General features: G+C 45.8%; 47 protein-coding genes and 3 pseudogenes (2 of these 50 cut by a window edge). 14 read left to right on the forward strand and 36 right to left on the reverse strand.

The features are described from left to right. The 7 genes from L6I86_RS22990 to L6I86_RS23020 form a co-directional block, all read right to left on the reverse strand. Positions 1-652, reverse strand: the 5' portion of a protein-coding gene (locus L6I86_RS22990) for a carbohydrate ABC transporter permease (protein ID WP_236290769.1). It extends 203 nt beyond the left edge of the window; only the first 652 of its 855 coding nucleotides appear in the window; the start codon lies at positions 650-652; its stop codon lies off the left edge, out of view. Positions 653-676: 24 nt separating this feature from the next. Further along, positions 677-1,564, reverse strand: coding sequence for a carbohydrate ABC transporter permease (locus L6I86_RS22995; RefSeq protein WP_236290770.1), 888 nt, complete (start codon positions 1,562-1,564; stop codon positions 677-679). A 93-nt stretch (positions 1,565-1,657) separates the two neighbouring features. Continuing rightward, positions 1,658-3,034, reverse strand: a complete 1,377-nt coding sequence (locus L6I86_RS23000; RefSeq protein WP_236290771.1) for an ABC transporter substrate-binding protein — start codon at positions 3,032-3,034, stop codon at positions 1,658-1,660. A gap of 20 nt (positions 3,035-3,054) precedes the next feature. Further along, positions 3,055-3,801 carry a sugar isomerase domain-containing protein gene (locus tag L6I86_RS23005; protein ID WP_236290772.1) on the reverse strand — a complete coding sequence of 249 codons (747 nt, stop codon included), beginning with the start codon at positions 3,799-3,801 and terminating at the stop codon, positions 3,055-3,057. A gap of 1 nt (position 3,802) precedes the next feature. After that, positions 3,803-4,759, reverse strand: a complete 957-nt coding sequence (locus tag L6I86_RS23010) for a BadF/BadG/BcrA/BcrD ATPase family protein (RefSeq protein WP_338113431.1) — start codon at positions 4,757-4,759, stop codon at positions 3,803-3,805. A gap of 18 nt (positions 4,760-4,777) precedes the next feature. Beyond that, a complete protein-coding gene (locus L6I86_RS23015) occupies positions 4,778-5,446 on the reverse strand; it encodes an N-acetylmannosamine-6-phosphate 2-epimerase (protein WP_236290773.1) in 669 nt (222 codons plus the stop codon). Between the two features lie 18 nt (positions 5,447-5,464). Beyond that, entirely contained in the window at positions 5,465-6,331 is an 867-nt protein-coding gene (locus tag L6I86_RS23020; protein ID WP_236290774.1) for a MurR/RpiR family transcriptional regulator, read from the reverse strand. 247 nt (positions 6,332-6,578) lie between these two features. Here L6I86_RS23020 and L6I86_RS23025 point away from each other — a divergent pair, with 247 nt between their 5' ends. After that, positions 6,579-7,445 (forward strand): MurR/RpiR family transcriptional regulator, encoded by an 867-nt coding sequence (locus L6I86_RS23025; RefSeq protein ID WP_236290775.1) that lies wholly within the window; start codon positions 6,579-6,581, stop codon positions 7,443-7,445. A gap of 218 nt (positions 7,446-7,663) precedes the next feature. Here L6I86_RS23025 and L6I86_RS23030 read toward each other — a convergent pair. From L6I86_RS23030 to L6I86_RS23055, 6 genes and pseudogenes are all read right to left on the reverse strand, one after another. Then, a pseudogene (locus L6I86_RS23030) lies at positions 7,664-7,838 on the reverse strand (transposase); the annotation flags it as partial. Between the two features lie 269 nt (positions 7,839-8,107). Continuing rightward, positions 8,108-9,865, reverse strand: coding sequence for a right-handed parallel beta-helix repeat-containing protein (locus L6I86_RS23035; protein WP_236290776.1), 1,758 nt, complete (start codon positions 9,863-9,865; stop codon positions 8,108-8,110). Between the two features lie 29 nt (positions 9,866-9,894). Continuing rightward, positions 9,895-14,538 (reverse strand): sugar-binding protein, encoded by a 4,644-nt coding sequence (locus L6I86_RS23040; protein ID WP_236290777.1) that lies wholly within the window; start codon positions 14,536-14,538, stop codon positions 9,895-9,897. 361 nt (positions 14,539-14,899) lie between these two features. Further along, positions 14,900-16,456, reverse strand: a complete 1,557-nt coding sequence (locus L6I86_RS23045; RefSeq protein WP_236290778.1) for an extracellular solute-binding protein — start codon at positions 16,454-16,456, stop codon at positions 14,900-14,902. Positions 16,457-16,504: 48 nt separating this feature from the next. Beyond that, complete coding sequence (locus L6I86_RS23050) at positions 16,505-17,374, reverse strand: carbohydrate ABC transporter permease (protein WP_236290779.1); 870 nt, start codon at positions 17,372-17,374, stop codon at positions 16,505-16,507. A gap of 35 nt (positions 17,375-17,409) precedes the next feature. Next, complete coding sequence (locus tag L6I86_RS23055) at positions 17,410-18,375, reverse strand: ABC transporter permease (protein ID WP_236290780.1); 966 nt, start codon at positions 18,373-18,375, stop codon at positions 17,410-17,412. A gap of 261 nt (positions 18,376-18,636) precedes the next feature. Between L6I86_RS23055 and L6I86_RS23060 the strand changes: the two genes are divergently transcribed. Further along, positions 18,637-21,006, forward strand: a complete 2,370-nt coding sequence (locus L6I86_RS23060) for a helix-turn-helix domain-containing protein (protein WP_236290781.1) — start codon at positions 18,637-18,639, stop codon at positions 21,004-21,006. A gap of 90 nt (positions 21,007-21,096) precedes the next feature. On the opposite strand, the gene L6I86_RS23065 is transcribed toward L6I86_RS23060, so the two are convergent. From L6I86_RS23065 to L6I86_RS36035, 7 genes and pseudogenes are all read right to left on the reverse strand, one after another. Then, on the reverse strand, positions 21,097-22,293 hold the full coding sequence (locus tag L6I86_RS23065; RefSeq protein ID WP_236290782.1) for a polysaccharide pyruvyl transferase family protein: 1,197 nt from the start codon (positions 22,291-22,293) through the stop codon (positions 21,097-21,099). Positions 22,294-22,477: 184 nt separating this feature from the next. Further along, positions 22,478-23,965 (reverse strand): glycoside hydrolase family 88 protein, encoded by a 1,488-nt coding sequence (locus L6I86_RS23070; protein WP_236290783.1) that lies wholly within the window; start codon positions 23,963-23,965, stop codon positions 22,478-22,480. An 81-nt stretch (positions 23,966-24,046) separates the two neighbouring features. Continuing rightward, a complete protein-coding gene (locus L6I86_RS23075) occupies positions 24,047-24,451 on the reverse strand; it encodes an amidohydrolase family protein (RefSeq protein ID WP_236290784.1) in 405 nt (134 codons plus the stop codon). A 73-nt stretch (positions 24,452-24,524) separates the two neighbouring features. After that, positions 24,525-24,905 (reverse strand): hypothetical protein, encoded by a 381-nt coding sequence (locus L6I86_RS23080; protein ID WP_236290785.1) that lies wholly within the window; start codon positions 24,903-24,905, stop codon positions 24,525-24,527. Between the two features lie 43 nt (positions 24,906-24,948). Beyond that, positions 24,949-25,089, reverse strand: a pseudogene (locus L6I86_RS35955) (AraC family transcriptional regulator); the annotation flags it as partial. Positions 25,090-25,109: 20 nt separating this feature from the next. Next, complete coding sequence (locus L6I86_RS23085) at positions 25,110-25,367, reverse strand: helix-turn-helix transcriptional regulator (protein ID WP_236290786.1); 258 nt, start codon at positions 25,365-25,367, stop codon at positions 25,110-25,112. After that, a pseudogene (locus L6I86_RS36035) lies at positions 25,303-25,697 on the reverse strand (ADP-ribosylglycohydrolase family protein); the annotation flags it as partial. The pseudogene L6I86_RS36035 and the gene L6I86_RS23085, both read right to left, overlap by 65 nt. 479 nt (positions 25,698-26,176) lie before the next feature. On the opposite strand from L6I86_RS36035, the gene L6I86_RS23095 reads away from it, so the two are divergent. Then, the gene (locus L6I86_RS23095; RefSeq protein WP_236290787.1) at positions 26,177-27,130 is read left to right on the forward strand and encodes a ribokinase; all 954 of its coding nucleotides are present in this window, start codon (positions 26,177-26,179) and stop codon (positions 27,128-27,130) included. 77 nt (positions 27,131-27,207) lie between these two features. Here the strand turns inward: L6I86_RS23095 and L6I86_RS23100 are convergent, their stop codons facing one another. The 10 genes from L6I86_RS23100 to L6I86_RS23145 all read right to left on the reverse strand — a co-directional run bounded on the left by L6I86_RS23100 (position 27,208) and on the right by L6I86_RS23145 (position 37,559). Next, positions 27,208-27,366 (reverse strand): hypothetical protein, encoded by a 159-nt coding sequence (locus L6I86_RS23100; protein ID WP_236290788.1) that lies wholly within the window; start codon positions 27,364-27,366, stop codon positions 27,208-27,210. Between the two features lie 414 nt (positions 27,367-27,780). Further along, positions 27,781-28,602: an AAC(3) family N-acetyltransferase gene (locus L6I86_RS23105; RefSeq protein WP_236290789.1), complete on the reverse strand. Its 822-nt coding sequence runs from the start codon at positions 28,600-28,602 to the stop codon at positions 27,781-27,783. A gap of 172 nt (positions 28,603-28,774) precedes the next feature. Next, positions 28,775-29,884 (reverse strand): SGNH/GDSL hydrolase family protein, encoded by a 1,110-nt coding sequence (locus L6I86_RS23110; protein WP_236290790.1) that lies wholly within the window; start codon positions 29,882-29,884, stop codon positions 28,775-28,777. A 131-nt stretch (positions 29,885-30,015) separates the two neighbouring features. Beyond that, entirely contained in the window at positions 30,016-30,771 is a 756-nt protein-coding gene (locus L6I86_RS23115; RefSeq protein ID WP_236290791.1) for a Cof-type HAD-IIB family hydrolase, read from the reverse strand. Positions 30,772-30,926: 155 nt separating this feature from the next. Further along, entirely contained in the window at positions 30,927-31,925 is a 999-nt protein-coding gene (locus tag L6I86_RS23120; RefSeq protein ID WP_236290865.1) for a Gfo/Idh/MocA family protein, read from the reverse strand. A 62-nt stretch (positions 31,926-31,987) separates the two neighbouring features. Continuing rightward, complete coding sequence (locus L6I86_RS23125; protein ID WP_236290792.1) at positions 31,988-32,968, reverse strand: Gfo/Idh/MocA family protein; 981 nt, start codon at positions 32,966-32,968, stop codon at positions 31,988-31,990. Between the two features lie 38 nt (positions 32,969-33,006). After that, positions 33,007-34,179 carry an ROK family transcriptional regulator gene (locus L6I86_RS23130; RefSeq protein WP_236290793.1) on the reverse strand — a complete coding sequence of 391 codons (1,173 nt, stop codon included), beginning with the start codon at positions 34,177-34,179 and terminating at the stop codon, positions 33,007-33,009. 47 nt (positions 34,180-34,226) lie between these two features. Continuing rightward, positions 34,227-35,069 carry a carbohydrate ABC transporter permease gene (locus tag L6I86_RS23135; protein WP_236290794.1) on the reverse strand — a complete coding sequence of 281 codons (843 nt, stop codon included), beginning with the start codon at positions 35,067-35,069 and terminating at the stop codon, positions 34,227-34,229. A gap of 27 nt (positions 35,070-35,096) precedes the next feature. Beyond that, a complete protein-coding gene (locus tag L6I86_RS23140; protein ID WP_236290795.1) occupies positions 35,097-36,044 on the reverse strand; it encodes a carbohydrate ABC transporter permease in 948 nt (315 codons plus the stop codon). Between the two features lie 63 nt (positions 36,045-36,107). Next, entirely contained in the window at positions 36,108-37,559 is a 1,452-nt protein-coding gene (locus tag L6I86_RS23145; RefSeq protein ID WP_236290796.1) for an ABC transporter substrate-binding protein, read from the reverse strand. A 311-nt stretch (positions 37,560-37,870) separates the two neighbouring features. On the opposite strand from L6I86_RS23145, the gene L6I86_RS23150 reads away from it, so the two are divergent. Further along, complete coding sequence (locus tag L6I86_RS23150) at positions 37,871-39,043, forward strand: ROK family transcriptional regulator (RefSeq protein WP_236290797.1); 1,173 nt, start codon at positions 37,871-37,873, stop codon at positions 39,041-39,043. 135 nt (positions 39,044-39,178) lie between these two features. On the opposite strand, the gene L6I86_RS23155 is transcribed toward L6I86_RS23150, so the two are convergent. Further along, positions 39,179-41,821 (reverse strand): FIMAH domain-containing protein, encoded by a 2,643-nt coding sequence (locus L6I86_RS23155; RefSeq protein ID WP_236290798.1) that lies wholly within the window; start codon positions 41,819-41,821, stop codon positions 39,179-39,181. A gap of 265 nt (positions 41,822-42,086) precedes the next feature. Here L6I86_RS23155 and L6I86_RS23160 point away from each other — a divergent pair, with 265 nt between their 5' ends. Then, a complete protein-coding gene (locus tag L6I86_RS23160; protein WP_236290799.1) occupies positions 42,087-42,293 on the forward strand; it encodes a hypothetical protein in 207 nt (68 codons plus the stop codon). A gap of 786 nt (positions 42,294-43,079) precedes the next feature. Then, positions 43,080-43,232: a hypothetical protein gene (locus L6I86_RS23165; protein WP_236290800.1), complete on the forward strand. Its 153-nt coding sequence runs from the start codon at positions 43,080-43,082 to the stop codon at positions 43,230-43,232. Positions 43,233-43,840: 608 nt separating this feature from the next. Here L6I86_RS23165 and L6I86_RS23170 read toward each other — a convergent pair. Continuing rightward, positions 43,841-46,480: an adenosylcobalamin-dependent ribonucleoside-diphosphate reductase gene (locus L6I86_RS23170; RefSeq protein ID WP_236290801.1), complete on the reverse strand. Its 2,640-nt coding sequence runs from the start codon at positions 46,478-46,480 to the stop codon at positions 43,841-43,843. Between the two features lie 278 nt (positions 46,481-46,758). On the opposite strand from L6I86_RS23170, the gene dat reads away from it, so the two are divergent. The 4 genes from dat to L6I86_RS23190 all read left to right on the forward strand — a co-directional run bounded on the left by dat (position 46,759) and on the right by L6I86_RS23190 (position 50,780). Further along, positions 46,759-47,589 carry a D-amino-acid transaminase gene (gene dat, locus L6I86_RS23175; RefSeq protein ID WP_236290802.1) on the forward strand — a complete coding sequence of 277 codons (831 nt, stop codon included), beginning with the start codon at positions 46,759-46,761 and terminating at the stop codon, positions 47,587-47,589. Between the two features lie 358 nt (positions 47,590-47,947). Further along, the gene (locus tag L6I86_RS23180; RefSeq protein ID WP_236290803.1) at positions 47,948-49,000 is read left to right on the forward strand and encodes an ABC transporter substrate-binding protein; all 1,053 of its coding nucleotides are present in this window, start codon (positions 47,948-47,950) and stop codon (positions 48,998-49,000) included. A 71-nt stretch (positions 49,001-49,071) separates the two neighbouring features. After that, entirely contained in the window at positions 49,072-49,986 is a 915-nt protein-coding gene (locus L6I86_RS23185) for an ABC transporter permease (protein WP_236290804.1), read from the forward strand. Beyond that, the gene (locus tag L6I86_RS23190; protein WP_236290805.1) at positions 49,986-50,780 is read left to right on the forward strand and encodes an ABC transporter ATP-binding protein; all 795 of its coding nucleotides are present in this window, start codon (positions 49,986-49,988) and stop codon (positions 50,778-50,780) included. The genes L6I86_RS23185 and L6I86_RS23190 overlap by 1 nt, the downstream gene beginning before the upstream one ends. A gap of 267 nt (positions 50,781-51,047) precedes the next feature. On the opposite strand, the gene L6I86_RS23195 is transcribed toward L6I86_RS23190, so the two are convergent. Beyond that, a complete protein-coding gene (locus L6I86_RS23195) occupies positions 51,048-51,887 on the reverse strand; it encodes a lipoate--protein ligase family protein (RefSeq protein WP_236290806.1) in 840 nt (279 codons plus the stop codon). A 214-nt stretch (positions 51,888-52,101) separates the two neighbouring features. Here L6I86_RS23195 and L6I86_RS23200 point away from each other — a divergent pair, with 214 nt between their 5' ends. The 3 genes from L6I86_RS23200 to L6I86_RS23210 all read left to right on the forward strand — a co-directional run bounded on the left by L6I86_RS23200 (position 52,102) and on the right by L6I86_RS23210 (position 55,948). Next, positions 52,102-53,892, forward strand: coding sequence for a DEAD/DEAH box helicase (locus L6I86_RS23200; RefSeq protein WP_236290807.1), 1,791 nt, complete (start codon positions 52,102-52,104; stop codon positions 53,890-53,892). Then, complete coding sequence (locus L6I86_RS23205) at positions 53,889-54,890, forward strand: YqhG family protein (protein WP_236290808.1); 1,002 nt, start codon at positions 53,889-53,891, stop codon at positions 54,888-54,890. The genes L6I86_RS23200 and L6I86_RS23205 overlap by 4 nt, the downstream gene beginning before the upstream one ends. A gap of 116 nt (positions 54,891-55,006) precedes the next feature. Continuing rightward, the gene (locus tag L6I86_RS23210; protein ID WP_236290809.1) at positions 55,007-55,948 is read left to right on the forward strand and encodes a hypothetical protein; all 942 of its coding nucleotides are present in this window, start codon (positions 55,007-55,009) and stop codon (positions 55,946-55,948) included. 90 nt (positions 55,949-56,038) lie between these two features. Here L6I86_RS23210 and L6I86_RS23215 read toward each other — a convergent pair whose 3' ends face one another. Next, a complete protein-coding gene (locus L6I86_RS23215) occupies positions 56,039-56,230 on the reverse strand; it encodes a YqzE family protein (protein WP_056615913.1) in 192 nt (63 codons plus the stop codon). Between the two features lie 91 nt (positions 56,231-56,321). Beyond that, entirely contained in the window at positions 56,322-56,603 is a 282-nt protein-coding gene (locus tag L6I86_RS23220; protein WP_056615916.1) for a hypothetical protein, read from the reverse strand. 167 nt (positions 56,604-56,770) lie between these two features. Here L6I86_RS23220 and L6I86_RS23225 point away from each other — a divergent pair, with 167 nt between their 5' ends. After that, positions 56,771-56,995 (forward strand): hypothetical protein, encoded by a 225-nt coding sequence (locus tag L6I86_RS23225; RefSeq protein ID WP_236290810.1) that lies wholly within the window; start codon positions 56,771-56,773, stop codon positions 56,993-56,995. An 88-nt stretch (positions 56,996-57,083) separates the two neighbouring features. Here L6I86_RS23225 and L6I86_RS23230 read toward each other — a convergent pair whose 3' ends face one another. Next, on the reverse strand, positions 57,084-57,671 hold the 3' portion of the coding sequence (locus L6I86_RS23230; protein ID WP_236290811.1) for a Bax inhibitor-1/YccA family protein. The gene runs 66 nt beyond the window's last position; 588 of the gene's 654 nt are visible here — the last part of the coding sequence; its start codon lies off the right edge, out of view; its stop codon occupies positions 57,084-57,086.

A 57,671-nucleotide genomic window follows, 5' to 3' on the forward strand; every position in this document is an offset into this window, starting at 1 on the left:
ACTCATTCCAGACGGAAAGCATATTCAGGATAACAATGGTTGCAATGGCCGACCTGGCAAGTGGGATCATAATTTTATAATAAATTTGAAAGCTTCTAGCTCCATCGATAATGGCTGATTCTTCAATTTCTTTGGGCAATTCATCAAAAAAAGATTTGAGAATAAATATCGATATCGGCAAGCTTATCGCGATTAAAGGTAGCATATATCCGAGTCGCGTATTCGCAAGTCCCAGGTTACTGACGACAATAAATAAAGAGATAAAGGCTCCTGGAACAGGAATCATCATCGTTCCCATAAAAACGTAATAAATCGTTTTTTTTCCTACCAATTCCAGTCTAGATATGGCGTAGGCGGCAAGTGAAGCAATGAGAACTACACCAACAACGACAACCGTTGTATAAAACAAGCTATTTAGAACATAGAGTTTAAACCCGCCATAATTCCATGCTTCAATATAATTTTTAAAGTTCAAAGCATTTCGCGGAATGAGGCTTGCATTTGTATAGATTTCATTCTTTTCTTTCAATGACGTTGATAACATCCAGATAATCGGAAATAAAGAAATAACCGACCAGACCATTAGTAAAAGGTGGATGATCATTTTCGCTCCCACGCTCTGTCTAGTCCTTTGCGCAGTTCTGATTTCCATTGCATTCACTCCGATCCTCATCGATTATTCTTTTCTTTGCGATAGCTTGAGTTGGATGTATGAAATAACAAAAAGCATCGCTCCAAATATCACCGAAAATGCACTAGCTAAGCCAAAATTCGAGTTTTTAAAGGCTTCTCGATAAATCCGAATCGCAGGTACTTCCGTTGTATAACCCGGACCTCCTAAGGTCATGGCGAATACTTGGTTAAAAATTTCCATCGCTCCAAGAATCGTTAGGATATTGACCATCGTATACACTCTTTTTAATGAAGGAATGGTAATATGTATCAGCTTCTGTCGTCTGCTTGCGCCATCCAAATCCGCAGCCTCATACAAATCCTTGGGCACACCCTGTAATCCAGCCAAAAATAAGATGAACGAACCACCGACACCCTGCCACATGGAAGTTACCGATACTGCGGTAAGCGCTGTTTCGGTTTCTGCAATCCAGCTATGCGTCCAGCTTTCCAGACCAATGAAAGTTAATAGACTATTCAGAAGTCCTGTTGGTTCATAAATCCATTTCCACACATAACCCACAACAATACCTGACAGGATAGGCGGGATGTAAAAAAGCACGCGATAGATTTTATTGCCTCGGATGCCAGAATGAACAGCTACGGATAACAGCAAAGCAATCGAATTCATGAAGAGAAGCGCCATACCTGCAAAAAACAATCCATTACCAATGGCATGCCACCACACAGGATCTGTGATTGCATTAATGTAATTCGTAAATCCAATATAATTTACGTTGGGATTGACACCATTTGCATCGGTAAAGCTATATTGAAAGGTCCGAAACAGCGGAAATAATGAGAATAGTAAAAACAAAGCAACTGCTGGAGCCACGTAAAAAAGGTTCGCCCATTTCGTCAGTGCTCTATTGCTTGAGATTGGATTACGCATGGTGCATGGTAACCTCCTTTTCGTGAGCATCCACTTACTTTTTAAATAGGCAAGGCTTAAGACGATTCCCTTAAGCCTTGCCTACAATTCTATTTATTTAACTGCAGCCTTACCCTTTTTCGTTGCATCTTCCATTTGCTTCACAACTTTCTCTGGAGTTGATTGCCCCAAAACAATAAGCTGAATCCCTTTTTGCATGACTGTTTCCGTATCGCCTAGAAATGCAATTGGTGAATCATAGACACTTGTCATTCCTTGTGCAAAGTTGACTAATGCATCAGGAAGTTTACCGCCAGCAGCTGCCGCTTCTTTGTTAGCAGGCAAATTGAAGCTGCTTGCTGAGTACTTCTGCTGCTGTTCTTTGGCTAATAGAAACTTCATGAATTTCAAGGTTTCTTCTTTATGTTTCGTTCCTTGGCTGACCACGAGAGGTACTCCGACACCACCAGGAATTTTAATGTCACCTACAGCGCCGTCTGGTTTAGGCGGTAAGAAAGCATCATAATTTTTGAATGCAGCATTGGTTTGATTGAAAGCACCGATCGCCCATGAGCCATCAAATATCATTGCAACTTGACCATTAGCAAACAATGTTTCTGCTTTAGGCAGATCCATGGTCGAAATACCAGGTGCGAACGCTTTATGCTTGGCTAATTCGGCATAGATACCAAGTACTTTTTCCCAGGCGGAACCGACCATTGGCTCTAAACCTTGCTTTGTTGCTTTTAATTTTTCTTCACCAAGAAGAGCATACATAAATGGCTCTGTCATTGAAGTACCCACCCATGATCCTAGACCAGTGGCAAATGGTGCGATGCCCTTTGCATTCAGCTTATCTACGGCGTCTAAGAATTCAGCCCAAGTCTTTGGAGGTGCGGTGATTCCAGCTTTAGCAAATAAGTCTTTATTGTACATAAACTGCATGTTATTCGTATCCATCGGAAGCGCATAGGTACCAAAATCTTTCACTTTATAGGTATTACCTTCTTTATAGGAATACGTTTTTACAATATTTTCAGGAAATTTACCTATGATGTCTGTTGACTCTTTACCTAACTCCATGACGCTTTTCGTTTCGATAAATTTAGCCAGATCACCAGGTCCACCAGCTAATGTTAAAATATCAGGTAATGAATTCGTTTGAGCTGCTGCAATAGTTTTCTCTTTAAAGCCGTCTCCACCAAACAATTGGATATCGACTTGAATACCCGTTTGAGCCGTGAACTCCTTCGACATCTCTGTCAATATATCCTTGCGATCCGTTAAATAGTGCCAGAACACGATTTTAACTGGATCTTTCTTTACTTCTGGTGTTGCGGTTGCAGCAGCTGGAGCAGCTGGAGTTGGTGTTCCAGCAACTTCTTTGGTAGGTTCGACTTTCGAGCCACAGCCTGCAAGCAGTGTAGTAAATATGAAACCAACAAGTGCAAGAGATCCCCATTTCCTTTCTTTACCAGTAAATACGTTCATGGACATAGCCCTCCATATTTTTAATAGGTAATATTACGGTGCTCATACTTTTCTTGAAGCTTGCGGTTGTGCTCATCCCCGCCATCTACGTTTGCACTGATATACACTGGTGGTATCCTTCCTTCTTGTACATATTCAGCTATAATCTCGACAGTTAGCGCTTGGGCAATAAAAACCCCAACTACCGTGGAAGCAGAACCTGTTTTTTCGCTAATTCCGGGAATCTCAAGAAGCACATCTCCGTAGGGACAGCAGTTATCAATAACGATGTCGGCTATTTCATACAGTTTCTTACCGCTTGGATGGCGACTATCCGAATTCGTGGAATGTAATAAGGAAGTGACCGCTATAACGGAGAGACCTCTACGCTTACTTTCTATAGCGAGCTCATTTGGAGCACCGTTACGCCCTGAATTAGAGACGATGATAATCGAATCTTCCTTTCTAACATCATGCAAATCCAATAAATCATGTGCCGTTTTCGGCTCCCGCTCTAAATCTACAAGGTTGATACCTATTCGATTATCGATTCGTGAGATATCTTCAAGCCCTACTAGATTTAAAGGCACCAATCCGCCTGCACGACCGCACATTTCCATTCCAAAGGTACGTGAATGTCCTGCACCAAATACATGAATCACGCCACCTTCTAACAAGCTTTTACTAAGGAGTTTAGAGGCTTTCTGCAGGGGTTCCATCTGTGTGCTTCTAAATGTTTGAACGATGTCTAGAATCGTATCGATGACTACATTTGCGCCGATATTCATGTCATTCCTCCAATTGATCTAGTAGTTGTTGCTTCATCCCTACACTTTCTGCCGCTATGATCAAGGTACCCATTAGCGGTGAATAAACCGGCTTGGTGATCTTATACGCAGGAAATCTCTTATGAATCGTTTGTTCAAAAGCTGGAATTATCCAAGCTTCAGAACTAAATACCCCTCCGGTTGGATAAATCTTACTCACACTCGAGATATTAGCTCTTTCTAAACTTTCTATGACCGAAACCGCTAGTTCACCGAGATCCACACCAGCCTTACGCAGGATATTCTGCGATATCGTATCTCCTTGTGTGGCCGCCTCGTTCACAATAACTGCCAAATTGGCAATATCCTTACGTTTGATTTGATCTCCATGCAACATTGTTTTTAAATCCCAATAATTACTTCGCTCAAAATGGTCTAATAATTGTTGGTACAATACCGTAAACGCTCCTCTATGTTCCTGGCAGCGTATACTTGCTTGTAGAGCATCAAGCCCAATTCTGTAAGCGCTTCCTTCATCGCCGAGAATATGTCCAAATCCACCAGCCGTATAATCGATTGCGTTGTGAGCGTAATAAGCAATACTACCTCCTCCTGCTATGACGAGAATGCCATCATTTTCTCCAGCAGAAGCACCGTTTATATTCGCTATTACATCGCCTACAATAATAAATGAACGAACCTCCATACAAGCAGAAACCCAACTTTTGATCAGCTCCGTATGTTCTTCACGCAAACCGCTAATGCTTATGACAGCAACGTCTATGCGAACGATACGGATCAATTTATTTTGTAAGGTATGAATAGAGTCTTGTATTCCTTTTCTAGCCACTTCTTGTCCCTCTGTTGTTATCATGTGGTCGATGGGGAGACCCTTTTCAATTACAATTTCTCCAGTACCCAGATCATAAAAGCAGACTTTTGTTGAGGTTTGCCCTCCATCTATACCAAGAAACATCATCAATAATCATCTCCAACATTATTGGATCGCGCGCACAAACCTAGCTGCTATTTCCCATGGCGCTGTTATTGCTGTTCCTATCACTACACAGTGAGCACCTTGATTCAAGGCTTCTTTCACTTCATGCGGCTGTGAGAAGCGCCCTTCTCCAACAATCGGAACTCGAACCGTACGTTTCAAAGTTTCAATTAACGCTAAATTAGGTCCGTCTGTCTTTTCTGTATATGAAGTATAACCAGACATGGTTGTACCTACAAGGTCTGCTCCAAACCTTTCGGCACGAATAGCCTCCTCTTCATTAGAAATGTCTGCCATAACAGGTACCTTCAATTTGGTTTTAATCTCTTGAATCAGTCGCTCCAGTTCACTCACATCGGGTCGACCTTGATTCGTTGCGTCAATCGCGATAATGTCAGAACCCGCTTCTACTAATGATCTAGCGCTTTCAAAATCAGGTGTAATAATTTTAAAGCCTCGCTTATCAGGCAGCTTATGAATGCCGATCATGGGCAGCTTAACCGTTTTTTTAATTTCACGTATATCTTCTGGGCTGTTTGCACGAATCCCTCCTGCCCCTGCCATTTGGGCACTTTCCGCCATAGCTCTCATATAATGAGGTCCATAAAACGGGGTATCAATCCATGCTTGACATGAAACGATTAGTCGACCTTTCAATTGTTCAATCAAAGCGCTTCCCTCCAAGTATCAATACAGTTTATCTAAAATGGATTCAGTCGTTTTCGAGGGCTCCAAGCTGTTGCCCCTTTCGGACATGTATAAGGAAATGCTAATGGCAATCAATTCAATTAAGAATAAAATGGAAGCCTTACTTTTTAAATCATTCTCATGTACCGAAATTCCTTTGCCGAAACAAACTAGGCGAATATCAGAAACTTCTGTTATTGGAGAACGGCCATGCCCCGTAATGCAAATGGTTAATGCGCCGCTGGATCTCGCCTTTTTCAACGCAAGAACAACGTCTTTCGTGCTTCCCATTTGGGATATGCCTATTGCCACATCATCACTAGTAAGATGAGCTGCACTAATCAATTGCAAGTGGACATCCATATGGGCATCCACCGATAAGCCTAACCCTATCAACTTCATCTTAAGAAGTTCAGCAATAGGGCCTGATTCACCTAAACCATAAATAATGATTTTATGAGCCTGCATCATTTTTACGATTGCTTTCTGCAATTCCTCTAGGTCAATAATCTTTAAGGTTTCTTGAATATTGTTGATATTAATAAGAGCTAGCCTTTGTGGAAGATTCATCTTGCCATCGGCGGCTTCATTTCGAGTACCACTATCCATATCCCTTGCCAGTTTAATTTTTAATTCCTGATAGCCTCTCAATCCAATTGACCTGCAAAAACGGGTAACCGTCGATTGTGCAACGCCAAGTTCATCTGCTACTTGAGTCACAGAGTAATACATCACTTTCTCTGGATATTGCATGACAAACTCACCAATTCTTTGTTCTGTAACAGACAAGTGCGCATATGAGCTGTTTAGCTTAGAATTAATAGTTTGCTCCAAATCTGGCATATGGACATCTTGTAATTTCTCCACAATATTTCCCCTTAACTCCTCTCTCTACTGTGCCTTATGAGTTGATTATAAGCGCGAGTAATTGAAATGTAAATAATTATTTTTTCGATATTATATATTTTACAATAAATATTTTTTCGACAATAAGCAGTAGAAATTGATAAATACTGTTGCTAAATTGATTCGTTTTCGCAAATTGCCAATTCATTGTATACTTATAATATTGGTCAAGTTAAGCTGATTATCATAGTTCAAAGGAGAACCCTGGATGCGATTAGAAAATAACACAAACGAAGATGCGAGCGAATTTACCATTAAATCTAAGCTGAACAGTTCCTATGCTCACCTTTCTTCAACAGAGCAAAGAATCGCCGCCTTTGTCATGGAGTTCCCCACCAAAGTAATCTATTCCTCCGTTACACAAGTCGCAGACGAACTAGAGGTGGCGCAGTCGACGATCACTCGTTTTTGCAAATCTATCGGCTTACGAGGTTATCAAGAATTAAAAATTAAACTTGCCAGAGACATGGATGGTGGGATAAGACCCGATACGAATGAGGGTAAAATGAACCTTCCACAAAGGCTTGCACATATAAGCATAGGTAATCTACAAGAAACGCTAAAAGTACTCGATCTAGAAGAGCTTCAAAAATCCGTCATTAAGATTATGCAAGCCAGAAAGATTGTAATCTTCGGACTTGGCGAATCAGGCGCCTTGGCTGTTTTATTAAAAATGAAACTTCTCGGCATGGGATTTATGGCCGATGCACATATTGATGTTCACCTCCAATTAATTAGCGCCGCTCATTTAAATACGGATGACGTTGCCATTGGCATTTCCCAGATTGGAAGCACCATGGATGTTGTTGATGCCTTAAAAAAAGCTCGATCGAGTGGAGCTCATACAATTTGCATCACTGGCCATGGCCGATCACCGATAACCGAGGTGGCAGATACTCGTCTTGTTTGTTTAAGCAAGGGGGTTTCTATTTTTGAGAACGACTTAAAAAGCAAAGTCTCCATTCTCTATATTATTGAATTAATTACGATAAGCCTGACGCTATATTTATCTGAAAGTAGTTCAGGAGCGGATGCATGGAAAACTACGGAGTCCATCCTTAATAAGTTATATTAAAAAAAAGCAAAAAAAAAACCAGGGCCCACGCGAGGCCACTGAAGAACTAGTCTTTTAGATTAATTAGTGGTTCATTTGCTAAAAAAGAAGACATCTTCCAACGAGGTCGATGTCTTCTTTCGCTGTTTTTGGCCTTTTAGGACTCCCAATTTTATTCGTTTAGCTTCAAAATTCGTTTTAGATTCACTGCAAAAATCGCCATTGCTCCCTGAAGTTCCAGGTTCAATGGCATTACGACAATTAATCGAGACAGTAATTTACCTGAAGTTCTTCAAATATGAAAGTAAAATCCACGAGTTCATTTATTTGTCGAAGCAAATTATCCTTAGGCACAATCAAATTATAGAATTCAACATAAGGACTTAACAGCAAAGATTGTTGTTTTTGGATCACTTAACTCACCCTTATTCCAATGATAATAAAAGTATACAAGAAAAAGGTGCAGTCTCCTCACATTTGTGTAAGCTGTTTTTTGTTGGAATTGTAATAGATATAGGAACTCAGGTACATAAGATATAGATATAGTGGTATTTTATCTAAACGACACTTGTTTAAATCTTTGTCACAACTTTACCATACAGAATAAATAATATAACTTTCTCAAGTGAGGAGGATAACATTAATATTCTGGATTTCTGCAAGGCTTCCCGATATGTGAAAATTTACAGAACCGAAACATCATCGATACCAACCCATCCACTTGCTGTTTGAGGGGCACTGATCCAAACCTTGATTGTTTGACCAGCTACAGCTGTAACTGTGAATGTAATTTTTTTGTATCCTCCCGTTGTAACGGTTGACTGTGCTTGATTAATGCCTGCTACATCCACTCCAACCTTCACATTACTTGCAATATTCGTAATTACGTACGCTGTAACTGTGTAAGTTGCTGTCGTTGGCGCAGTTATGGTCTGGGACAACTTAGTGAGTGCTGTTGTGTTGAAGGCAGCTTTATAGGTTCCGGTGTAAGAACCTGTGTTTTGAATGGTAATGCCTGAGCTATTCTGCTCTTTCATCCAGCCTCCATTCAGGCTGCCCCACTCAAAGCTCGGATTGCCGATTAAATTCTGATGCTCATAGGCACCCCTATCAGGTCCCGCCCCTCTTGGCCGCGGATTGTAGTTGTAGTCATTGGCAGGTGCTAACGTACTCGAGCCCGTATCAATCGCCTTTGAACCGATATTTACCTGAAAATCCCCTCCGGTTGGGTTTACAAATAAGGGATCTGCCCAAATATCGTTAGGTCCGCTTACAACTGGATTGCCATTCGCATAGACATTATAGTTGGTAACCACATTGGTATTGCTGATGTTTGTATTTATATTTCGCCCGGTTCTTGCTACAAGAATATTATTGAATAGATTGACATGATCGGAGGATTGGGCGAATATTTCCCCATAATTCAGCTCGGAAGAATTCGTATAGGCTGTATTGTTGATGATATCTACATCAGCGCTATGATACGCATGGATGCCAGAACCTCCGTTTAAGTAGGATACATTGTTGGTTACCAACGTTTTCCCGCTATAAGCAGGCGCATTTAATGTACTGTCGATAATAATGCCATTGCCATCCGAATAATCTTGTGTTTTTTCCCACTTCACCAATGTTTTATTATTATACACCCGGTTGTTTCGGATTACGTTACGATAGGTCGTTGTATTGGTATCCGCATCTTTCGGAGTAAGGATGGAGATACCGCTGGTCGCATAGAGTGTGTACCATGAGTTATTGTAAACCGTATTATGCTCAATGGTCACATAATCAGACTTTTCAACACTTATGCCTCCCCCAGGCACATCATGAACAATCATATTGGAAACTACAACGTGGTGGGGATAACTCGTCGTCCCGGTTGCAGGCTTAATATAGATCCCATTCGTTTGTGTTTTACGTACATAGTTCCAATCAATGGTAGCTGTTGGTTCGTTCTGTATAAAGTGATTGTATCTCGCTTCCCCATCGCTGAGGGTTAGGTTGGCGTTATCTCCTTCGATTTCGAAGCCATCGATTTTGATATAGGAAGCGTTCACAACAATGTGGTTCCACGCATCGATGGCTTTGAGTTTCGGATGATGTCCAGGATAGGCCAGGAAATTGATGTAACCCCCGGTGGAACTGGCATTACCGGAACGTGTAACTTGGAATACAAACTGTTCATTGGTCTTGTAGTAGGTTCCATTCATGACATATACGGTATCACCCGGATTCGTTAAATCAGCGGCATATTGAATATTCTTGAAAGGTGTACTGGGACTGGTTCCATAACCGCTGGCATCCACACCCGTATCAATATCGACATAATAGGTTTGCGTTGCGGCATGGGCTGATTTCACAAATGAAAATGTCGTACATGCCAGCAGCAGAGAGAGTAAGCCAACTAGCCATATTGACTTTTTAAACCCAAATCCTAATCCCATTGATATCTCCTCCTTGCATATATTAGTTTTTACATCGAAGTAATAACGAAGGTCAACCTACCCGTTGCGGCATCATAGACCCCTTTGGTCTCTTTAACCACCTTGCCATCCCCATCGATATAATAGACTGTAATGTGCTCAGGTTTCTTTAATTCCTCAGGTGTCGGCTGATACATAACGGATACCGAAACCGGAGCTTGATTGTTTTTCCAATCCAATCGTTTACCGTCCACTAGAATGGATAATGCCAATACCGGATTCTCTCCGGCCTTCATCTTTTGCTCCTTCTTTAAGTTGGAGGTATCTGCCGTAGCCATAAGGATCTCAACGTTAGAGGCTTCTGCTAGATCTTTGTTCTTCAGCATATCATCCGGAACGGTGACGGTAGCCAGGCCGGTCTGAATAGTCAGTTTGTTCAATCCTGTGCCCTCCTTGAACAGCTGAGCAGGCAGGCCCACTGCATAGGATTTCGCGCCTGTTACCGGCTTTATTGCCATTGTTGCCAGCTTAGTTCCTGTCCCCTCACTTGTAGTTTGGGCAAACAATTGCTGAAGGAGTTGTTGCGATACCTCTGCTTTAGCATCCGTATTGACAAGGATTGGCGTTACTTTAATGGTGGATCCTTCTATGACAGGTCCTGTATCTTCTAGCTTCACTGTAAGGGTAATTCCTTCAGATATGGTCACTGAGCCCTTATCATCATATGCTTTGGCAGTAATGCTATAAGTACCTACCGGAAGTTGAATCAGGTTATAGATATAGCTGCCTTCCGAACTCGGTAACCCAATACCTAATAAGCTGCTGCTATTGTAGAACTCTACCTTGCTGATAATGCCGTCATTGTCCGATGCCACTGCCGTTAACTGCACATTAACCGGAGCCATGTACAGGGAGCCATTAGCAGGTCCCGTTAAGCTGACCGTTGGCGGGGAATTAGGTATTTCGATTACCGTTATTGTAGCAATAGCCTTTATTGAGGTGCCTTGCACTACACCATTGACCGTATAGGTTCCCGCACTTGCAAAACTACTAGGATCCATGGCATCCCAAGTCACATTCACAGGAGATGTTGTGGCATTACTATATACCGCTGTTACAACACGAGGCAGCGTTGGAGCCATGCCGGCTGTTGTAGTTACCGAAATGGGGGTAATGCTTGTAATCGCTGGTGCAGCTACGAAAGTAACATTTCCATACCATTGTGTCGAAGCATTGGAATTAATCCGTCGGTTACTCCACATGGTCGCATTATCCCGAATCCCATCATAATTACTGTCATCGCTCGCACCTGCGTCGAAACCAATTACTGTTCCAACGGAACCGGTTATGCTTGTCAATGGAAGCGCCGCTTCGATGATATATCCGCCACTTACTACTCGCGCTGCCGAAGAAAAGATGTCAGGCGTAACATTGTTCCCACCGCTTTTCAAATTCAAGTAATTAACACGATAATGTCGATCGTCTGATTGGAAGGAAGTCGTTTTGGCATCATTTTCATCCACGAAAAATTCCATAGAATCATGTTCCCACAAATTCCCGCCTGTTGCATTTAAATCAGTGTCCTCTACCTCTGCATGTACATACAAGTGATGTTCATCCCATAATAAACGTACGGTGGCAAGTGGCGCTTTTTTCGTACTATCGCTAACATATAGGGCCTGGAAACTCTCCGTTGAAGACCACAGTGCATCGGTTTGCCCATCGATCGCAGGAGTACCCTTTGCGGCCGTAGCTACTTTAGATATTTCCGGAGTCGGTTCGGTTATTTGTACAGCATCATCCACTAAGTATGCTGGGTTATTACTTGATGATTCATAGGCGCCCATATCGACACGAGCATTCGAGCCTTCTCCTGCATAAGGACGCACGTTCCCATCATAATCAACACTTGGAGCAAATGAACGGGTGCCAACATCAATCGCCGGCGAATCTGCTTGTAGATGAAAATCATACGTCGCCCCTGTCACAGCAACAAACTTCGGATCCGCTACAAGTTCATTTTTCCCTACAAAACGAGTTAAACCGCCATACATATTGTTGGCAAAAAGATTGTTAAATCCACTGTTTCCGTTTGCATACTCACCAGCTTCACCTCTGGCAATAGATATATTGTTTAGGAAGACGGCATTGTCGCCCGACTGCACATCCATATTCGGATATTTCAAATACGGGCTTCGGCTATTATGATAAATCGTGTTGTTAATAACATGCACGTTATGACTCCGATAGATGTGAATGCCCCCGCCGCCATTGTCATAGACAATATTGTTGGTGACTAACTTTTTACCTTTGTAAGTTTCATCCACATCAAAAATAATCCCGTTTCCATCGGAATAGCCTTTCGTTTTTTCCCATTTGACTTTGGTTTCATTATCATAGACACGGTTATTACGAATAATAATTTTGTAATCGGACGTGTTGGCGTCGATATCAACATCGTTCATAAAACTAATCCCACTTGTCGCATAGAAGGTATACCAGCTGTTGGCATGAATATCATTACCTTCAATCGTGATATAATCACCACCACCGCCAACGCCGCCACCTGACACGTGATGAACGTGATTATTCTTAATAATGACATGATGGCCAGCAATAGAGATGCCATTGGTGTTAGTCTTAGCATAGGTAGACCAATCCGTGCCGCCTGCTATTTTGCTTTCATAATTGGCTTCCCCTTCAGCGAGTGTCAGATTTAAATTATTGCCCTCAACTTCTAAACCTTCAATGACAATATAGTTGGCACTCACTTGTACCATATCCCAAACCCCTCTAATATTCGGAGGAAGCAGCAGTTTGGGTTTATTGTTTGGATCATATGCTTTGTACGTAATGTAATGCGCAATGCCTGTTTTTACATCTTTTGCTCCGGAGCGGTTGATTAAAACAAAGTCGTTCGCATCATTCGTTGCGGCATAGGTTCCCGGCATAATATTCACGGTGTCACCAGGATTCGTTACACTTACGGCTTTATTAATTGTTTTGAATGGAGATGTAGTCGTCAAACCGTTATTCGTATCTAAACCGGTCGGGCTTACATAATAATCAACAGGCTGACCAATATAAGGCTGTTCTTCAAATAAGGTACCAGGGTTCTGGTTAATGACTGGTGGTGTGCCTACAGAGTTCGACCCGGATAGCCCGATATTATCAACTAGAATCTTGGTTTCCTGCCGAGCACCATCTTTAACTTCCAAGTAGAATCCTTTTAATCCACCCAAGTAAGCATCATTTTGAAGAGGTTCGCTGTTCACGATCATTGTACTGTTCAGATACATGTCGTAGCTCTTCGTATCTAAGTGAAACACTAGTTTAAGGTTATAGCGCGTATTTATGATCCAAGTTGAACGTTCTGCCAATGCCCCGCCGGCTGAATTGTTAGAGCGTGCATAGAGCTTATTATCCATCCCGAAGGCAAAGATAGGACTCTCCAGACCAGCAGCGCTTACCAACTTGAAAATATAGTTCGCTTTCTCGTCCTTCAGCATAAAGCTGGACTCAAGCGTATAACTCTTCATGGGCACAGGAGCAAGCCAGCTGCCATGGAAAGGAAATCCAACAATGCCCTGCTTACCAGCCGGGGACGTCACTTCTGCCCAGCGGGAACCTGCTTCTTCTAGGATTTTCACTGTACTCGCGGAAGTGCTTTTCAATGCATTTCCACTAATCAACGGTGAATTCAAGGTGGATCCAGTCGGTGTAGCTGCAATAATAGCATCTATATCCGAAGTCTCGAAGCTAGTCGTTCGGAAGGTTTGATCTCCTACTTCAATGAAAGCTTCGGTTACAAACTCAAACCGGTCGATCACTGGGGTAGCATTTGCACCAATACGCTCAATTTTCATCGTGTTTACGCCTGCGTTTAGGTCAATGCCCGTTAGTTCCTCATACCTCCAGTTCGCCCACGCACCTGTTGCAACCCCCTTGGCGTCTTGAACCCGGGTACCATTAATCGTTACGGCAAAGGGCCTAGCCGTGCTGCCGTTACTGTACCTAACTTTCAATGTATACTTGCCGGTCTTAGGAACGACAATATTGTTATACAGCATATAACCTGTCACGCCTGCAGCAATACTGGCATAACCCGTTCCAGAGAAGCCTGGCGCAGTGCCTACATTCGCAGCAATTGTGACATTAGAATGAGCTGCTCCCCCGCCATTCTCAGCTTCAACGATCGTCGCAAATGGTGTCACTTCCATGACATCAACCAGTGGGCCATCGGTGCTTTCAGATGAAAGCTTTATGGTATTGGCTCCTTGATTCAACAGCACGATTGCAGTGAGCTCTCCCCAAACAGGAATCTGCCCTTCTCCCGTTTGGTTGCCAGCAAATGTCGTAACTTTCTGACCATTTACACTTAGACTAACTGGCTTGGGAGCGGAATCCGCATTGCCATAGCTGATTTTGACAATATAATTCCCATAAGTAGCCGCTTGAACAGTCGTCCATGTCAGACTTGCCATATTAGATTGAGCTCCCAAATCTACATATCCTGAGCCGGAGTAAACCGCCCCTACCGCTGGACTTGGTATTTGCCCATCCACGCGTGCGGCATTTTCAGCTTCATACATGGTACCCCCTGCAGCAAAAGCCTTATTTACCGGTAGGATGGGTATAACCGTAGCGGTCAGTACGAGTGTAAATACTACAAACCATATCATTACCTTTTTCAAAATGAGTGTCCTCCCTATACTTTTCTCTAAATGGTGAAGCGCTTACAAAATAGTCAGTACATTAAACTTACCCTCACATTCCTCCTAAGATTACTTGCATCCGGTACATGCTTTCTAATCTGTAGCACTTTTGGATTACCGTCTATCACCTTCCCTCCACATGTGGCTTACTATAGGCTTTAATGCTTATTTCCTGCAATTAGAGTTTTTTGAAAGACCTACTTCTACTTCACTTGGAGCATGGAAAAATAGTGCAATTGCAGGAAATCGTTTGAATTGAAGCACAACAGAGGATGTCGCACCTCAATGATGTGACATCCTCTGTTGTGTCTTACTCCCTGCACATTAAACGTATAACGCCTTACTTCGCTCCAAATAACTGCTTGTAGCTTGCTTCTCTTTCGCTTTCAATCTTTTTAACATTCGGATCGTTTTTCATTCCCTCAATGAATTTATCCCAAGCTTCAATTGTTTCTTTACCCATAATGACCTTGATCTTCATATCTTGTAGTTTCTTTGCGATTTCAGAGCCAAATTTCGTATCCGTTTCCGAAGTTACGCCGTTATTGTTAATAAAGATACCATTTTTGATACGCTCATCCACGACTTTCTTGTCACGCTCCAAATACTCTTTTGGATAGTCAACAGAAGCTTGTTGTACGCGACTGTATGGATCAACCAACGTCCAAATATTCGTTAAGGATGCAGCTGCTATTTTCTTGTACTCATCCGTCGTCACTTTCTTACCCTCATTTAACGTGAAATGCACATCTTTAATACCAAAGTTTGAAAGCTCCATACCTTCCGGCGTAGCACCGTAGTCAAAGAATGCCAAAATCTGCTTCAGCTTCGATTCAGGCACTTTCTTGGAGATCAGATAGTTACCGAAGAAACCTCCTTCTTTGGTTGCATACTTCTTCCCAGTTGAAGGTGTAGTCAGTGTAGGAACATGTACAATTCCCGCGTTCGGGGTTGTTTTTCTAAGCGTTCCTACCATATCACCGATTTTGCTGGCATCCATTGCTGTAGGGATCATACCAACTTTGCCTTGTTTCATCATATCCAACACTTGCGAGCCCTTCATGATCGCAAAATCAGGGGCTAAAACGCCTTCCTTGTAGGCACGTTGCAGCCAAAGAATAGCATCACGAGTCGCGGGTGAAAAATCTCTATACGAAGTCGGTTTCCCTTCTATACTTAGAATCATGTTTTCGAATCCATTAAATGTATTTTCGACGAAACCTAGCTGATCCATCCAGCCTTCTGCTACGGCACCCGTAAAGCCGTACGTATCTTTCTTGCCGTTACCGTCTGGATCCTGTTCAGTAAAAGCCTTCAGTACCGTGTACAGTTCATCCATCGTCTGCGGCACTTTTAAGCCAAGTTTGTCTAACCAGTCTTGACGTAATGCAGGGAACGCAGCACCGCCTGCTAATGGGCGAGGACGTGGGAGTCCATAGACTTTACCGTTCACTTTTGTATTATCAAAGCTTTCTTTCGGATAATTCTTCTGTAAATTCGGATAATCCTTTAGAAATGGGGTCAAATCCCAGAAGGCACCGTCTTTAATCGCATTCAAGACAGTAGAATCGAATATATAGGTAGTTAAGAGCACATCAGGAATTTCGCCCGAAGCGAGCATAACCTTAAATTTGTCCCCATAGTTATTGGAAGGCACGTAAGTAATATTAACTTTGGTATTCGTTCTTTTTTCCATCTCTATTTCAATTGCGTTATCATTTGCTGGCGCTTCTGGATTGTAGTTAATTGTTGTGATATTAAATTCAGTTGGTGCGGCTTGCTTCGTAGCAGCAGGTGATACGGAAGCTGCAGGTGTTTCCTCCTTCGTTCCGCATGCTGCAAGTACACTTGTTAATAGCAATGTTGCCGATAATACAGTTACTAAATTCTTTTTCATTTCTTATCCTCCCTTAAATTCCCCTTAATAATAGCATATATGTGACTATCATCCCTTAACAGAGCCAAGCATAACACCCTTGGCAAAATGCTTTTGAAGGAATGGATACACCAACAGGATTGGCACAGTGGCAATGACGACGGCAGCCATTTTAATCGTTTCCGGAGGAACCTGCTGTTCAGCAGCAACACCCGCTTCGGCAATTCCCGTTTCAGATTGCACCAGCATCCCTTGCAGTAGAACCTGCAGTGGCCGTTTGTCTGGATCAGTGAGATAGAGAATAGCATTAAAGAAAGTGTTCCAATAAGCAACAGCAAAAAATAGTCCAAACGCCGCTAATGCTGGAAGCGATAAAGGCAAGATTATACGAAAGAAGATGTGTAGATCGTTAGCACCATCAATAACTGCTGATTCTTCGAGGCTTTCAGGTATGCCATCGAAGAATGTTTTAAGTAGCAAGGCATTCCAACCGCTTAGCAAACCTGGTAAGATAATGGACCACAAACTATTCATGAGTCCAAGATCTTTGATGAGAAGGTAGTTCGGAATAATACCTGGCGAGAACAAAATTGTAATGATAAGCGCAACAGTTAACACTCGGCGTCCAAATAAGCGTTTTCTGGAAATCATATATCCGAATGCTGCAGAAACGATCAGACTTAGCAAAGTTCCTACAATAGCAAGATAAGTGCTAACACCAAGTGATTTCACAAAAGTTTGGGTAGAGAAAATGTATTCGTAAGCTGCAAGTGAAAACGATTTGGGGAAGAGCATCAAACTGCCCCCGATATAATCGCTAGGCGAGGTAAATGATACGACAACAACATAATAGAATGGAAACACGGAAGCGATGCCAAGTAAGGCTAGTAGTACTACGTTGATATTTGAAAATATTTTGTCACCCAATGTTTCTTTCACTGTCAACTCTCCTTCATATCTGACATTAGCCACACTTAATAAAATCCTTCTCCGCCTGCCTTTTTTACTAGCTTATTGGAGATTATTACCAATAGTAACCCAATCGCAGCCTTAAATAAACCAACTGCCGTTGTATAGCTAAACTCCGATTGTTTAATCCCCACACGATAAATATACGTATCGAAGACATCAGCAACATCAGAAACAGCAGCATTCTGTAAGAGGAAAACTTGTTCGAAGCCAACATCCATAATATGTCCAAGCTTCAGAATCAGCAGAATGATAATTACATTTTGAATAGAAGGTATTGTAATATTCCACATCTGACGTATGCGACTGGCGCCATCCATGCGTGCGGCCTCATATAAACCTGGATCTACGTTGGCCATTGCAGCCAAGAAAATCACCGTTCCCCAACCTGCTTCTTTCCAAACACTCTGTCCTGTGAGGAACCCCCAGAAGAAACTCGGTGTCGTTAACCAATCTACACGTTCGAGGCCAATCAGGACCAAAAACTTATTTACCAGTCCTTCTCCCGTAGCAAACATTGTGAAAGTAAGTCCTGCAATGATTACCCATGATAAGAAATGCGGAAGGTATACGATCGATTGTATGATTCGTTTAAAGATTTCGTTTCGAACCTCATTTAACATTAAAGAGAGAATGATGGGAACTGGGAAGAAAAACACCAAACTCATAATATTAATGGCAAGCGTATTTCTTAGCAGCTTAAAGAAATCCGGATTACTAAAGAATAGTTGGAAATTCTCTAAACCTACCCAATCACTTTTAAGTATCCCACGGAAAGGAGAGTAATCCTGAAAGGCAATAACAACCCCCCACATCGGAACATATTTGAAAATGAGCAAACACAAGATACCAGGTAATCCTAATAAGTAGAGGTATTTATCACGTTTGATGGATGGCCACATCTTCTTTGCTGGATTCCGCGGCTTAACGATGCGTTTCGTTAATAGCCTATTTTCTTTCAATACATTCATTAGCTTCTCCCTCGCATTCAACGGTTGCTAGCACGTTTGTCTATGTCATCACTGTATGGGCTAGCCTCATTTCCTGCAATAAGAGTTAATTGGCGTCTAGCTACATGTGAATTTACCGAGCTTTCCTGTTTCTTGGATCCTCTATCAAAAAAGTCTTAAGGCAGGAAAGCTGCCTTAGCCTCATAATCGGTTGCAGAGAGGTACCATGGGGTTTATATTAAGAGAACTTACATTTATTGCGTTGTTCTGGAGGGCGTAACTATGCTTCAACATATGGCTAAAAGATATAAAGATCAGCATAAGATTTCTAGGCTGCAATCTTCCTTTTTCCGAAAAAGCTTGATTATTGTCTTATTCATTACCTGTCTGCCAACTACTTTTATTGGGTTCACACTGTATTTTATTGGGGTTAACCGCATTGAAACCGAAGTAAATAAAACCCACCAATTAAGTGTTAATCAGATTTCGAAACAATTGGATGCCCAACTCTCCCAACTCGAGATACGCCTCGCTCAATGGGTATTCAATCCCATATTTAGTGAGAAATTGAAAACGCTAAATTTCGGCCAAGAAGTAGACTTCACCAGGGATATGCTGAAGTCACTCCTGCTTATGCAGGAATCGAATCCGCTTATCGATGAAGTCTCTTTGTATATTGATAGCAACCAAACTTTGATTAGCAGCTCCCGTGGCGTGAACAAGCTGAATCAAACGCAACAAAATCCACATGATGCTTACCTGCAGCTACTGCAAGAGAAGAAGAATATTTTCTGGACCAAGACCTTACCTTTACAGAGCATTACCAATAGCCCTTCCGTTCCTACCGACTTTAAATATAGCTTGGTACATAAATTACCTGGCGATTCCTCTGAGAAGTATGGGGTATTCATCGTTAGAATAAATACTGCCAAGTTAAACACTTATTTTTCCGAACTAAGTGATTCAAGTGCTCCTTTTCTTATGGATACGAATGGGGATTGGTTAGTTGGAGGTCGTCCCCCTACATCAGAAGCTAGTCTTCTAGAAAATACGATTCACAATGAAATCATGGATCGCTGGCCAAAGCAGAAAGAAGACACTTTCCTGTATGGCTTTCGCAACACCAAATATTCAATTTCTTACCACACCTTCTCAAGATTAGGGTCGGAGTGGATATTTACGACTTCCTCCGACATTTCCAACATATCCAAACCTGTCCTTCTCATGTCACGCCTAATTATAAGCATTAGTGTACTCGGTCTCATTACGGCCATTTGTTTATCCTGGTTTGCCTCAAAGCGAATTTATCAACCCATTGCTCGATTAATGGGAACCGTGATAAAGGATAAAAAGGACCGAGGGAATGTGCGAGGGGATGAGCTGACCTTCATTGAGAAGGAATGGCAACATTTATCTCGCGAAAGTCACATCTTGCAAACTAAGGTTGAAGAACAACTGCCTACCCTTCGTGAAGGTTTTATGCTCCAGTTGGTTCAAGGACGCTTGTATTATTTAGACGAGAACGAGTTAAGGGCAAGGATGTCCTATTACGGTTGGGACACCGTTGGTCAACAGTACACCGTGATTGCCGTGCAATTGATTGGATTGACATCAGAAGGCGGGAAATTCAAAGAGGATGATGAGCAGCTTGTCACCTTTGCCGCTGCCAATATTGTAGATGAAATTACTCATTTGCATCTGGAACAGGTCTATGTGATTAATTTTCAGGATTTATTCGTTGGGATTATCCTTGCACTCCCGACAGATACCCCGGGTATGACAATGAAGAAAGAATTGACTAAGTTATCCCAAGAGATTATTACAACGCTGAATCATATCCTCAAGCTTCAAGTTACTGTTTGCATTGGCCAACTCAGTAATGAGCTTACGCGCATTCCTACCTTAATGGAAGAAGCCCGCCATACACTTCGATTCAGGAAGTTGCTTGAAGCCAATCAAATAATTGATATGGATTCCTTAATCATTTCAGGAGATTATACGTTCCGGTATCCCTTTGAGATTGAGAAGGAACTTATCCATGCCATTCGTTTGGGGCAAGAAGAGGAGGCGTTTCATCGGGCCGAGGAGTTTATTGCTGAATTAGATCGGATCGCAGGTGTTGAACTGTTCCTCCAACAAGCCATGATGCAACTAATAGGAAATGTGAATAATGCTCTGCTGCAGGCTGGATTTAATGTTTATTCCTATCACAGGGGTCACAATATCATGGAGGAGCTCCTTCAGCTGCGACAATCCGATGAAATGTTGAAGTGGTTTAAAGGCAATGTGATCTCCCCCTATGTGATGGAAATGAATGAAACGTATCATGCCCATTTAACACAGTCCATCGAGAAAGTCGTTCGACTGGTCGAAGAGAAATACATGACCGACTTGTCGCTTGAGGAATGTGCGGATATGCTTGGTGTTCATGTAACTTCACTGAGTAAAACCTTTAAGCAAATTAAGGGCATTAACTATGTTGATTATGTAACGAAGGTACGTATTGATACTTCGAAGAAGCTTCTACTGGAAACTGATCTGAAAATCAGCGAAATTGCCGAAAAGGTTGGCTACCAGCATTCCTGGTTTAATCGCGTGTTCAAGAAGTCGGAAGGGGTTACACCTACCCAATTTAGAGAGCAGCAACAGTAGTCAATTTGCGTTAAAAGGCCTTGCATCTCAACTCTGATGAGATGCAAGGCCTTGCTTTGTCTTTCAACTGGTAGACATGCCATTGCTATGCTACAGCTTATCAAGCTCTTGCTTAAGGGTTCTCACCATTTCTTGATAATGTATGTCTACTCGTGCTTTTGCGGCTCTTGCTTTGTCTCTTGCTTCTTCAGGGTGCAGGGCTAGTTGGCATACAGCAGGAACAATCCGCTGTCGATCCTCCTTCTGATCCAAATCGAACAGCCATTCACCCAGACCGATGTCCTGCCACATCCACCCTTTCGTCGACTGTTCTTTCCACCGACAAACAATAGCAGGGATACCATGACCAATACACATAATCGGCGAATGCATTTCACTTCCAAAAAGTCCAGCTGATCGTATATATACGCTTATTGCCTCATCCGGCAACCAAAATTCCTCACGCCAGACGACCCGTGTCTTGATATCATCTGGCAACTTATTAATAAGCATTTCCTTGCTTAGCTCCATTTGCGTCATATCCTCAGGACACACCAGGACTTTCAGCGATGTCTGTCGGACGACTTCAATGATGGCTTGCCGGATATCAGCATGATCTTGTTCCTTCATCAACTCATTGTAGGCATGCTTTTCCTCATTAAATGGTACGTTTTTTACTTTCCAGAACGGTGTATATCTGTTTCTAACAACACAGCAAAGGAATTGACCTTCATAGAGCTCATTTGCAGCGAGGAAAGCTTGAGCCCGCTGTTCATCTCTCAGATCGACGGCGAAAGCACCATCAGGGCCAAATTTCATCAGAGGACTCGTAATTCCGTCGCCTAGTGCTTTCTCCAAAGAAACGGAATCTCTAAAATAGATAAACTTGGCTTGTGACAAAATGGTCTTCATCTCTGGCCAATTGGATTCATTATAGCCTCCATATGTGATACCGAATACACCAAAAGACTTGCCCGTATGCTTTGTATAGGCAATCATATCCTCATGGCCAACGAGTAATGGTCCTGAGCCATGTAATACAAATACACTTCGATCTACGGCTTCCTGCAACTCACAATTGGTCGCCCTTCCATCGGTGCCGATACTTCCCATCACAATCGAAAGATGAGGGAACCTTCTATGAATCATATCCCTAACTTCATCAGAGAAGTCTTCCGAAGCCCAGAGAATGACCTCCACCTCAGGTAAATAAGCTTTCAATAGTTGTAGTACACCTGGGGTATGAGCGATATCACCAATGTTGACTACCTGCCAAGAAGATCGCAAGATGATTGTTTTTTGGGTCATACTTATTTATCACTCCTTATCATCGTACTTGGTTGTTCTATTAATCGTAATCGTGAATCTATTTTCCTGCATTAAGAGTTAATTGTTTGGTATCATTTTTTTTGACCAAAATAGTCTTACTACCAGAAAGGCGAGGGTTTGGATAAGCAATAGCATGTATCTGCTTAAAAATATCAAAAAAACCTTACGATACCTCGTAAGGTTTGACCAGCTTCATTGCCGCTTCCAACTGAGCCGCTAAACCCGTACCCATTTGTGAAAGAATCCGATACCCGTTACGCTGAAGCTCCTCCCCCGCTTTGTTGTTCTGTGTAACGCCATGCAAGATACCGTCCGAAGTTACATATTTGGCAAGTGAGCCCCTCGCGCTATCGCAGATGGAAAGAATATTTCTATCGAGGATACCAAGCTGTACACCGATAGCCAATGCGGTTGCAATGGCAGATGAACCTGAGGTCTCCACTCCCGTATACGGCTCATTCACATATACAAACCAAAGCCCTTCCTGCGATTGGTACTTCATTACTTCTTCCGCGACACGCGCAAGCTCCCGCTTGAGCAGATCTATGCGTCTCAATATGGCCTCTGGCAAGCCGATAATCTCTTGGAGTACCCTTAACGTACGCGCGAATCCCAGCATGTACCAAGCATAAGCTCTCGTCCAATGACAGAAGCTTCTGCTGCCATCCGAGAGATAGCGCAAATATAGCGCATTTTCACATACTAGCTTATTCTTCCGAATTTCCAACTGCTGGAGGGCCGAGTCCACCAAATCCACTCGACGGTAAATCTTAGCTAACACAGCCATGGGATAGGCAATCGTGTAGCAGCCTTCAGCAGATAGCATAGCGCCATCCCAGATCGAACCATCTTCAGCTCGCTCGGAAAGCCAGAACGCAATCGCTTTCTCAAGCGCAGGATGTTGCGGCTCCAACTGAGCAAGTGCAGCGAAAGGCAGCGTCCCCTCAATGCCGTATACTTGTCCGTCAACAGGCTCACTACGGGGATTCTCATAGCGAAGTATCCCTTGCTTATCAAAGAACATTTGAATGTGCTTCCTCGCTGTTTCACGAAAATGTCCTCCTCCTACTGCCCCCTCTAAATCAAGCAGACCATCCAGCACACAGCCTTCGAGCCAACCGAAAGGTTGCAAAGATGACATGGAGGCAAGCGTATTTGAAAGCCTTGACCAAGGGTTGAAGGATTCACAGGGTGTCCTAAGAAGATGAGGCAGCAACAAGGGAGCTTCTACTGGGCCCTCTGTGAAAATCCATAGGGGCGCTCTTCCTTTTACCAATCGCAGCTCGACTCCCTCGCTTGAAATGAGTGCCATTTGCGCAGCAGTTAATTGTAACTGGTAGGGTTGAAAGACAGAGGCATAACGAATATCTAACATGCCGATCTGTACACTTGTCACTGCAGTAACTACCTCGACACAAACTTCCTCACGTAAATCCAAAGCCACCGAAATTCTCAAATACCCTGGCTGATCGCTAACTGGAACAGACCAGAATAGCCTTACCCACTCCTTGGAAGAAGCCCCCACTGCAGCGGCTGACCATCCGAATGGGATGCGCTTTCCCTCTGGAACAGCACAACTTTGGTTACTAACCGTATCCGCCAAAACATAAATCTTGTCATTCTGTTGTGTATTGTCTTTATATCCATACATAAATGTCGTTCCCCTCAACTTCTACCTCATACCCGCGGAGCTGAACACCGCCTTCAACCAAATGCTTGCCGTCGGTCAGCCCTAACTCCCAACCGTGCAAGGGCAGCGTAAAATCTCTTGATCTCGCCCATGCAGCCAGGCAATACCGCCTTCAATGGCGACAAACTTTAATCTAGGAAATTTCTCGAATACACCTTCACAGACTAAGCTATTCACATGAGCCATATAATTTGTTGGCAGTATATTGTGCCATTCCAAATAGGTCGTTGGATATCCTGAAGGAGTTGGCGCACCAGCAATTCCTCTGCCTTCTGTCCCAGGATGAACAGCAACAGGTAATCCGTTACGCTCGGCTGCTTCATAAATCGGATGAAAGCAGCGTTGACCGAACAATTGCCGTAAACCGCTGCACATAATGACTTGAATCATAATCTGGATGTGCAGCCATGCGATCAATCTCTTTGGCAGCCGCAAGCGGATCGGCATGATTGACAAGGATAGATCCTTTATACACAGGACTCGCCTTCAGCCAAGTTTCGACCAGCCAATCGTTGTAGCACTAGTCACCACGTTCCCATAATCCGGATTCGGATTTAGTCGAGATTCCCAATATGCCAGAGCCTGTCAATATCCCGTAATCGATGTTGTACTTTTCAAAATGGTGTTTAAGCATATGCTGCGGATCACTGCCAGGTATGCCCCCACCATCAGGAATGGCATCTTTACGCATAACACCTACGGGGGAATGCCAACCGCCGCAATAGCCAGGACCAGCAGACAGCCAACAATCATGCCAGACTTTGGGCAAATACGGCAGCAAATCCTTGTTATGGGCAATCGCATTATGGACATCTGCATCAATCACATTTGGAATCGCCTCCAGATATCGTATGAAATCCTTATATATCTCACTATAAATGGAAGGGATCACAACGTACATGAAGGATAATTCTAAAAATATGGATTTTTGTTATGTCAATTTTTCATGAATTTCTATAGTCTCGTGTATTCATCCCCATATCCTTCGAAAAGATACGGGAGAAGTAGAAAGAGTCCATAAACCCACATTCTTCTGCAATTTGTTTAATCGGCAGCTTTGTGCTCCTCAACAAAAATTTCGCGCGATCGAGCCTGACTAACCCATTTAATCTAGAAGTTCTTGCGTACGCACCAAACGACGATAATCTTCGGGCGACATCTGTACATACAACTTGAAATCCCTGTAAAAAGTAGCCATGCTCTGGAACCCGGAGTCATAACAAATATCTGTCACGCTCATACTTGTCACCGCTAATAATCGCTTCGCATGTTGAATACGAAGGGTTATTATATGACTTTTAAACTTTCTGCCTGTGGATTCCAAAATCTCTGGATAAATGTGACTGACACTCAGAAATTGCAATGGGATGAAATCCGATGACTGCAGAATAAAGTTTATCGTTAAGTGGTTTAATCCAATGCTCGGGTATCTGTTTGGCCCCAAGAGAAGCACCCATGATAGAACCTACTGTAGCACCATTACAATCCGTATCCCACCCGCCTAAACCGATGTTGCAATCGCCTTAGTGAAATCTCCTTGGGCAAACGCGAGAGAGGCTGCGACCATAGCTGCGTTATTATTGGTATGCACGGGATCATAATGGCTGAAAGCATCCCAAACGCGTTTGACCAGTGTAAGTTGATCATTTGTACCTTGGGCAATTTCTACAGCTTTATGAATATCTTGCGCAATTGCTCTTCCGAGCCATGCTCCATTGAATTTATCCAGCCATTGTTCAGAACTCATCTCTCTTTCTATTTTACGGGGACCAATTGGACGAAGCATGTGAATCTGTTCCAATTCATTCGGTTCATCCTCATTTGGACTATGCGCAATCAAAGAACATAAATCCTCATAAATCTTCATTAATTCAATCTGATTCTCACCTGTCGCATCAATACGCGCGAGAAAACCATCTACATTACATGCTTCATCTCTACGTTGTTTAACTTCATCTTTTAGTAAATCTTATAAACCTACCCATCCAGCCATCTAGCTTCCTCCTATGCATTAGCTACTTCTTGTTTAAGTCTACAAGAGACTACGCCAATTTCCTTCCCATAATATGCAGCCCATTCTCATTTATTGTGAATGTAGTAGGTGGGATTCCAATCGTAAAGTTCATGCATTACACTTAAATAAACAAACAGAGAAGGAAAGAACGACTCACGATGAAAAACATTTATGTTGTTGGCAGTATTAATATGGACATCGTCAACAAAGTACATCATTTCCCTCATCCAGCAGAAACCGTTGAAGGACAACATACCGCCTACTACCCTGGTGGAAAAGGTGCTAATCAAGCAGTAGCAGCAGCAATGTCAGGTTCCAACGTCCAGATGGTCGGGGCGATTGGAAATGATGCATTTGGGACACCTCTATTTAACTCCTTACTAGACAAAGGTGTACAGGTGGGTCATGTAAAGTCGAAAGAAAGCGGATCTGGTTTAGCACTTATTACGGTGAACGAGGAAGGTGAAAATTGTATTATGCTTTCGCGGGGAGCCAATGAGCAACTATCTGGAACTGATCTTCCCAATGAAATGTGGGACGATGCTGCATTAATTTTGCTGCAGAACGAAATTTCATGGGATATAAACCTTCAAATTATACATAAAGCGAAAGAATGCGGAATTCCAGTCTGGATGAACCCCGCGCCTGCGTTGCTATTACCCAATGACATCTATGCATCCATTCATACCTTAATCTTAAACGAAACCGAAGCTGGATTGCTGACAGATCGATTAATTGTAGATGAAAATGATGCTTTGCTGGCGATTACGCAATTAATAAATAAAGGGATTGCACACGTCGTCTTAACATTGGGAAGTAAAGGTTTAATAATAGCAGATGAGACAAAGCAGATTACGTATTTCGATGCGTATTTGGTAAATTCAGTCGATACGACTGCTGCTGGAGATACGTTTATCGGAACCTTTGCCTCATCTTGGTTGTCTGGTCAAACACTTTGTGAAAGTATGCAGTTCGCCTCCGCTGCTGCCGCAATTGCCGTTACTAAACCTGGGGCACAAGACCGCATTCCTAGCAAATCTGACATCGAAGCATTCATTTACTCAAATCCAACACCTTATAGCAATTTGATGACCACTGACCCACACTTTTAGCAATTGTTCTGCTATGTTATATATTTGTTCATTGCTGCCGCTGTATAACCATGTAAAAGTGTCATAGGAAACTAGTTTTAATTTTTCTGTTGCAGCACTTTTCTCATTGAGCTCATTAATTTGATCCTTAGCTCTCGATGGAGGGCCTTTATTGTAAACTTTGGACCAGAGTAAGCAAAATCTTTGAGAATTTGCTCAATTAACCCCTGAATTTCAAAAACCTGCTCTTCGGCCATCGTTTGGCTTCATTAGAGGCTAAATAGCGAATATCCTTAGCCGATAACCATTTTCTACGCCAATTTATAAAAAGTCGAACGACTTATATTATGGTGATTTATGCATTTATCAACCCGCGTGGCTTCATTTTTGTTGTTTCAGAATTCGTTAGAAACTTAACTCGCCAGCGGCGAAAATGAGGGTTTGTTGCAGAATTCGTTAGAAAAAAAATTAGCTTTTTAACTGCGTATGCATGAATATACATTCATTGCTTGTAGTTACACTTGAGTCAACTTTCCTATCAATATAACTTACTATTGAATTAATCAATAATATTGTTTGGTTTGACAGTATAATCAAACAACGAAATCGCGGATATCTTTGATCAATTTTAATTGTTGCACCAAAACCCTTTTCCTTCTCAAATTCGAGTGCTATACTCTATTTTTCTCCATCCATTCGACTGCCCAGTCGATTAATGGTTTTTGCTTCATAAATCTTACATCAGCATTACCAACTTTATGAATCTTAATGTTATTTTCTTTATCATATTCATTTCCTAACTTTACAAAATCTACGTCATCTACTGCTTGAGTAGTGTAAGTAACCCACTCTCTCTTTCCATCTTTGATTATTCCACTACTTTCATCAATAAATCTTTTAGTAGGAAAGTTTGCTCTAGTTTCAGATAAATGTAGCGATGTATTTTTATCATATCCAACCCCAATTAATAATACATATCCATCTAATTCATACAATTTATCTATTGGAGAGTTTTCACCAAAAATATTGCTTAAATCATGTTCTTTTGTAATATATTCTGCATGTTTTCCTACTGCTGCTATTGACCTCGCCGGGTGATCTGTCCTTTTTACTCCTGGCCACTTTCTAAACATTTCAGCTACGATACCCATTCCAATTGCGGGTGTAATTTCTTTATCATAGGCAGGCCAATTTTCACGAATTATAGTCCACCATTCCTGTGGTACTTCCCCATGAACCCCAGTTGAAGGATCAAGATTTTTCCACGTTTGAGACGGCATCATTAAAGTTCCTTCTACTCCCACTATTTCTAGAAGTGAATTAATTAACGTTTCAGCGCCTCCTACAACAAAGCCCAGACTATTTAACGAAGTATGTACAAATATAGTCTGTCCTTCTGTTAATCCGCAGTCTTTAAACTGTGTGATTAAATCGTCTTTTGTTAATATCACTCTGGTTTCCATTTTTTTAGTCATTTTTGAACCAGTTCTCATAACGAGTGAAGCTGCGAAATTATGATCCCCTGTGGTTTCCGCTTTGGTCGTATTCCGGAAGACACTCAAATTGGGAATACCAACGTACTGCGCGAAGCTTGGAAAGTCGTATGTAATATCACGACAAGCCGGCTGCAAATCGCTGCCGGCTTGATTGTACGCTATGTAAATATTATAAAAGCAGTGTTTTTAGAACTGGTTCAAGTGCGTCTGCCATCCGCAGAAAACCAAGATCCGTTGGATGCGAGCCGTCTACTGTGCATTCGAAGAAATCTTCATTACCGAGAGATCCCGAGCCGTCGAAGAAATAAATATTCAAGTCGCCTTGCTCCCGTAACTCGTTAACGAGAAATTGTTCGAAACGCTTACGTTCGATTCTGGCTTCGTACAAGTGTGGGGTCAGCTCCTCACGCGCGTAACGAATTCGTGAGACTACCAAAATCGGAGTTAACGGATGCGCTCCCCTATAAATTCCAATAAATTCCGGAAGTGTCCTACGGAAAAGTTCGGTGCTCACGCAATTGCCTTCATAATCAATGACCATACACGCAGGGTCATTAATCTGCGAAATGATTTCGGCAACCTCCGGCTCTCCCTTGCCGCTTCCAGAGAAACCAAGATTAATAAATTCCAGCGGAATTCTTCGACTCAAAATGTTCGTATAAGCCATGCCGGGCCGCGAGGCGCAGCCGCCTTGCGTAATCGAAGTTCCATAGATGACTACTTTCTTTCCGGAAGCGTAGCTGGGAGGAGCGGTTACGGTTGCGCCCTCATCTAAACCGATCCATATCTCCTCCACCCCTTGATAGAGCGGCAAGTTAAGGACTATATTACGCATCGAGGCATTCCAATTGGTAAATAACGCACATTCATACTCGGTGAGAGTGAGGTCATATTTCGTTGTGTTGACGTACCTTAGGGGAAGGAGACTGTCGGGAGAACCCACGTAGCAATCAACGCCGCATTGTCCGGTTGCCGGCATATGTACCATATTGGCTTTGCCTTTCAGTTTCACCCTTACCGATAGAGAAGAGGAATCCGACTGAAACCGGATTTGTCCTCCTGCAGTATGATTGGCTAAGCGATCGACGGCTTCCGGAGTAGCCCCGGATGGTAAAGTCGGCAATCTGCGATAGATTTTTTCTTGCGCAAACCAAGCTAACCCGGAAATTTGAAAAGGCTGCTCCATAGGGGAATACCAATGAATCGAGCCATCGAACGTTTCATTGGGACGCATTCCGGGATCGTATTGCTCTATCAGATTCTTCTCTTTTTTTTCCACGTGACCATTCCTTCCATAAACAATGGTGTATAATCGTTTACGACCCAATACTTATTTACAGGAATGCAAGTTTTGCCTGTACTTTGATTAGCGGCACTAACCCCCGGCTCTCAGGCCCCTTATACAATTGATCAGAACTCGGTTATGTCCAGACCAAAAATAAATTTTTGCACTGCCTTGGCGACTCCGTCCTCGTTGTTGGACGCAGTGACGGCATCAGCGATCGCCTTGACCTGCTCCTCAGAGTTGCCCATCGCCACGCCAAACCCAGCCGCCCGCAGCATCGAAATATCATTCTCGCTGTCGCCGACCGCCAAGACCTGCGCCATCTCGACGCCGAGCAACCGGCAAACCTCCCGCACGCCGCTTTCCTTCGTGATCCCCTTGACAGAGATCTCCACATTGACCGGAGCGGAAGATGTAATCTCCAGTTCACCCCAGCCGAACAGCTCCTCACGGATACGCGCCACTACCCCCAAATCGTTATGCTTCATGCCGAATTTCATCCAATCCTTTTCGAACAGCTCTTCGCTCCAATTCCCCTGGCCGGACAAGCTCTCCACGGAATAGCCCCAGAAATGCGCATTTTCCCGGAGAGCCAGGTCATGCAACCGTCGAACCGTTTCGCGGGGCAAATAGGTGCGAGCCATCAACTGGTTCGGCCCTTCCCAAATCTCCGCTCCGTTCAACATAACCATAGGCGAATCGAGCTCCAGTTCCTCCCAAAAAGAGCTTGCGGTCTGCATTCCCCGCCCTGTAGCGAACATTACGGTTACCCCATGATCCACAGCTTTCCAGAGCCACTTCTTCGTTTCTTCCGTCACCTGCTTATCGTCGGTTAGCAGCGTGCCGTCCATATCCAAAGCCAACAATTTATATTCAGGCATTCCCTTGATCTCCTCCACGCTCTCTTTCCGATTACAACGACAGACTGTCGACAGGTACTTCAAATATGCGCTTCAACACCAAGCCTACGGCCAGTTTGCTGATTGATTTGAGCAGTTGCTGGCTGGTTACTCTAGTCATTCGCTTCTGCGACAGCTTATTTCCTGCTAAGCTTCACGCGTCCACTTTCATCCAAAGTTACCGGTTCGCCCCGACGAACCGATTCGTAAGCCGCCGCAGCGACAGCAGCCGACCGAAGGCCGTCCATGCCGGTAATCGGCACTTCCCGGTTGCTCCTTATCGCATCGATGAAAGCCTGCACCAGACTGCGGTTCATATCGTCTCCCCAGTGGCTCCACTGGACTTTCATTCTCTCATCGCTGTAGACCTCGCTCTTCTGGCCGAAGGCATCAACGGAAAGCAGACCGTTCGTCCCCACAATCTCCAGGGTAACATCACCCCAGTATGGGAAGGACTTCGTGCGCGACCAGCTGGTATCGATCGAAGCAAAAGCTCCGCTTGCGAACTTCACGTGTAGTATTCCGGCGTCATCTACCGGAATCTCATGAAACAGGGTCGCAGCTTCTGCGTACACCTCCGTTACTGGACTGTTCAGCATCCAGTTGAGCAGATCCATGACATGAACGGAATGGTCCAGAAGGGCGCCTCCGCCCGACAGCTCAGGATCTATGAACCAGCCGCCAGGCATAGTGCCCCGGTTCGAGCCTTTTACCGCAACGACCTCACCAATCTCGCCACGGTCAATCGCGGCCTTGGCCTGCACGACTGCAGGAAGGAAGCGGCACGGAAACGCCGTCATCAGCCGGACTCCGTTCTTCTCGCAGGCAGCTACCATCTGTTCCATTTCTTCCACGTTCAAGCCGAGCGGTTTCTCGCACAGCACATGCTTTCCCGCCTCCGCTGCGGAAATCGTGAGCTCCGCATGATGAACGTTCTCCGAGCAGATGACCACGGCATCACAGCCGCTGCTCAGCAGCTCACGGTAATCCGCAAAATAACGGATTTCGGCATCCTGCTGCAAATACGGCTCCACCCGGGCACGGTTCTCATCTGCTATGCCCGTTACCTTCACTCCCGGCAGCCGCCGGAGCTGGTAATAGAAGCCGGCCGCATGGCCATGGGCGAAACTGATCATACCTATCTTTACAACATTCGTTAACTCAGTCAATACGTCTCTCCCCTTCCTGTCCAACTTCATCACTGTATACGTACCGGACGACCTGTGGCGGCGGATTCAATCGCGGCAAGGCCCGTCTGCAGCGCACTTCGGGCGTCAGCGATCGTTATGTCCGGCTCGGCGCCGGTCTGCAGACATTCCACAAAATGAGCGAGCTCCAAGTAATACGGATTATACATAGAAGGGCTTTTGGGAAGCGGGAGAGCAGGGGTCTCAGGCAAATCGTTATTTACTTTGAACATCTTGAGCGAAACGGCTTCCTCACTGTTAAAGCGGATGACACCTCCACTGCCGGCCAGTTCCACGCTCGTCGTGAAAGGGCCCGGAAATCCCCAATAACCCTCGAGATGCGCAATCCCGCCATTCTCAAAACGCAGGGTAGCCAGGGCATAGTCGAGACCCTCGTGCCTATGGTTCATTGCATACACGGATACGGCCTTCCCGAAGATGCTTTGAGCAAAATCAATATCGTGAATCATTAGGTCGAGGATTACTCCGCCGCTGATCTCACTATTGTTGTACCAAGTCTTGGCAACACCCGGATTACCACCCATCCGTCTTGTATGCAGCACTCCGGGCTTCCCGACTACTCCATCTGCAGCTTTGCGGCGAATATCGGTATAGCTTAGGAAGAAGCGTACCACATGACCGATGAACAGCCTTACTCCCTGCTGCTCGCAGACAGCAGTCATCTCATCCGCTTCCTCGAGCGACAAGGCGAATGGCTTCTCGCAAATGATATGCTTCCCGAGACGGGCGGCCCTGATAACAAATTCCTTATGCATGTGCGTTGGTAAGCAGATATCTAAAACCTCCGGACACGTCTCCGACACCATTTGATCGAAATCCGAAAAAGCCTTTGTCTCCAACCTCCCGGCAAGCGCCCGAGCTGCTTCTTCCTGCATATCACACACACCGACAAGCTCAATACCGGGCATTCTAATCCATTCGGCCCCATGGGTACGGCCCATTGTACCGCAGCCGATTACAGCAATCTTCATGCAGGATTCTCCTTTTCGCAAAACAGCCTTAACCCCCGTTAAATGACGGATAAATGTATCGTCGGAACGTCGAAGAACCGGTTCATGACTAGCCCAGCCGCCAGAACCGAATCGTCCGGTGTCTGCTCCAGCCGAAGAAGTCGGACCTTACGGCAGGATTCCGGAATGTTCTCCAGAATACGCATTCTAAGCGGGTCCATCAGATAATTTCCCGTATGGTCCAGCACCTTGCCGGTAAACAATACATGATCTGGGTTCAAGAAGGTAATCAAGTTACTTAAGGCGGAGCTTACCGCCTCGGCCATCTTTGCAAGCCACTCCCGCGCAACTGGATCCCCTTCCCGAATCCGATGCCCGAACTCCTCCAGCGTAAATCCCAGGTTGCGTTTCATTCCGCTTCCAGAGACCAGCGTAGTCAGGCAGCCCTTGGCTCCGCAGTGGCACGGCATGGCTTCGATGCCGAAGAACGTTTTACAATGCCCGAGCTCGCCCGCCACATGTCCGGCCCCCGAATTCAGTTGCTTGTTCATCACATGAGCTCCGCCGATGCCGTAATCCAATTTTACTGTCACGTTATGATTCGATGCAGCCAGGCTTCCATTCAAATTTTCCACAAGCGCAAGCAGGTTCGCATCATTCTCCAGATAGACCGGCAGGTTGTAATGCTGCTCCAGCCTTTCCCTTAGCGGGAAATTCCGCCAATGCAGACCGGAAGAAAGCAGCACTACGCCGTCCGTGGAATCGACCAGCCCCTGGATACTACATCCGATGCCTTTGAGCTGGTTCATCTTCGGCACCCGTTTTAGCAACTGGTCGATCACCTTAACGATGCACTCGACCTTATTCTCATCATGGTCTTCATTAGTGTCGGAAGACATCGTTTCCGTGACTTCACTGATGGGTACATTCCGGAAATCCACCAGTGTGCCCCGCACATATTTCACCGCAACCTCAATGCCTAGCGCGTACAGCTCCTCGCTCTTGACCACCAACGGAACGGGCTTGCGACCCACCCCGTTTTCCAACGGCACATTTTCGTGCAAAATCTCTTCTCCAAGCAGCCTGTTTACAATGTTCGTAATCGTCTGCGCGGTCAGTCCCGTTTTCTCCGCCAGCTTTACCCGGGAGATTGGCCCTTCTGCATAAATAAGTCGAAGCACCTTTTGTTGATTTACCGACTTCAGCCATTTACTGCTTGTGTTCTCGTTCATTTGTGCACAAGACAGCTCCTTCCTATCGCTATCCCTTATCTCTCTACTTAGCCCTTAACCGCACCTAAAGTGGCGCCCTGCATAATCATCCGCTGGAACAGCATGAACACAATGATCGAAGGCACCATCGCAATCATCACCCCTGCAAACAACGTAACCCAATCCGCCGTAAACTCCATCATTTTATTGGCTTGGTACATCTGAACCGCAATCGTGTATTTCTCGGGATCGCTCAAATAGATGAACGGCCCCATGAAGTTGTTATAGTAGCCCAGGAATTTAAAAATCGCAACCGTAACAATGCCCGGAGTGGACAAGGGAACGATCACCCGCGAGAACACCTGGAAGATCGAAGCGCCGTCGATATGAGCACTTTCCTCCATGTCCCTGGGCAGCGATTTCATAAAGCCTCCGAGCAACATTAAATAGAACACGCTCTCCCCAAGGGAGGACAATAAGATTAACCCCGTTAAGCTGTTCGTCAAATGCAGCTCCCTCATGATCACGTACTGCGGCACCAGGGCGTTAATCCCAGGCAGGAACAAGGAAAGCATAATAAGGCCCCAGATCAGCTGCCGTCCCTTAAACTCCATCCGGGTCAAGGCATAAGCGTTAAGTGTAGTAAAGAACAAGCTGACTACAAGGCTTCCGCCTACATAATAAAGCGTATTTAGCAGCGAACGACCGAAGCCATATTCCGTCCAGGCTGTAGTGTAATTGGACCACTGCTGCTTCTTGGGAAGACTCCAGATGTCCTTGAAAAATTCCGGATTGGACTTCAGAGACTCATAGAACACCCACACCAGCGGAAACAGGATTGACAAAGCCCACACATACAGTACCAAACGCCACACAACGTCCATAAACGTCATTTTTTCCTTCAATTTCATCTTCTCCCCTCTTAAAAAAATATGTTCCTAGTACTCTACGCCCCGGTTCGGAAGAAACTTATCCATCAGCAGTTTGGCCGTGATCAAGATGACAAACAGAATCATACCGACAGCGGATGCGTAACCGTAGTTGATGTACTCTTTACCGAAAGCAAGGTTGAACATATAGAGACCGATTACATCCGTGGAGCCGGATGGGCCGCCATTGGTCATAATCAGAATAATCTCGAAAGTCTTGAGCGTGCTGATCACGAGGAACAGCGCGCTGACCCGGACGACGGGCAGAATGAGCGGCAGCGTAATCTTGAATAACCTCGTCATATGTCCTGCGCCTTCGATAATAGCCGATTCATACAGCGACTTGGGAATGCCCGACATAGCATTTACGAAAATGATGACATAGAGCCCGACGCCTCCCCAAACCCATGGTGGGATCAGCGCCCACAGTGCCGTACTATCGTTGCCCAGCCAATAAAAATGGTTCATATCGATCCCGAGCAGCTTCAGGCCGCTGTTAAGCAGGCCGTATGTGCCGTCATATATGAACGCCCATAATAAAGCAACGACGACAATCGATAAAACGTTCGGAAAAAAGAACAGGATTTTTAGGAACTCATTTTCCACATAACTCTTGTATGTAACCAGATAAGCAAGCAGTAAGGAAATGAGCACGACCAGCGCCGGTACCGTCGCCATAAAAATAAGATTGTGCTTAAGCGCCCGCCATACATACTCGTCCTGAATCGCGGTAACAAAGTTGCTGAGCCCTACAAACTTGGAATCCGTAAGCCCGTCCCAATCCAATAACGCATAGTAAACGGATAAAACATTCGGAAACAGCGTGAACAGCAGATAGCCCCCGAACGGCGGCACGACAGCCAGGATGAGAAAAATCCACTTCTGAGTCCGCGCTTTATCCATTCCCATGCGACCGGAATAAGAGGGTTTAACTTTTACTACAGTAGGTTCGGACAAAGGAAGTCAACTCCTATCAAGGGAAATGGAAAAGCGGAGAGGATCCCCTCCCCGCCTATAAACTTATTTCTTCTGAGCTTCTACGGCTTTCTTGAGCAAAGCGTCTGCTTCTTCGAGAATCGGCTTCGGATCCTGCTTGCCTAATACGATCTTCACCGTGGCTTCTTCCATCATCTTATTGGCTTTGGCCAGGTTCGGATCGGAGATGCTAACGGTTCTGTGCGGCTTATACGACCGGGCATCGTTATCCTTAATATACTTCAGAATCGCCTGCGCAGAGGTGGAAAGCTTAACGACTTTACTCGCATCGTCAATCAAGTCTTTTCTCATCGGGAGGGCGCCCGCTTTTTCTGCGGCAAACTGCTGGTTATCCAGCGTCATCAGCCACAGAATGAACTCCTTGGACCACTTCTTGTTCAGATCAGGCTTGCCGGCCCACATGTATTGGAAGTTGGTGATTCCGCTTCGGATCCAAAGCTTTTGTTCCACCTTATCCCTGAACGGCACCGCCATAAAGCCCCATTTGAAATCTTCCGGAGTGGTCTTCTTCATTTCGTTCTCCACATGGCTTCCTGTGGAAACCATCGCGGCCTGTCCTTGAATCACCTGCATCTGGGACTGGGTATGGTTTAACGCCGGCAATCCTTCTGGGAAGTATCCCTTCTTGCCAAGCTCATACAGGCGGTTCCAGTGTTCCAAGCTTTCCTCGCTGGTAAATTGAGGGCCATTGTACGTTTTATAGTTCTCGATTACCTTATCTGCGTTTCCTTTGATATCGGCCAGCTCAAACAGCTTTGCAGGTCCAAAGGCCCAATCATAGTAATTAGGGTAAACTCCCGGGAAAGTAATCGGAGCAAGGCCGTCCACCTTAATTTTGGCAAGCAGGTCGTTAAAGTCGGCCCATGTCTTCGGATTCTGGTTCCAGCCCTTCTGCTCGAATAGCGTCTTATTGAAGAACAATCCACCGTAAGAGCTCGAGGTGGCAAACTCGTATACCTTTCCGTTCACCTTGGTGAACGATTCGGCGAGGCCCGGCATCATGAGTTCCTTCATTGCTTTGCCCGGTACGTCCGGAAGCTTTTTGTCGAACATGTCATCGAAAGGCTCGAGCTTACCGGCTTCCGCCAGGGAAATGATGCCCTGTGCTCCTGACGGCGGCGTGGTGTTGAAAATGTCGAACATGTCGTTATCGTTGCCTGCGGAAACTTTCGTTTGAATCATGTTCTTCATGTCCGCAGATGCTGTAACGTCGAAGGAAACGTTCGGGTATTTGGCCTGGAAGGATTTTACTGCATAATCGAACCATTCCCTTCCATAGCCTCCCATGAAGAAGCCGATCTTCAGCGTCACTTTTTCCGTCTTCGACAGCCCGTTTTCGTAGACATCTTCTTTAGTCTGATTCTGAGGCTGACTCGCTGAAGGCTTTTCCGTTTTTCCTGTACACCCTGCAAGCAGAGAACCTGACATAGCAACTGCCAAGCTTAAAGCCGTAAGCTTTCCAAATTTGTTTCTCATACTTAAACCCCCCTCGAATTAATAAAGAAAATTGATTTATTAAATACAATAATAAAGTGTAATTGTTTGGCGATGATTATCGTTTTGTAACGGATCTGTTAAAAATCACTATTTAACAAGGTGTGAACACGCTTACAATTTACACTCAATTAATAAATCAATTTTATTTATTATTATCCTACCTCTTTTTTCTTTTTGATACAATAGAAACTTTTCGACAAAATCCCTGACTTTACCCAGTAATGACCTGCGTGGTAAACTAATTTCTACTAAGAGTATAAACGTGTTCAGTTCAAGGAAGAGGTCGACTTATGTCCACATTGAAACATGCAAGCCACACGCTGCTTAAATCCATCAATCAGCAGAAAGTGCTGCATCTGATCTATTCCGAATGTCCGATCTCCCGTGTAGAGTTAGCTATAAAAACCGGACTTAGTCAGCAAACCGTCACCAACATCGTCAACCGGCTTCTCGAGGATCAAGTGATCGTCGAAGGCGAACCGCAATCCCTTGAGAGCGGCAGCGGCCGTAAGCGCGTTCCCCTGCTGCTTAACGGTTCCCGATTCAGTGCGATCGGCATTGAATTGTCTGGCACATCGGCACGGGGAGCGGTATATAATTTTCAGCACGTCCGCTTGGCGGAAGCTGAAGTGAAGGCAGACCGTTACGAGACCGAAGAGGACTTGCTCCGGGTGATCCGCAGCGTGATCGACAAACTCATAGGCCAGATCCCTGACCCTACCTGCCTGAAAGGAATCGGCTTCAGCGTCCATGGACTCGTTGACTCCTCCGAAGGCATTCTGCTTCGCTCGCCGGGGCTCGGCTGGAAGCGGATACCGCTGGCAAAGCTGCTCGAGGATGAGTACGGGCTGCCCGTCTTTCTGGAGAATGACACCAATCTGCTCGCGCTCAACGAAAATATGGGCGGAAGTCTGATTTCCTCCAAAAACAATGTGACGCTTAGATTAGCCAGAGGCATCGGGGGCGCCATCGTCGTAGAGAAGCTGCTGGTCACCGGCTCCTCCTTCGTAGCAGGCGAGGTTGGCCACTATAAGGCGTTTATGCCGCCCTACGATTATGAGTGCTACTGCGGCGGCAGAGGGTGCCTAACCACATTGGCTTCCTCCAGGGGCTTGCTGCGGACGCTCGGTCGGAGTTGGGAGCAGTTCAACGAAGCTGTCCGCGCCGGAGACCCCGAAACCGTTCGGCTGAGCGAGGTGGTGAGAACGGCGATCGTTTACTCCGTTGCCAATATCGTCACCCTGCTCAATCCGGACCGGGTTCTGCTCACCGGGTTTATGCTACCGGTATGGGGGGACTCGTTCGTCGACGAACTCAAAGCGCGAGTGATGGCCCAAGTGCCGGAAACGTGCCGGAATGTAGAGTTCCTACATCTCACCGACGTGGAGGACGAGACTGCACTGGCCGTCGGGCTTGTCCTTCAGAGCGTGTTCAAGATCCCGCTCGACAGCTTGTCGCTGTGACTGGCAGTCACAGCTCGGTTGTACATCAGTAAACTGGAAATACAGGGTTATAGACGATATTTTCACAACGAAAAACCCCTGGAAGAGTTGAGCAATCTTCCAGGGGCTTTTGTTTATTTGCGCCTTCCAAGCAGGTTATCGGTTCCAGACTCGAAGCAGGGCCACAGCTTTATCATTCATCCACTGCCTGGCGTCGGCTGAAACCAGTTCTTCAAGTGCTTTATTGTTGAGATGCTTAATAAAGTCCTCGATCTTCTTGGCTGCCTGATCCTGCTGTCCCTTCTGCACATGGCTCTCCGCCTGGCTCAGCGAATTCTCCAGCTGTTTGGCCAGCGGATGGGTAACCTTACCGGAGGCAATAAAGCGCTGCAGTCCGTTCTGCAGAGCAGGCAGGTCGATCGATGTCTTAAAACTTACCGGCTCGCTGAGCACAGATTCTGCTCCCGACGAGTGTACGGCCTTGACCTGGAACGTATACACCGTATCCGGCTCCAGTCCCGTCAAATTGTACACCGTGCCGGTCACCGTGGAGACGGTCCCATGACTACCATACACCTGGTAGGTCACGCTGCTTCCGTCGGATGCCGTTATCGGGGACCAGCTCAGCTGCGCCGAACCCGCGGTCACGTCTGCCACCTTCACGCCTTGCGGCGCTTCAACGGTAAGGCGGGTGCGGAAGGACCAAATATCCGAGTACGTCCGTCCACCGAAGCTGTCCTCCGCCAGTGCGTACCATTCATAATTCGTGCTGCCTTTCAGGCCGTTCCAGTTGACCGTGGCTGTGGAACCGCTGACCGCCTGCGCCGATCCGATCGCATCGTTAGCGTACACTTTTACCGTCATCGCGTCGGTGGCCACTCTTTTCACCATCGGCTTCAGGTCCACCGAAAGCTTAAACTCGTCCTTGCTCGGATCGTAATAATTGTAATCGTCCAAATACGGTGAATACGTATTAACATAGACGGTATCCGTCTTCGTATCAAAATGCAGAAGCTTCAAATATCCGTTTCCGCCGTTTGGAATGCCCTGGTAATCATTAAGAATCTGGTACACTTTGCGATCCGGCTGTCCGTCCTTATTATCGTCTAGCTGGTCGGTACGTAGCGAACTTCCGGTGAAATGACCGCTCATGACCATCCATACGTTCGGATTCGGTACTACGACCTTCTGATAAATCTCGTTACCAGTTGCGGATCTCGTTGCGTTATTTTGCAAATAATTATGAACCACAATGACCGCTTTACGATCCGGATACTGCTTCAGAACGCTGTTCATCCAGTCCATATCCTCATCATTCATGCCCCAGCCCATGTAGACGAAAATAAAATCGTTGCCGCTTGCCGATATCAGGTCATAGTGACCTTTGTTATCTTTGTACGACTCTCCGTAGTAAGGCTTATCCTTAAAGCGGTTCTCTCCGAAATACTTCGAGAATTCCGAGTAATCCGGCACTGACGTCGCTCCTCCGTCGAACACGTCATGGTTGCCCGCGACTAAACCCCAAGGAATTTGGGCGTCTTCCACCACCTTCATAAACTTATCCGCACGTTCCCACTGTCCTTTGATGCCTGCGGAGTTTACAATGTCCCCCACTTGCATCACATATTTAATATTCATCGATTCTTTGGCATCGCGCAGGAAATTGACTTGGGACTCAAAATACTCCGGCTGAATTTCCGCGTAGATCTGTGTGTCCGGTATAGAGGCAATGGTAAAGTCGTACTGTTCACGTCTCGGAATCTCGTCCTGAATCAGGACTTGGACTTTGCCGTTTCTTGCATAATTGCCGCCGTCCACCGCCGCTGAGAGGTTAAAGTCTTCCTCGGAAATGGCCACTGTGGACGCTAGGGAATCCCACTTTGCCGCAGTATAATTCCATGCGTACAAACCTACTTTACGACCCTTGAGCGAATGCCCTTCCCAACTTAGCTCGAGACGATCGCCGACGCCGGTTTCCGCCCTCACTTCCACTTCAAAGCGCTGATAAGGAAACTGTTCAGTAGATTCATTAGTGACGTAACGGTCATCGGAGGCTCCGGCGGCTGTTTGTTCTTCGGCGGTCAGCTGCGTTTCTCCCGGACTCGTCAAGGTCAGAGGAGGCTCTACATCAGCCGCATGCTTGTAAGCGGTCACTCCCGCGTCCGCGGCGTTGATCTTTTGCCCTTTAAAGAACTTCACGTTCAGCGGGTCGCCTGTCGGATCGGAAACCGATACCTGCAGGCTCACGTTCGTGTCCGTATCCTGTGCACCGTCCGCCGGCGCCGCTAGGAGCGGCATACCCGGAAGCTCTACAGGAGTTGTAAACTTGGTCGTTTTCTCCGTCGATTTGCCCCCGGCGTCTACAGCCTTAAGCACAAGATTATGCTCCCCCGGAGTGAGAGCCGCAGAGGAGGTGGAGTACGGAACCTCAATGAGCTTACCATCCAGTCTCACCTCGAAGGATTTGACGGAGGAAGCCGCATCCGATGCGGAAGCTTGTATCTCAAAAGCCCCTTTGTAAGTATTGCCTTCCGTAATATTCGCAGTTACAACCGGACCTTGATTGTCTACCATCACGCTCGCTGTGTCCTTGCTGCCGTCAGGCAAAGTCACCTCGACCCGATGAGGTCCGTCAACGGCTGCTGCGGTGTTCCATCGGTAGGAGATCCCGTCCCAATAGCGCTCGGGAATCTTGAAGTTGAAGTACACAACCGGAAGGAAGCGTCCGTTATCTCCCATGTCCAATATGGTAGCCGGATTCGCATATTTCGGGTCGCGGATGACCGTACCGTCCGCCAAAACAAGCCGGACATTGCGGATATTGAAATCATCCAGGCCGGGCTCCGGCTGGTTCTCATAATAAGGTCGGGTTGATGAACCCGCCCGCAGTGCAATCGGATTTGCCTGACCGTACTTGAACAAATCGGGCCGTACCGGCACTACCATGGTTTTGTAATCATTGGTTTGGAACGGAATCAAGTACAGCGTCTCGCTGCCCATGGTGGTCACGTTCTGCCCTACATTTATGTCGTCCGCTTCAAATACAAAATAAGCCGTGTTCTCCATGGCTCGTTCCGTTGGACTGACCGGCTGGCCGTCGATCGACAGCGACATGGACCCTGCGGTGGTTGACGAACCGATCAGAACCCGCTCATCAGACAGAACATCGCCATCAAGAACGTTCAGCGCAGGGCTTTTCTCATTCCCAGCCAGGCTGATCGTTTTCGGAGCCGTTGACGTTGTGTTAAAGGTATCGGATGCTTGGAAATAGTAGTCGAGTGTCGGGCTCCCGAACCATTCCATCATCTCCAACGAGTAGCGGAAGCGTCCGTCGGCGCCGCGAGGCGAGGTTACCATTTTATAATTCGTCGTCTTGTTGGATTTATAGTATAGATTAACGGACGCAAGAAGACGATCATCTGCCGCTTCGGCCATCAGCTCAATTGGCTTGATCAGGTCAATGCCGGAGTGATCTGAAAGATCCTTTACCGACGGCGGGACAGGGTCGTTCACAGTGAGGACAGGCTCCGCGGGTACATTAGCCGGGTTGAAGGTTCCCGGGGAGGCCGGCAACGTCTTGGAGCTGAGCTTCTTCATATCGAGACTGCCGGCGTCTGGAACGCCGTACTCGATACTCATATCCGCAGCTGTATCGATCACGCCTGGATTAAAGCTCGCACGTACAATGTCGGTTCCTGTATTAGTAGCTACCACGAGGGTTCTTTCCCTCAGGTTGTTAAGACCACCGGGAATCCGGACAATATCTTTATTTTCAACAAGCGAGGTTTGAAAATGCTGATTAAAGTCAGCCACCGTCTTGGGCTCCCCTGACGCCGTAACCGCCCAGAAAACCATGGCCTGCTTAGGCTGGATGATAATCTGTTTATCGGTGTAAGGCCGCCAGAATAAATCCTGGCCGGGCTCCCCTGGGTACCTGTATAAAATAGAATAGTCCTTGAAGTCGATCGGCTGGTCGCTGTTGTTATAAACCTCTAGGTACTCGTAGGGATCCTCTCCCAGCGCATCGTCTCCACCCGAATCGGGGACCATTTCAGTAATGAGCATGCGGGGGATTCCAGCTACCGCTTCGAGTGCGGCTGCGCTTTCTGCAGCTGCAGGGCTACTAAGCTGCAGAAGAGAGCCGGCGGCAAGGTGCGCGGCCATCAGGCAGGTGAAGCAGCGGGTTAACAGTTTCTTGTTCACTTGTTAGTCATCTCCTTGTTTTCAATTTTCACAATGATTTCGAAGTACAGGAAATAGCTTCATTCTTTTATTTAATTAATAAATCATTTAGATTTATTAATTATCGATAAATATCATTCGCCATCAATGCCACGTTTCCTCTTTTGTTTATGTAAAGGTTTTTTTGAGATATGGAAATAAGATTGGGTTATAAGTGAGGGTGTAAGCAGAGCCGCGGCATATTTTGATAGCGGAGATTCCAGTTCAAGCTGATGCGATGACCCCAAGTGGGGTACATTAGTTTTTTCTTCATCATAGATTACTACCCATTCAAAAAAAAGAAGCAGACAACAACTGAGACTCATCAGATGTCTGCTTCTTTTTGTATCTTTATTCATTAAATTATATAAAAATGTATTTTAAGTATTTCTGAAACTAAACGTCTAATAAGTAAGCTATTCTAAAAAAATAATAAAAAATTATAAAATAAAAAAAACACACATAAGCCTGTGCCATATAGGCTCGGGCGACGACATTTGTGTTCAAACTCAACGACATTTCATCTTCCAGTCACCGACATTTCAAGTTACAACTCACAACAACAAAAACAGCCAGGGCCCCCGCCCTGGCTATTATTCAATTACATCTGCTATATCCGCAGTTGATACAATTCTTACACCCTTCGCTGTTCACCAGCGAAGCCGATCCACACGACGTGCACAAGTCCATCGCCGCGACACTCGTCGCGCTCGGAGCCGCGTGCCCGCCAACACCCGCTGCGCCAGCCGCCGGCGCTGCATCCAACACTTCACTCGTCGCGGTCACGTAGTTTCGCGCATCGTCAGGCTCGCTCATCACTTCGTCGTGCTGCTCGAGCGCTTTGGCAACCGCGTCTGCGATCGACTCGACGCGGTTGTTGCCAAAACCAATGGCGCCGGAGCCGCCAATGCCCTTCAAGTGCTTCACGAGCAGCTTCACTTTGTCACCGTGATCGCCATAACGCAAGAACAAGGAGCACACGCGGCCAAGTGCTTCGGACATCGCGAACACGTCGGAGCCAGCTTTTCCTACGTTAAGGAATATCTCACTCGGCGTTCCGTTCATATCATTGATCGTGATATACGCCATACCGAATGGCGTATTCACTTTATAAGTAGCGCCACGCAGAATTTGCGGACGACGCTTGTATTGCTTATCGAAGCCTTGCTCCGTCTTAGCGTCCACATTTACAGCAAGTTTGCCAGAAATGGCAGTAAAACTTTCTTTCTCCACAACAGCCTCTGCCGCGACAGCTACTGGAGCAACTTCCGGCTGAGCCTCCACTTTTACTTCTTCCTTCTTATCCGAGCTTGTGCTTAATACCTGGACATCACGGCTGCCATCGCGGTAGATCGTTACGCCTTTACAGCCCAGATCATACGCCAATTCATAGAGTCGTTTCGTTTCTTCAACCGTGAAATCAGCTGGACAGTTAGCTGTCTTAGAAATGGAGCTATCCACCCACGTCTGAATAGCTGCTTGTGCACGAATATGGTCTTCAGCGGACAAGCTCATGGAGGTAACGAAATAATCCGGCAGATCTTGATCTGGATTCGCGTCTTTCCAATTCTGCGCAATCGGCACATACTGTTTATCGAAGCCTAGGCGACTTTGACGATAGTACTCGAATGCGAAGTAGGGTTCGATCCCTGTCGATGTGCCAACCATCGTTCCGGTACTTCCCGTTGGCGCTTGGGTAATTACTGTCACGTTACGCATACCATTCTGATGAATGGCCGCTCCAACCTCAGGATATACCTCTGTCATTTTGCGCATAAAGCCGCTTTCCATAAATTTATCCTCGATAAAGGCTTGGAAGGATCCCTTCTCGCCTGCAATCTCAGATGAAGCTAGATACGCTTCTCTCGCCATGAACCCATAAATCTTGTCCAAGAACTCGAGTGATTCAGGGCTGCCGTACCGTATTTTCAAAAGAATCATAAGCTCCGCCAGACCCATCGTACCTAGTCCTACCCGGCGCTCATTTTGCTGATTCACCCGATTTTCTTCAAAATGATACGGTGTTTTGTCAATGACATTATCCAGAAAACGCGTTGAATAGCGCACGACGGTAGCAAGCTCTTTCCAATCGACGTCGTGCTTCTCTGCATCATAGAACTTCGATAGATTGATCGCCGATAAATTACAAACGCCCCAAGCCGGAAGCCCCTGTTCCCCACATGGATTCGTGCAAATGATTGGATTGAAGTACCAACTGTTGGACATCTGATTGTAATATTCCAAGAAAACTACGCCAGGCTCAGCGGATTTCCATGCCGACTCAATAATCGAATGCCAAACATCACGCGCGCGAACCGTGCGATAAGGCTTAACCGCCTTGCCTAATTTCTTCCACGCATCTAAGTTACCATCCCACAGCTCATTGTATTCTGGATCTGTCGTATCCGGGAACACCAGTTCCCACTCCAAATCTTCCTTCACTGCTTTCATGAAGCCATTGCTGACACACACGGATAAGTTTGCGTTCGTAATCTGCCCCATGGTGGACTTCACCGTAATGAAATCCTCCAAATCCGGATGCCAATCATTAATCATCAGCATTAACGCCCCACGACGGCTGCCACCTTGCTCGATCAAGCCTGTCGTATAACTAAATAATCCGCCCCAAGAGACAGCACCGCTGGACGATCCATTTACACCTTTCACCACAGAACGTCTTGGACGAAGCGAAGACAGGTTGATCCCAACGCCACCACCGCGTGACATAATTTCCGTCATTTCGGTCAACGTGTTCATAATCCCACCGCGACTATCCTTCGGTGAAGGAATAACGTAGCAATTGAACAAAGTCAATTCATCACTCGCATCCGCGCCTGCTGCAATACGGCCCCCAGGTACAAGCTTCCAATCGTTCAGAATATATCTGAACTTCTCTGTCCATTCCTGACGCTTCTCCGCTGTCTTCTCAACCGAAGCCATCGCGCCTGCCAAGCGATCCCACATTTCTTCCGGTGTTTTCTCCATATTTAACGTTAGCTTCTCAACTGCAGATTCCACGGTTTCCCCACTGCGCGTTCGAACTTTCACGGTATTTCCTTCACGACTAATAATTTCGCCAACCTCTTTTGCTGGGAATTTAGGATCATCCTTGGTCAAAACGAGGACGGTATCCCCCACCTTCGCATGACTCGTATCTGCGTTCTTAAGTGCGTAGCGATCCAAAAAGATTTTCTCACTTAATCCCGTTAACTTCTTGCTCTCATAAACATTCCCCATGCCATAAGCCTCCCAATAGACTACATATTCAGCTGCATTTAAGATAGTCGCTACAAGAGTTAGTAGCCCTTATTTCACAATATATGGTAGTGCCAAATAATTATACTACACAACATATGGATGTACCATTGGCAAAAGAACCAAATTCACTCTAGTCACGAATTTACTAGCTTTGACGCGTCTCTCATCCTTTGTTAACCTATAAGTAGGATACCACATCAGAGTATTATTTAGAACATATGTTCCATAATTATTTTATTCCTAAGGAGTGCACCCACATGTATTTTTATAAAAATGAATTCGTACATAAACAAGTCATTCAAATCTCACCTGATGATCGCGGCTATTATTTCGGAGACGGCATTTACGAAGTATTCCGCGTCTACAATGGACAAATCTATGAAGGCCCAGCACATATGCAGCGACTCGAACGAACAGCTAGTGAAGTACGCCTTCCCTTACCGCATACGAGTGAAGAAATCCTATCTATTTTAAACAAGCTCATTGGGCACAACAACCTCATCGAAGGCACGGTTTATTTGCAAATCACTCGTGGAGAGGCTCCTCGCGCGCATCCTTTCCCTACACAGGCTGAGCCGGTTTTACTAGCCTATTGCTCTGAGGTCAAGCGTCCCTTAGCCACCATTCAGAATGGCATCAAAGCCGTTACACAACCTGATATTCGCTGGTTACGGTGCGATCTCAAGACTTTAAATTTGCTGCCAAATGTCCTAGCGAAGCAAGCTGCACTTGATCATGGTGTACAAGAAGTCGTGCTTCATCGTGAAGGAACGGTGACCGAATGCAGTGCCTCGAATCTAATGATGGTGAAAGATCAGGTTCTCTACACGCATCCTGCCAATCATTTAATTCTACATGGTATTACACGTGCTGTCGTACTCCGAATTGCGCATGCCTTACAACTACCAGTCAAGGAAGAAGCTTTCACAACGGAACAACTTCTTCAGGCGGATGAAGCTTTTATCACAGGTACGACGGTAGAAATTACACCAATCCTTCAAATAGACGGCCAATCGATCGGTTCTGGTTCACCTGGTCCAACAACTCAGAAACTTCAAGCTGAATTTGAACGAACCTTCCTCAATTAGAAGGCGCACACGCCTCAACCACACAAGGGCAGCCCTAGTCATCTCATCTGGCTTCTAAGGCTGTCCTCCTTTTTGTGTACAAGCCTCTTCTCTTCATTTGCATCTCTTCATTAATGCATCTCTTCACTCGCATCTCTTCACTCGCATCTCTTCATTCCCCTCCCGACAAATCTTTACAAATAAATCACAAATTCGGATAAAACAATTGACGGAAACCCATGAGCCAATTAAACTATGGTTAATTATAAAAAGAACTTGGGCACTCCGCACCATCATACTTTGCTGAACAAAAGCGTTAAAGTGGTGCGAGAGCACTGCGTCCAAGCAATATCTTGGAACTTCGAGAGGGGTAATTTTGTTGAAAAAGAAAGCACTCACATCCATCGTATTATCCGCAGCTATTATGTTAGTAGCAGGTTGTGGTCAAAAAGCTGAGCCAACACCTGTAGCAGGCGGCGCAGCGTCAACAACGCCAGCAGCTACAGCAGCCGCATCCAAGACTTACAAGATTGCGATTTCACAAATTGTTGAACATCCATCCTTGGATGCAACACGCCAAGGCTTCCTTGCAGCACTTAAAGATGCAGGCATCGTAGAAGGCACGAACTTGAAAGTGGACTTTAACAACGCACAAGGTGATCAACCCAATAACTTATCCATCGCTCAAAAAATTGCTTCCGCAGACAACGATCTTGTACTTGGTATTGCAACGCCATCCGCACAAGCAGTCGTGCAGCAAGTGAAGAAGGCTCCAATTCTTTTCGCAGCTGTTACAGACCCTCTTGCAGCTAAAATCGTAACCAACGTGGACAAGCCAGGCGGTAATGTATCCGGAGCTTCCGATACGAATCCAATGGCCATTGCCCAATTGATGGACTTCGTTGCAGCTAATATGCCGAAGATTAAGACAGTTGGTCTTGTCCTGAATGAAGGAGAACCAAACGCTGTCATTATGGCCAAAAATGCTGAGCAATCTTTAACCAAGCATGGGATCAAGCTCATTAAAGCACCTGTTACGAACACATCAGAAGTTAAACAAGCAGCACAATCTCTTGTTGGACGTGTAGACGCATTCTTGATTACGCTTGATAACACGGTTGTTAGTGGTGTGGATGGTATCATTCAAATCGCGAACGAAAAGAAGATCCCATTCTTCTCCAGTGACCGCGATACCGTTGAAAAAGGTGCCTTCGCAACAGTTGGTTTCAAATACTATGATCATGGTTACCAAGTAGGTCAAATGGCTGTCGACATTTTGAAAAATGGTAAAAAACCAGCCGACATGAAAGTTACCGTGCCTGACAAAATGGATCTCATCCTAAACCTAAAGGCTGCTAAAGCACAAGGCATCGAAGTAACGGATGCAATGAAAGCCGCAGTAAAAGATAAAGAGAAAAACATTATTCAGTAAAGTATTCAGACACTAAAGGGGTGAACGTCACTTTCGTTCACCTCTTTTTTTCAAAGTTAGGAGGAATAATGATGATGGATTCAATGACTGGTGCCGTCGAGCTAGGACTTCTCTATGCGTTGATGGCGCTAGGTGTTTATGTTACGTTTCGTATTCTTGATTTCCCTGATCTAACCGTGGACGGTAGCTTTACAACAGGCGGTGCCATTGCTGCGATTCTGATTGCGAATGGCTATTCACCGCTTCTTGCTTGTTTAGCCGCTTTTGCAGGTGGACTTGTGGCTGGCGCTTGTACAGGACTGCTTCATACGAAGGGTAAAATTAATGGGCTTCTGTCCGGGATTCTCATGATGATTGCCTTGTATTCAATTAATATGCGTATCATGGGCAAGCCGAACATTTCGCTTCTTGGCGTAGATACGTTGTTTACTTCCATGTCACCAATTACCGTTGTTTTGATCATTGTGATTGTATTCAAATTGTTGCTCGATGCGTTCCTGCATACCGATCTGGGTCTTGCCCTCCGTGCAACTGGGGACAACGCACGCATGATTCGCAGCTTCGGTGCCAATACGGACCGGACCACGATTCTAGGCTTGAGCTTGTCAAATGGATTAGTGGCTTTATCCGGTGCACTTATTGCGCAGCAATCAGGCTTTGCGGACATCTCGATGGGTATCGGGATGATCGTGGTCGGACTAGCTTCCGTTATTATTGGGGAAGCGATTTTTGGGGCTCGCTCCGTTTTCCAAGCGACACTCGCTGCTGTACTCGGTTCCATCGTGTACCGAATCGTTGTCGCATTGGCGCTTCGAGTCGACTGGCTGAAAGCGTCTGACTTGAAGTTAATTACCGCGATTATCGTCATTATCGCGCTCGTTCTCCCTTCCGTGCAGCGAGCGATCAAACAAAAAGCGAATGCGAAGAAGCGCTCTGCTGAGCTCCTCGAGCTCGCGCTGCAAATGAACAAAGGAGGTGAGCGCTAATGCTGCAGCTCTCGAACGTTTCCAAACTCTTTAACCCTGGTTCTGCCGACGAGAAAATTGCGCTCATCGGTATCAACCTAACCCTCAAGCCCGGTGACTTCGTCACGGTCATCGGCAGTAACGGCGCCGGTAAATCGACGCTGATGAACATCATTTCCGGTGTCATGACCCCTGACGCCGGCGAGGTCGCTATCAATGGTGAAGTTATTCACCATCTGCCTGAATACAAGCGCAGCCAGTGGATCGGCCGCGTCTTTCAAGACCCCATGGCAGGGACGGCTCCTCGTATGACCATCGAGGAGAATCTCGCCATGGCGTATGCCCGCGGCAAGAAGCGCGGGCTCAGCTTCGGCACCAACGCGCGGAAGCGCGCGCTGTTCCTGGAACAGCTGCAGCGCCTCGGCATCGGCTTGGAAAGCCGTCTGCGCGCGAAGGTCGGTCTGCTCTCCGGCGGCGAGCGACAAGCCCTCAGCTTGCTAATGGCAACGTTCACCGAGCCGCAGATTCTGCTACTTGATGAGCATACAGCCGCGCTCGATCCCTCACGGGCTGAACTGATCACACGATTGACTGAGGAAATCGTGCGCGAAATGAAGCTGACCACACTCATGGTCACGCACAATATGGAGCAAGCGATTCGTCTCGGTAATCGCCTGATCATGATGGATAAAGGTCGCATCATTCTTGATGTGAACGAGGAACGGAAGAAGAACCTCACGGTAGCGCAGCTTCTCGGTGAGTTTGAACATATCAGCGGCAATAAGCTGGCGGATGACCGTGTCGTACTCGGGTAATTAAAGAAGGACAGTCATTAGCGTAGATTATTCTACCTAATGACTGTCCTTTTATTTGGAAGTATACCGATGAATCAGCTAACTGTAAAAACTCCAGTTATTTTAGATCATTTTCGGTCAATTGCTTGGATAACTGGAAAACCTACAGCTAATCCAGCGAGTTTTGACCAAGCAGCCAAGATTGGCTGATATTACCTGTATAAAATCCATTTATACTACATCACCATCATGGCAAGGACTTCCTACCTGGCCAACTTTTCGCAACCATTAACGTCGTAAATTCCACTCATCCGTGCCATATTTCTCTTTCACCAATCGCTCCGTAAGTTCTACCTCATAATCCGTCAAAGACGACTCGGCAAGTTCGACTCCAAGGCCTAGCGCGATTTCACGCCGGAACGCTTCCTCAACTTCGCCTAGTGTAACTTCCGCTTTGCCTTGCGCACGCAGCAATTCATTAATCGCCACCGCTTTCTTCAGAAAGCTTTGTTTCATGCGATCTGCCACCTTCTCATTGGAGAAGCGCAGCATCCGAAATAATTGATCCGTATCCATATCCAGCAAGATCGAGCCATGCTGCAACACAACGTTTTTCTGCCGAACCTGCGCGCTGCCAGCGACTTTGCGACCTTCCACAACCAACTCGTACCATGAAGGTGAATCGAAACATGCCGCAGAGCCAGCGGAGGCATACTTCTCTTTTTCCTCATCGCTTGCCAACTGCACCATTTCTGCTGCTAGGCCTAGCGCACGAAAACCTTGCAATAACCCCTCACTCAACACGCGATAAGCTTCTGTCACATTGCGGGGAATGCCTGGATAATCCTCAGCAACGATGATGCTATACGTCAACTCCTTATCGTGCAGCACAGCTCTCCCGCCAGTGGGCCGTCTCACAAATCCGATTCCCTCGTTCGCTACCGCTTCCTGATCCACTTCTGCCGCCTTTTGAAAATAACCAATAGATAATGTAGCTGGATTCCATCCGTAGAAACGTACCGTTGGCGGAACTTTGCCTTCGCTGTGTGCGGTAAGTATCGCTTCATCTAAAGCCATATTTTCAGCAGGAGATCGATCCCCTGTATGTATAAATCGCCAAGCTGTCATCTCATTCGACTTCCTTTCGTGTAGCACGTCACTTTTTCCCAAAAACTAATCTCTATCATAGCATATTCAAGTTCAGCGTTCGACCTCTGACAACGTCCCCTAGTAAAACTCTTACATGGGAAAAGTTATGAAAGATTCTTCTCTGGACATACTAACAAGTATGCGACGTTTGCGAGGGTAGGCGCAGTATCAGAACGTTTAGGAGGGCAAAGCCATGCGTCAACATGATCAGCAAGAGAACATTCGCCCCATTCATAAACAGCTGGATATGCATTTTGAGAGGGACTGGTTTACCGAGCTGGACAATCGTGTACGTGGAGGAGGTCCTTGGGATGACTGGACCTTATATCAGCTTGCCTACGAATCGGAAGAATCGGGGCTTATTTCTACGTTTGATGATATGCAATGCCTTGCGCATTTAGGGACGCTAGAACCTATGGCGCATCAGATTGATACAGCGAAACGAGTGCTCAACGAGATGCGTGGACGGGCCATTTTGGCCGATGAGGTTGGACTTGGGAAGACGATTGAAGCTGGATTAATTTTAAAAGAATACATGATCCGCGGGCTTGTCCGCAAAACACTCATCCTTGTACCCGCTTCCCTTGTGCTGCAATGGGTTCGGGAATTGAATACCAAATTCGGCATCCCTGCCGTTGCGCATAAAAAAGCCTATATGTGGCAGCAAGCGGACATCATTGTCGCCTCGATGGACACAGCCAAAAGGGATCCGCATCGCGAGATTGTGATGGGCCTTGAATACGATATGCTCATCGTCGATGAGGCGCACAAGCTGAAGAATAAGAAGACGACCAACTACACGTTCGTTAACGAGCTGCGCAAAAAATACTGCCTGCTCCTCACAGCTACGCCTGTGCAGAACGATCTCAAAGAGCTCTACAATCTGATCACGCTGCTGAAGCCAGGTCAGCTTGGCGGGCAGAACAGCTTCAAGAGCAACTTCGTTGTTGGCAAACGGACACCGAAGAATGAGATTCAACTGCAGCAAGAGCTTTCTAAGGTAATGATCCGCAACCGTCGGGGAGACGGGGGTGTTCACTATACGAAGCGTATTGTGCGTAATATCCCCCTCACGCTCTCGGATGATGAGCAGGCGCTCTATGATGGGGTTACGAATTTCGTCCGAACACGCTATTCCGAAAGTGGCGGCGATCTCAGCTCCATGCTTTCTATGATTACGCTTCAGCGTGAGGTCTGCAGTTCGCGAGACGCTGTTTTTATTACGTTGGTTAATTTATTTAAAAAGACAGCTGAAGACTCGCCAGTACGCCCCAAAATTTGGGAGCTCGTTGAGCTTATTCGCAGCATTAAGTCCAATAGCAAAGCAGAAACGACGATGCGACTTATCCAAGACATCAATGATAAAGTCATTATTTTCACGGAGTATCGGGCATCGCAAGAATATTTATTGAACTATCTCAAGGAACATAAGATTACGGCCGTCCCCTATCGCGGTGGCATGAATCGCGGCAAAAAAGACTGGATGATGGATTTATTCCGAAATCGGGTACAAGTACTTATAGCTACCGAGGCGGGTGGCGAGGGTATTAATCTGCAATTTTGCCACAACATGATCAACTTCGATCTGCCGTGGAACCCAATGCGCGTAGAACAACGGATCGGTCGGGTTCATCGCCTCGGGCAAACGCATGATGTGAACATTTACAACTTATCCACAAGGAATACCATTGAAGAACATATCCTTTCGTTATTGCACGAGAAAATCAATATGTTTGAATTAGTAATTGGGCAGTTGGATACGATTTTGGAGAAAATCGAGAAACGCGGCTCGCTTGAAACATCCCTGTTCCGCATGGTGATGGAAGCCGGCTCCGGCGAGGAAATCCGTCGTAAAATCGATGAACTCGGACATTCCATCAGCGAAGTAAGAGAAGAGATCGAACAAAATCCGCAATATGGCGCCAAGTTCCAAGACATTCTTGATGCTGTAGGCGGTTCCCAAGGTGTGGAGGTGGGCCCATGAATAAACGAAACATCCACTCGTTCGTGATACGTTTTCTCGAAGCCTACGATTGTCAGATTCTAGAGAAAACACCTGCCTCAGTGACGGTTAAGCTCTCTCCCGAGGCAGATCGGGAAATGACGGGCCGACCTTACTATTGGAGCTTTATTGAGCGAACAGGTGCTGCTGCGGAAACAATGACGTATAAATTCGTGATCGATCCCGAGCAAATGAAACTGGAAACGAAGCCGAAACCCGCTGCTATAACCGCTGTCCAGAGCCCTCCGTCCACTGGTTATGGGCCATCTGGTACAGGCGGTGCTGGTGCTCCTGCAGGTAGTGCGCCGGACAGCATACTCGGCCGTTATTTCGGCTTCGTTCCGACGACCATCACTACACGTGTACCACAAGATGATGTCACCTTCGGCAGCCGACGACTTGACCAGATCTTCGGTATCGTCCGCGAGCGTGGTCGGTTCATACATGTATTCGAAGAGCCCTTCCCAACAGGTGCGACGTACCATGCCTCCCTCGTCTACAATACGTGGCTCTGTGTGAACTACAAGGTTGAGCTTCTCTGTGATCGCAAACGTACAGAAATTCATTCCCTTGCGATTCAGCTGGGCACCGGTGAAATTCGCGAGCATTTTCATAAGCAAATGCTAACAAAAAGTCTGTCGCCGAAGCTCCCTGCGAATAGTCATATTTTACCGGATACGATTTCAATTCCGAAGGCCATCAATGCCCTGGAAATGATGCTCGAGCGTAAAGTCAGCACCTACGACCACCGCTGGGCCGATGAAGCGAATGCCCGGCATCGCAGTGAAATCGATCGTGTGGAAGGCTACTACAACGGCCTTTTACTTGCAGCAGAACCTGACAAAAGAGATGAAATCGAAATTCAATGTCGGAATCGCTTGGAAGAGATCGATTGGCAGCATAAGCCACGGATCGCTGTATCCGTCATCAATGGCGGACTATTTCACTTAAATGCGAGCCGAAACGCGTCCAGAAACTGACGCAAGTCGCTAAAACCTCGCAAATAACCCGCAACAGGTTCTAACATTCTTTTTAAGGCATACGCATTACAATAGTCACATACACTAAGAGGTTAGCGAGAGGCAGGTGAACGAAGATGAAGTCGTGGACCACTTGGACAGCCACTTGTATTATTTTGTGCAGTATTGGCTTCATGCCCTTACACATTTCAGCTGTTGACAACATAGGCGGGACAAGCCCTACGCAGACGCAAGTGAAGGAACCTAAAGCAGCAGCTTCAACACCGGACTTGACGAGTACATCATCATTCGGTTCAACAATTAGTAAGTGGCAGTCGACGCTTGCGAAGGAAGATGGTTTTGCAGGTTGGCTGAACGCACGCTGGAACAGCTACCCACTTGGACCTGGCACCCATGGTTGGGTCGTCATCCTCACCGATCAAGGTCAAGAAGTGGGCTACATGATTGTGCATGCCACCGACTCTGGCGGTTTCCGTTTGACCGAATATGGGACAGGCAAATCTCCTTTATTTAGTTTGGCTACGTTGTATCGCTCTTTGATACAACAAGAACTCATCCCTTCTACTACCTTATACGACGATTTTGTTCAAGATGAAACGATCATTGAAAACCGCTTATATATGGATACCCTTGCTTCTATTTGGAAAATCGTGCTGGATGACGAGACCTATTATCTCGACGCCAAATCAGGGGAGTTGCTTCCGCTGACGGAGGATCCAACGCCACGCATGGCGTATGATCTGAGTGTCTCAACCGATTTATCGCATGGTACTGCTCAAAGCTTGATACGCCCCCCATTTGATCCTTATGAACGGATGCCATGGATTAAAGGCACACCGTTGCAAGTGTCAACCTTGCCTGAGCTCAAGATTGCCCTTGAGCAGCAAGGTGATCTTACCTACGTCACGAAGTTGTATGATGATCAGGTGACGATGCCGTTAACTGTGTTAGGTTATCAACAATGGATATATGGGGATAACTATCTCATACTCGAACATGATGGCCCGCGGTATGTAGGATTGGATGCTTCGCTAGTGCTTGGGAAGATCTATCCGTAATCAGAGGGAACTAGTTCACAATAAAAAGAGGCTGATCACAAGTAGAAGATTCTACAAGTGACCAGCCTCTTTCCGCACATTTAACCACGCTCATTTTCTCGACTTCGTCCGACCAAACAACATCCGCGTTGCTAATGGCAGCATCCCAAACCACCGAGTCTGCCAACCCTCACGCTGTTCCTTCATCGATGCCTTGGCTTGTTGACGAACTTCCTTCGGCGTGTCGATATAGGTAACGACTTGTTGGGTTATGTACTTCACAAGATCATCGCTTTTTGCCATACGCCCACCTGCCTTTTACCCTTATTGTAACCAGAGCAACAAGGCTTTAAACTACACGAAGACAGGTGGCAGGCCGCCTACTTATTGCCATTCACCCTGGTCTTCCGCCGCTCTCCGCAATAATTTTATCTGCAAAGGATTTAATCGTGCCACAGCCTAACAGCATCGGCTTATTATCGCATTGCAACAGCAAGGTTTGAGCATTCGTATCCCAGGCATATTGGAAGCCAACATTCATGCTGACGACTGAAATCGTAAATTTGCCTGATGCTGTGTTAGGAATAGCAAACCCCTGCCTCCTGCCTACCTGCTGCAATGCTCTGAATACGGAAGGCGAAATCCCTTTATACATCCATGTGCTACAAGTTGCCATAGGTTTTCTCACCTCTTTCAATTAGGATCATTAAATTGTATGAGGCAAGAGCATAAATCGTGCTTATTTCAATAAAAAGCCTATTTTCGAATCGTAGCAATTGCTTCTAATCTCGTCCAACAAACATAAGCTAGAGTAACTAGAGAGAGAAAGAGGTGTTGGTTTGAATGTGGGAACTAATGCTTGCAACCGAGCAACTTGATATTTATATGGATGAAGTCAATCTAAGACTCGAGATCCGATTGAAGTCAGAACGGGATTCTACCCCTTTAACAATTCGTATGAACCATACAGATTTGACCCAGTTAATCTATACCCTGCTGGAAATCAATCGCAGCTTTCGAGGAGATATCCCTTTTTTTCATACGAAAAAGCTGCCAGGCAAAGCTTAACCGGGCAGTAAAAAAGCACGATGCACTCCCCCACCTTCCAGTGGTTCGGAGCCATCGTGCTTTTTCTCATCGAATGTAGATCCGATGTTTAGTTTCTGTTGATTCCTGCGATAGAAGCGATGAAGCGCAAAATGTATAGGAACAAGTTAATAAAATCAAGATAGATATTCAATGCAGCAAGTGGAACGGCTTCCGCTGCGACACCGTTACGATACTGTGCCACGTCATAAAGCACCCAACCGCTAAAGATCAGAATCCCCACCATGGACCATACCAAATTCATCATGGATCCAAAGTGTAAGAACATGCCGAGCACACTCATTAGCACAAGTCCAATCGTTCCTGCAAATAAGAATCCACCTAAGAAGCTGAAATCACGCCCAGAACGGTGAGCATAGAATGCCAATGAGCCAAAAATCGCTGCCGTTGCAAAAAAAGCACCCGACACCACGCTAGCCCCCAGTTGACCGCCGTACGCCATGATGACCGGATATAGCGTTACCCCCGAAATGGCTGTAAATGCGTAAAGAAAGCCGTAGCCAATATTTTTGCCGCGAATACGAATCACGATAGCGGCTACCAGCATTGCGACCTCTGCAATGACGAAAAGCATAACCATGGATGGCGGTACAACCATCGCACCGATCAATGTTCCAAGAAATGAAACTAATAGAGA

The organism is Paenibacillus allorhizoplanae (genome assembly GCF_927798215.1).
GTDB lineage: Bacteria > Bacillota > Bacilli > Paenibacillales > NBRC-103111 > Paenibacillus_E > Paenibacillus_E allorhizoplanae.

What these genes read in the sequence shown, in the direction of transcription:
- L6I86_RS23165 (WP_236290800.1), top strand. Translation starts at nt 43,080, where the DNA reads ATGAGCATGCGGGGGATTCCAGCTACCGCTTCGAGTGCGGCTGCGCTT.
- L6I86_RS22995 (WP_236290770.1), bottom strand. Translation starts at nt 1,564, where the DNA reads ATGCGTAATCCAATCTCAAGCAATAGAGCACTGACGAAATGGGCGAAC.
- L6I86_RS23075 (WP_236290784.1), bottom strand. Translation starts at nt 24,451, where the DNA reads ATGCCGATCCGCTTGCGGCTGCCAAAGAGATTGATCGCATGGCTGCAC.
- L6I86_RS23125 (WP_236290792.1), bottom strand. Translation starts at nt 32,968, where the DNA reads ATGAAGATTGCTGTAATCGGCTGCGGTACAATGGGCCGTACCCATGGG.
- L6I86_RS23220 (WP_056615916.1), bottom strand. Translation starts at nt 56,603, where the DNA reads ATGGCAACTTGTAGCACATGGATGTATAAAGGGATTTCGCCTTCCGTA.
- L6I86_RS23185 (WP_236290804.1), top strand. Translation starts at nt 49,072, where the DNA reads ATGATGGATTCAATGACTGGTGCCGTCGAGCTAGGACTTCTCTATGCG.
- L6I86_RS23190 (WP_236290805.1), top strand. Translation starts at nt 49,986, where the DNA reads ATGCTGCAGCTCTCGAACGTTTCCAAACTCTTTAACCCTGGTTCTGCC.
- L6I86_RS23115 (WP_236290791.1), bottom strand. Translation starts at nt 30,771, where the DNA reads ATGCCTGAATATAAATTGTTGGCTTTGGATATGGACGGCACGCTGCTA.
- L6I86_RS23095 (WP_236290787.1), top strand. Translation starts at nt 26,177, where the DNA reads ATGAAAAACATTTATGTTGTTGGCAGTATTAATATGGACATCGTCAAC.
- L6I86_RS23145 (WP_236290796.1), bottom strand. Translation starts at nt 37,559, where the DNA reads ATGAGAAACAAATTTGGAAAGCTTACGGCTTTAAGCTTGGCAGTTGCT.
- L6I86_RS23025 (WP_236290775.1), top strand. Translation starts at nt 6,579, where the DNA reads ATGCGATTAGAAAATAACACAAACGAAGATGCGAGCGAATTTACCATT.
- L6I86_RS23065 (WP_236290782.1), bottom strand. Translation starts at nt 22,293, where the DNA reads ATGACCCAAAAAACAATCATCTTGCGATCTTCTTGGCAGGTAGTCAAC.
- L6I86_RS23100 (WP_236290788.1), bottom strand. Translation starts at nt 27,366, where the DNA reads ATGGCCGAAGAGCAGGTTTTTGAAATTCAGGGGTTAATTGAGCAAATT.
- L6I86_RS23045 (WP_236290778.1), bottom strand. Translation starts at nt 16,456, where the DNA reads ATGAAAAAGAATTTAGTAACTGTATTATCGGCAACATTGCTATTAACA.
- L6I86_RS23055 (WP_236290780.1), bottom strand. Translation starts at nt 18,375, where the DNA reads ATGAATGTATTGAAAGAAAATAGGCTATTAACGAAACGCATCGTTAAG.
- L6I86_RS23035 (WP_236290776.1), bottom strand. Translation starts at nt 9,865, where the DNA reads ATGGGATTAGGATTTGGGTTTAAAAAGTCAATATGGCTAGTTGGCTTA.
- L6I86_RS23135 (WP_236290794.1), bottom strand. Translation starts at nt 35,069, where the DNA reads ATGAAATTGAAGGAAAAAATGACGTTTATGGACGTTGTGTGGCGTTTG.
- L6I86_RS23005 (WP_236290772.1), bottom strand. Translation starts at nt 3,801, where the DNA reads ATGAATATCGGCGCAAATGTAGTCATCGATACGATTCTAGACATCGTT.
- L6I86_RS23200 (WP_236290807.1), top strand. Translation starts at nt 52,102, where the DNA reads ATGCGTCAACATGATCAGCAAGAGAACATTCGCCCCATTCATAAACAG.
- L6I86_RS23130 (WP_236290793.1), bottom strand. Translation starts at nt 34,179, where the DNA reads ATGAACGAGAACACAAGCAGTAAATGGCTGAAGTCGGTAAATCAACAA.
- L6I86_RS23215 (WP_056615913.1), bottom strand. Translation starts at nt 56,230, where the DNA reads ATGGCAAAAAGCGATGATCTTGTGAAGTACATAACCCAACAAGTCGTT.
- L6I86_RS23000 (WP_236290771.1), bottom strand. Translation starts at nt 3,034, where the DNA reads ATGAACGTATTTACTGGTAAAGAAAGGAAATGGGGATCTCTTGCACTT.
- L6I86_RS23160 (WP_236290799.1), top strand. Translation starts at nt 42,087, where the DNA reads ATGGCTCGTTCCGTTGGACTGACCGGCTGGCCGTCGATCGACAGCGAC.
- L6I86_RS23060 (WP_236290781.1), top strand. Translation starts at nt 18,637, where the DNA reads ATGCTTCAACATATGGCTAAAAGATATAAAGATCAGCATAAGATTTCT.
- L6I86_RS23080 (WP_236290785.1), bottom strand. Translation starts at nt 24,905, where the DNA reads ATGTACGTTGTGATCCCTTCCATTTATAGTGAGATATATAAGGATTTC.
- dat (WP_236290802.1), top strand. Translation starts at nt 46,759, where the DNA reads ATGTATTTTTATAAAAATGAATTCGTACATAAACAAGTCATTCAAATC.
- L6I86_RS23195 (WP_236290806.1), bottom strand. Translation starts at nt 51,887, where the DNA reads ATGACAGCTTGGCGATTTATACATACAGGGGATCGATCTCCTGCTGAA.
- L6I86_RS23225 (WP_236290810.1), top strand. Translation starts at nt 56,771, where the DNA reads ATGTGGGAACTAATGCTTGCAACCGAGCAACTTGATATTTATATGGAT.
- L6I86_RS23070 (WP_236290783.1), bottom strand. Translation starts at nt 23,965, where the DNA reads ATGTATGGATATAAAGACAATACACAACAGAATGACAAGATTTATGTT.
- L6I86_RS23170 (WP_236290801.1), bottom strand. Translation starts at nt 46,480, where the DNA reads ATGGGGAATGTTTATGAGAGCAAGAAGTTAACGGGATTAAGTGAGAAA.
- L6I86_RS23150 (WP_236290797.1), top strand. Translation starts at nt 37,871, where the DNA reads ATGTCCACATTGAAACATGCAAGCCACACGCTGCTTAAATCCATCAAT.
- L6I86_RS23210 (WP_236290809.1), top strand. Translation starts at nt 55,007, where the DNA reads ATGAAGTCGTGGACCACTTGGACAGCCACTTGTATTATTTTGTGCAGT.
- L6I86_RS23105 (WP_236290789.1), bottom strand. Translation starts at nt 28,602, where the DNA reads ATGAGAACTGGTTCAAAAATGACTAAAAAAATGGAAACCAGAGTGATA.
- L6I86_RS23205 (WP_236290808.1), top strand. Translation starts at nt 53,889, where the DNA reads ATGAATAAACGAAACATCCACTCGTTCGTGATACGTTTTCTCGAAGCC.
- L6I86_RS23120 (WP_236290865.1), bottom strand. Translation starts at nt 31,925, where the DNA reads ATGATCAGTTTCGCCCATGGCCATGCGGCCGGCTTCTATTACCAGCTC.
- L6I86_RS23010 (WP_338113431.1), bottom strand. Translation starts at nt 4,759, where the DNA reads ATGATGTTTCTTGGTATAGATGGAGGGCAAACCTCAACAAAAGTCTGC.